At 39.9% G+C, this 42,290-nt stretch carries 24 protein-coding genes and 1 pseudogene (1 of these 25 only partly in view); 14 read left to right on the top strand and 11 right to left on the bottom strand.

Going from position 1 to position 42,290, the window contains the following annotated elements; all coding sequences use genetic code 11:
* A pseudogene (locus BACCOP_RS00375) lies at nucleotides 1-1,056 on the top strand (reverse transcriptase domain-containing protein); the annotation flags it as partial.
* A 476-nt stretch (nucleotides 1,057-1,532) separates the two neighbouring features.
* On the opposite strand, the gene miaA reads toward BACCOP_RS00375, so the two are convergent.
* The 10 genes from miaA to BACCOP_RS00325 form a co-directional block, all read right to left on the bottom strand.
* On the bottom strand, nucleotides 1,533-2,438 hold the full coding sequence (gene miaA / locus BACCOP_RS00370; protein ID WP_007564899.1) for a tRNA (adenosine(37)-N6)-dimethylallyltransferase MiaA: 906 nt from the start codon (nucleotides 2,436-2,438) through the stop codon (nucleotides 1,533-1,535).
* 112 nt (nucleotides 2,439-2,550) lie between these two features.
* Nucleotides 2,551-3,105: an IS1096 element passenger TnpR family protein gene (locus BACCOP_RS00365; RefSeq protein WP_007564897.1), complete on the bottom strand. Its 555-nt coding sequence runs from the start codon at nucleotides 3,103-3,105 to the stop codon at nucleotides 2,551-2,553.
* A gap of 51 nt (nucleotides 3,106-3,156) precedes the next feature.
* Entirely contained in the window at nucleotides 3,157-3,924 is a 768-nt protein-coding gene (gene lpxA, locus BACCOP_RS00360; protein WP_007564895.1) for an acyl-ACP--UDP-N-acetylglucosamine O-acyltransferase, read from the bottom strand.
* A 105-nt stretch (nucleotides 3,925-4,029) separates the two neighbouring features.
* A complete protein-coding gene (locus BACCOP_RS00355; protein ID WP_007564893.1) occupies nucleotides 4,030-5,415 on the bottom strand; it encodes a bifunctional UDP-3-O-[3-hydroxymyristoyl] N-acetylglucosamine deacetylase/3-hydroxyacyl-ACP dehydratase in 1,386 nt (461 codons plus the stop codon).
* 4 nt (nucleotides 5,416-5,419) lie between these two features.
* Nucleotides 5,420-6,460, bottom strand: a complete 1,041-nt coding sequence (gene lpxD / locus BACCOP_RS00350; protein WP_007564891.1) for a UDP-3-O-(3-hydroxymyristoyl)glucosamine N-acyltransferase — start codon at nucleotides 6,458-6,460, stop codon at nucleotides 5,420-5,422.
* A 282-nt stretch (nucleotides 6,461-6,742) separates the two neighbouring features.
* Nucleotides 6,743-7,567, bottom strand: coding sequence for an orotidine-5'-phosphate decarboxylase (gene pyrF / locus BACCOP_RS00345; RefSeq protein WP_007564889.1), 825 nt, complete (start codon nucleotides 7,565-7,567; stop codon nucleotides 6,743-6,745).
* 17 nt (nucleotides 7,568-7,584) lie between these two features.
* Nucleotides 7,585-9,306, bottom strand: coding sequence for a DUF4153 domain-containing protein (locus tag BACCOP_RS00340; RefSeq protein ID WP_007564887.1), 1,722 nt, complete (start codon nucleotides 9,304-9,306; stop codon nucleotides 7,585-7,587).
* Between the two features lie 19 nt (nucleotides 9,307-9,325).
* Nucleotides 9,326-10,435 carry a peptide chain release factor 1 gene (gene prfA, locus BACCOP_RS00335; RefSeq protein ID WP_007564885.1) on the bottom strand — a complete coding sequence of 370 codons (1,110 nt, stop codon included), beginning with the start codon at nucleotides 10,433-10,435 and terminating at the stop codon, nucleotides 9,326-9,328.
* A 185-nt stretch (nucleotides 10,436-10,620) separates the two neighbouring features.
* Complete coding sequence (locus BACCOP_RS00330; RefSeq protein ID WP_040311655.1) at nucleotides 10,621-11,790, bottom strand: AIR synthase-related protein; 1,170 nt, start codon at nucleotides 11,788-11,790, stop codon at nucleotides 10,621-10,623.
* A 65-nt stretch (nucleotides 11,791-11,855) separates the two neighbouring features.
* A complete protein-coding gene (locus BACCOP_RS00325) occupies nucleotides 11,856-13,358 on the bottom strand; it encodes a glycoside hydrolase family 10 protein (protein WP_007564881.1) in 1,503 nt (500 codons plus the stop codon).
* Nucleotides 13,359-13,439: 81 nt separating this feature from the next.
* Here BACCOP_RS00325 and BACCOP_RS00320 point away from each other — a divergent pair, with 81 nt between their 5' ends.
* The 12 genes from BACCOP_RS00320 (at nucleotide 13,440) to BACCOP_RS00265 (ending at nucleotide 37,332) form a co-directional block, all read left to right on the top strand.
* Nucleotides 13,440-14,873 (top strand): carbon starvation CstA family protein, encoded by a 1,434-nt coding sequence (locus BACCOP_RS00320; RefSeq protein ID WP_007564879.1) that lies wholly within the window; start codon nucleotides 13,440-13,442, stop codon nucleotides 14,871-14,873.
* 218 nt (nucleotides 14,874-15,091) lie between these two features.
* Nucleotides 15,092-15,583 carry a hypothetical protein gene (locus tag BACCOP_RS00315; RefSeq protein ID WP_007564875.1) on the top strand — a complete coding sequence of 164 codons (492 nt, stop codon included), beginning with the start codon at nucleotides 15,092-15,094 and terminating at the stop codon, nucleotides 15,581-15,583.
* Nucleotides 15,584-15,601: 18 nt separating this feature from the next.
* Nucleotides 15,602-16,849 (top strand): DcaP family trimeric outer membrane transporter, encoded by a 1,248-nt coding sequence (locus tag BACCOP_RS00310; RefSeq protein WP_007564873.1) that lies wholly within the window; start codon nucleotides 15,602-15,604, stop codon nucleotides 16,847-16,849.
* Nucleotides 16,850-17,125: 276 nt separating this feature from the next.
* Entirely contained in the window at nucleotides 17,126-18,625 is a 1,500-nt protein-coding gene (locus BACCOP_RS00305; protein ID WP_007564872.1) for a hypothetical protein, read from the top strand.
* Nucleotides 18,626-18,637: 12 nt separating this feature from the next.
* Nucleotides 18,638-20,506 carry a hypothetical protein gene (locus BACCOP_RS00300; protein WP_007564870.1) on the top strand — a complete coding sequence of 623 codons (1,869 nt, stop codon included), beginning with the start codon at nucleotides 18,638-18,640 and terminating at the stop codon, nucleotides 20,504-20,506.
* Between the two features lie 166 nt (nucleotides 20,507-20,672).
* Nucleotides 20,673-23,201: a glycoside hydrolase family 88 protein gene (locus tag BACCOP_RS00295; protein WP_007564868.1), complete on the top strand. Its 2,529-nt coding sequence runs from the start codon at nucleotides 20,673-20,675 to the stop codon at nucleotides 23,199-23,201.
* Between the two features lie 45 nt (nucleotides 23,202-23,246).
* Nucleotides 23,247-24,701 (top strand): glycoside hydrolase family 28 protein, encoded by a 1,455-nt coding sequence (locus tag BACCOP_RS00290; RefSeq protein WP_085960410.1) that lies wholly within the window; start codon nucleotides 23,247-23,249, stop codon nucleotides 24,699-24,701.
* A 349-nt stretch (nucleotides 24,702-25,050) separates the two neighbouring features.
* Nucleotides 25,051-28,293 (top strand): SusC/RagA family TonB-linked outer membrane protein, encoded by a 3,243-nt coding sequence (locus tag BACCOP_RS00285; protein WP_007564864.1) that lies wholly within the window; start codon nucleotides 25,051-25,053, stop codon nucleotides 28,291-28,293.
* A 15-nt stretch (nucleotides 28,294-28,308) separates the two neighbouring features.
* A complete protein-coding gene (locus tag BACCOP_RS00280; RefSeq protein WP_007564862.1) occupies nucleotides 28,309-30,276 on the top strand; it encodes a RagB/SusD family nutrient uptake outer membrane protein in 1,968 nt (655 codons plus the stop codon).
* A gap of 137 nt (nucleotides 30,277-30,413) precedes the next feature.
* Nucleotides 30,414-31,676, top strand: coding sequence for a pectate lyase (locus BACCOP_RS00275; RefSeq protein ID WP_235776931.1), 1,263 nt, complete (start codon nucleotides 30,414-30,416; stop codon nucleotides 31,674-31,676).
* Between the two features lie 179 nt (nucleotides 31,677-31,855).
* A complete protein-coding gene (locus BACCOP_RS00270) occupies nucleotides 31,856-33,964 on the top strand; it encodes a hypothetical protein (RefSeq protein WP_007564857.1) in 2,109 nt (702 codons plus the stop codon).
* Nucleotides 33,965-34,068: 104 nt separating this feature from the next.
* A complete protein-coding gene (locus BACCOP_RS00265; RefSeq protein WP_007564855.1) occupies nucleotides 34,069-37,332 on the top strand; it encodes a DUF4450 domain-containing protein in 3,264 nt (1,087 codons plus the stop codon).
* 221 nt (nucleotides 37,333-37,553) lie between these two features.
* On the opposite strand, the gene BACCOP_RS00260 is transcribed toward BACCOP_RS00265, so the two are convergent.
* A complete protein-coding gene (locus tag BACCOP_RS00260; RefSeq protein ID WP_007564851.1) occupies nucleotides 37,554-40,325 on the bottom strand; it encodes an alpha-L-rhamnosidase in 2,772 nt (923 codons plus the stop codon).
* Between the two features lie 196 nt (nucleotides 40,326-40,521).
* On the opposite strand from BACCOP_RS00260, the gene BACCOP_RS00255 reads away from it, so the two are divergent.
* On the top strand, nucleotides 40,522-42,290 hold the start of the coding sequence (locus tag BACCOP_RS00255) for a hybrid sensor histidine kinase/response regulator transcription factor (RefSeq protein WP_007564848.1). The gene runs 2,515 nt beyond the window's last position; the window shows 1,769 of its 4,284 coding nt (coding positions 1-1,769); the start codon lies at nucleotides 40,522-40,524; its stop codon lies off the right edge, out of view.

Genomic DNA, 42,290 nt, shown 5'->3' with positions numbered 1-42,290 from the left:
CCCCAAAGAACAATGGCAAGATGCGTCTTATTAGGAATCCCCCACTTGTAGACGTTTGTGCACAAGCATAACAGGTCTGAGTCCTATATATGAGAACAATTCTCAGAGAAGTTATGGCTTCCGTCCGAGAAGAGGTTGTCATGACGCGTGAGAGGAGCCCAAGAGATAATCAATACAGGCTACACGTACGTTGTAGACCTTGACCTTGAACGCTTCTTCGATACCGTGAACCATAGCAAACTCATAGAAATTCTCAGCCGTACTATTAAAGACGGCAGAGTTGTCAGTCTGATACACAAATATCTCCGAAGCGGTGTAATGAACAAAGGTCTGTTCGAAGTGAGCGAGGAAGGAACTCCCCAAGGAGGACCACTAAGTCCATTGTTAAGTAATATTATGCTCAATGAGCTGGACAAGGAACTCGAACGCAGAGGACTTCCTTTTGTGCGGTATGCCGATGACTCGATGATATTCTGTAAGTCCAAAAGGGCAGCAAGAAGAGTCAAAGAGTCCATAACCCGATTTATAGAGGGAACTCTATACCTTAAAGTCAACAAGGAAAAGACTGTAGTATCGTATGTTCGAGGAGTGAAGTATCTCGGTTATTCCTTTTATGTAATGAAAGGCAAATATCGCCTTACAGTACACCCTAAATCCAAAGCAAAGATGAAATTGAGCCTCAAAGAGCTGACTAATCGTAGCAATGGATGGGGATACGTCAAGAGGAAACAGAAGCTGAAAGATTACATACGTGGGTGGATTGGATACTATCACCTTGCCGATATGAAACGCTTTCTTCTTGACACAGATGAGTGGTTAAGACGTAGAATACGTATGTGTATATGGAAAGCTTGGAAGAAACCCAAGACCAAGGTGGCAAACCTCATTAAATGCGGTATAGAAAAATATAAGGCATGTGAATGGGGAAACACTCGCAAAGGTTATTGGCGTATCGCTGACAGTCCTATATTGAAAGTGGCGATAAATAATGATAGCCTGCGAAAAGCAGGATATCCTACCTTAATGGGCTCGTATCTCGAATGGTACCCAAAATAGGAACCGCCGTATGCCGAACGGCACGTACGGTGGTGTGAGAGGTCGGTGAACATGAAAATAGGAGATAAACACCTATGATTAATGTTTACCTCCTACTCGATTGAAATGCAAAATTGTCTATTAACTTTCCATCATTACTTCTAAGGCAAACTTACCTCGGATACACTCAGTGAAACACTAGCTCTGTGTCTCGAACGGGTGTAATTTAATGGTATTATTGTTATTTGTTTTCGATAAACATATTGAATAAGCTGATTCTAAGTATTATTTTTATGGATAAGCTCCCTTATTAAAGTTGTTGTTTAATTTTATGTATATCAATAAGTTATTGATGATTTGAAAAGTATTATCGGACAACATGTATTATTTTATGTTACTAGTCCCGATTCGGTCGGAGATGGATTTGAAAGAATTGTACCGAATCGGGACTATTTTTCTATTTTAAATGTGCAGTTCACCAGGAATAAATGTTTGCTTTATGCCAGATGTTGTTCAATGTATTGCATGATTTCCTGTGTTGAGTCAGGATGAAACCAGGCTATTTCTGTATCACGCTTAAACCATGTTACCTGTTTACGTGAATAGATGCGTGAGTTCTGTTTTATTTTTTCGATAGCGAAAGGTAACTCCCACTCTCCGTCGAAATATTTAAATAATTCTTTATATCCTACGGTATTCAGTGAATTCAGGTTGAGGTACGGATATACTTTTCGTGCTTCTTCCAGTAATCCTTCTTCCATCATCATGTCTACTCGACGGTTAATACGATCGTATAGTTCTTCCCTGTCGCGTTTTAATCCGATTTTTAATATGTTGAAAGGACGCTCCTTACATGTACGTGTACGGAAAGATGTATATGTTTTTCCTGTCATATAGCATATTTCAAGTGCATGTATTACGCGTTTGGGATTCTTCAAGTCAACAATATTGTAATATTCAGGATCAAGAAGCTTTAACTCTGCACATAAACGTTCCAATCCCTCCTGTTCGTAACGTTCCAGCATTAACTGACGTGTATCATTGTCTACGGTAGGAATGTCGTCAATACCTTTGCATACGGCATCGACATACATCATTGATCCTCCTGTAAGTACTACTACGCTTTTTTCTTGGAATAATTCATTAAGCTTTTTCAGTACTTCACTTTCGTATTGTGCCGCACTATAGTAATCTGTCAGTTGCAGAGTTCCTACAAAATAATGTGGAACACGTGCTAACTGGTCGGGGGTAGGGGCTGCCGTCCCTATTTTCAGGTCGGCATAAAGCTGTCGTGAATCAGCTGAAATAATAGAGGTATGATATGCTTCGGCAATAGATAGACTTAAATCTGTTTTACCTATACCTGTAGGACCTATCAGTACAATGAGTGTTGGTTTATTCATATATTCTTTTAAAGCAACTAAAAAAGGAGGAATAATCTCGTATCCGTTATTTGTCTTTCGAGATTTTCCTCCTTTTCGCGTAGATGAAAATAACAATTACAATATCTGTTAATTAATATTTGTCTTCATCGTAAGGATTGCTTCCTCCTTCCATATCAAAGCCTTCCGGATCGAAGTCTTCCATATCGAAATCTTGGTCACCATAGAAGTTCTCATCTAAATCGAGAGCAGTGTTTGTATTCATTTGCTCATCAAAATCAATGGTTTGTTTAGGTGGATTTCCTTCTTTGCGTGAGCAAGTTGCATGTTGTAAATCCTTTCCTGTAATAATTTCGGAAAGCTCTATAAAGAAAACACGTTCAGCAAGCGGATCGAATACATAAAGTAATTTCTGTTTTTCGTCTTCCAACAGTTCACTTAATGGAGTTTCCTTCATAACGAAAGTATCTTCTTCAGAGCTTCCATTACCCATATCTTCTAAAGTAATTTCAATTTCTTTTTCCCAGTCATCATCGCAGATGAAAAAAGAAGTCATCTGATCATCTTTATAACCGGTACATTTTAATATAGCTTCGTGTAAATCGTAAAAAGAAGCTTCTGAGTCGATTTTTATCTCTCTCAAGAAATCATCGACTTCATCGGATATGATTCTGAATTTATATACCATTGTTCTTTCCTGTTTAATATTCGTTGATGTTGTAAAGATATAAAATTTTCTTTATCGGATAATTCCTCTTTCCGAATTTTCAATAAAAGAAACGATATATTCAATTTCCGGAGTCATAGTAATCTCTTCACGAATTTGCTGCAAAGCATCACTAACATTTTTTCCGCTGTTGTAAATAATGCGATATGTATTGTGGATGTTTTCAATTAATTCGTTTGAAAATCCTCTACGGCGTAATCCGATAATGTTAATTCCACTATATGCAATCGGTTCGCGACCGGCAATGATATAAGGAGGAATATCTTTACTGAAACGGCATCCTCCCTGAATCATAACATAACCTCCTACCCGGCAGAACTGATGCATCAAAACATTGGCACTGACAATTGCATTATCATCGATGATAACTTCGCCTGCCATTTTTGTAGAGTTTCCTATAATACATCCGCTTCCGACAATTGTATCGTGAGCAACATGTACTCCTTCCATCAGCAGATTATTGTTGCCTACTATTGTTTTTCCTTTTGCAGCTGTTCCTCTGTTTATTGTTACATTCTCACGGATGGTATTATTGTCACCGATTTCTGCGGTTGTTTCCTCTCCACGAAACTTTAAATCTTGTGGAATCGCTCCGATGACTGCTCCTGGGAAAATGCGATTATTATTTCCAATACGTGAACCATATAAAATGTTTACGTTGGGCATAATTGTATTATTGTCGCCTATCACTACATTCTTGTCAATAAATACAAAGGGACCTATTTCGACATTTTCTCCTATTTTAGCTTCTGGATGTATGTATGCTAATGGGCTAATCATATTTTTTATAAGAAGTATTAAGTATTAAGAGTATAAATTGCAGGGATGAAGAATTCAGTCTAAATGTATTAGATAGAATTCTTCATCCTTGTTTATGTATCGTTTTTATTTGTTTTTCACTATTTGTGCCATGAATTCAGCTTCGCAGACAATTTTTTCGCCAACAAAGATATAGCCTTTCATAGTAGAAATTCCTCGGCGGATAGGTGCCATTAATTCTACACGGAATATTAACGTGTCACCCGGAACAACTTTCTGCCGGAACTTAACATTGTCTATTTTCAAGAAATAAGTAGAATATTTTTCCGGATCATCCAAAGAGTTCAATACCAGCAATCCTCCGACTTGTGCCATTGCTTCTATTTGAAGCACACCAGGCATGACCGGTTCGTTAGGGAAATGGCCAACGAAGAACGGTTCGTTGGATGTTACATTTTTTATACCAACGATATGGTTTGCTCCAATGGCAATAACTTTATCTACTAATTGGAATGGATAACGGTGAGGAAGTAATTCGCGAATGCGGTTTACATCCATGATTGGTGCTTCGTTGCAATTATATACAGGTGCTTGAATTTCATGCAAACGAATTTCCTTGCGTATCTGACGGGCAAACTTGTTATTGATTGTATGTCCCGGACGGGTAGCAATGATTCGTCCTTTAATAGGTTTTCCAATTAATGCCAAGTCACCGATAATATCAAGAAGCTTATGACGTGCAGGTTCGTTAGGCCATACCAATGGAATATGGTTGATATATCCCAATTGGCTTGCATCCATATGAGGTACTCCCATTACATCTGCCAGCTTATCGAAGTTCTCTTGTGTCATTTGCTTTTCGTAAATGACAATCGCATTATCCAGATCGCCTCCTTTAATCAGACCAGCATTAAGCAATGGTTCGATTTCTCGAACAAAAACAAAAGTACGTGCCGATGCTACTTCTGCTGGAAAATCTTCCATATTCTCTAAAGTAGCATATTGGTTGGTAAGTATTTTTGAGTCGTATGAAATTAGTGTGTTGACACTAAATTTATCATCTGGAAGTACGGTAATGGATGAACCGGTAGCTTCATCACGGAACTCAATCTTAGACTTGATTATATAAAAATCTTTCGGCGCATTTTGTTCTTCAATGCCAACTCGTTTGATACATTCTACATATGCTTTGGCACTTCCGTCCAGAATTGGAAATTCCGGACCGTTAACCTGAATCAAGCAATTGTCTATGCCAGCTGCATAAAGTGTGGCCATGGCATGTTCTACGGTACTTACTTTTACCCCGTTTTTCACCAAGACTGTACCGCGGGTTGTATCAACTACATTTTCAGCTACTGCATCAATGATGGGCTGATCATCTAGATCTATTCGCTGAATTTTATACCCGTGATGTTCTGGGGCAGGATTGAATGTAACTGTCAGTTTGACTCCTGTGTGAAGCCCTTTGCCATTCAGTGAAAAGCTGCCTTTTAAAGTTTGTTGTTTCAACATGGGTTTATTTATTAAGTTGTTTTTTTAGTTCTTCAATTTCCTTTTGTAATCGGTTTAGTTCAGTGTACATCTCTGGGAGTTTCTTGAATATTGCAGATGAGCGAGCAAATTGCTTCGGTTCAATAGCTGGATATCCCATTAAAGTACTTCCAGATTTTGTGTTACCCGGTATTCCAGACTGTGCTCCAACGTTTACATGGTCACCTACTTTTATGTGTCCGGCAACTCCAACTTGTCCTCCGAACATACACCATTCTCCTATTTTTGCAGATCCGGCAACTCCAACTTGTGATGCCATCACGGTATGGCTGCCGACTTCTACATTATGTGCTAATTGGATTAAATTGTCGAGCTTTGCTCCTTTATGTACAACTGTTGCTCCCATCGTAGCACGGTCTACACATGTATTAGCTCCAATTTCTACATTATCTTCGATGATAGTGATACCTATTTGGGGGATTTTTTCATAACCTTCAGGTGATGGTGCAAAACCAAATCCGTCAGCTCCGATAACCGCCCCGGCATGTATAATGCAATTGTTCCCTACGCGACAGTCATGATATACTGTTACTTGAGGATATAAAATAGAGTTTTCTCCAACTCGGGCATGTGCTCCAACTGTTACTTGCGGATGTATATAGGTATTATCTCCAATTTCAGCTCCGTCTTCTATACAAGCAAAAGGACCTATATAAACATTCTGGCCAATTTTTGCACTAGGTGAAATTGAAGCCAATGGATCGATGCCAGTTTTTTTCGGTTTGCTCATTTCATATAAGGTCATCAGCTTTGCCAGACTTTCGTAGGCATTCTCTACTTTAATCAGAGTTGCTTTTACCTCATGTTCAGGTGTGAAATCTTTATTGACCAATACAATGGACGATTGAGTCTCATATATGAAATGCGTATATTTAGGATTTGATAAGAAAGATAATGCACCTGGGATACCTTCTTCTATTTTAGCAAAAGTGTGTACAGTGGCATTTTCATCTCCCACAATTGTTCCTTGGATATATTCTGCAATTTGCTTGGCTGAAAACTCCATAATTGATGTTTTTGTTCTTTTTTTACTTTAATAGTTTGAGTTTTGGAATGTCTTTAAAACTACATCCACGTTGTTAATTATGCAAATTACGTATTTTTTTTTTATATATCCGTGTAAAATGTAAATTATTTATCTGTATCCTATCGGAAAAGTGTTCTTTTTCTCTGATTTATAAAATAAAATACTGCCTTCCATGTATAAAAACGGAAGACAGTATTTTAGATTGATTTAACAAATTCTCCTGATTTAGTAGCAGGAAGTTATTCTTTGGGAAAGATCTTATTATAAGATAGCTTTCAGTAATTCACTCATTTGTTGCTGTACTTTATGAGCCTCTTCTCCTGCTACTTTTGCAAAGTTTTCAGTTTTATCTGCATAGATAATAGCTCGGCTGGAGTTGACAATCAGACCACATTCTTTGGTCATTCCGTACTTGCATACTTCTTCGAGTGAGCCTCCTTGTGCACCGATTCCCGGAACCAATAAAAAATGATTAGGAACAATCTTACGAATATCTTCGAACATACGTCCTTGAGTGGCTCCAACAACATACATCATGTTTTGATCATTAGCCCATTCTTGAGATTTACGAAGAACCTTTTCGAAAAGACGTTCACCTTCCGGATCGGCAGTCAACTGAAAATCGTGTGAACCTTTGTTGGATGTAAGTGCAAGCAAAATAACCCATTTACCTTCATAAGTGAGGAATGGAGTCACGCTGTCTTCTCCCATGTAAGGAGCTACAGTTACAGAATCAATGTTAAGCTCTTCGAAGAATGTGCGAGCATACATGGCAGAAGTATTACCTATATCTCCTCGTTTTGCATCAGCAATGATGAACTGGTCAGGATAATTTTTCTTAATGTATTCTACAGTCTTTTCGAATGCGATCCATCCTTTTACTCCCATACTTTCATAGAAAGCCAGATTGGGTTTATAAGCAATACAGTAAGGAGCTGTAGCATCAATAATAGCTTTGTTGAAAGAGAAAATAGGATCTTCCTCTTTTAACAGATGTTCTGGTATCTTTTTGATATCAGTGTCCAGTCCTACACACAAAAAAGATTTTTTGTTTTTAATGTTTTCGAATAATTGCTGTTTGTTCATATCTATAGGGTTTTAAATTATTTGCTGAATAAATAACCGTTTATACTCACTTGTGTATGTTTTTTGTTGTTTTCTGTGGTATTCTCAACCAAAAATTCGGTGAGGTAAAATATTTTTCTATTTGAGTTGCATTTCAATTCAGCCGGAGGCATTTCTCCATATTTATATTGGTTAAGCTTCTCAAGGGTCTGGTAGCTTATGTACACAGTGTCGTTCTCTTGTTGTAACGGTATGGCCAATATTTGTTTTTCGCATTCGTCATTAGTTGAAACGTAGTATTGGTTCACGTATTGTAATTTATCATATCCGTCAGGGATGTTTATAAAAGCTTCTGAGGCTGACTTTCCAGAATAGGAAGTCGTACCTTGAGTCTCTCCTTCATTTTTGAACTCTGTACGGAGCATATATAATGAAACGTTTTCGTCAATCCATTGTGCTATGCTTTCTTTACCAAACCATTCGTAAAGATAAATAATTTTTTCGTTAATAGATTGTGCTTTTGCAGAAGAAAAATTCTTTAGCCATTGGGTGTACTCTTCATGAGAAAAAGGAAGTTTTTTCTGTTGAGTATTCTGAATCTCCTTATTAATTTCGTTTTGAATGGTTTTTTGTGTGATACTTGAGTAATTGACCGGTAGAATTGAAGTCAACAGAAAAATTATAGAAAAAGAAACAGGAATCCAATTGATTCTTTTGGCCTTAATCAAAATCAGAGTTATGCATACAAAGTAGCACCAGACGTTGAGTGTGATTAAATACAGGCGGTTGATTGTCACTCCATAATCATTAAATCGCCGGATAATGCCTATAGTCATTAAGCAAAGCAGAGGCAATACAAATGCAGGAAGCCAGCGGGCTATTAATTCATCCATGCGCTTGCCATGTGCCATTCGAGTTGGATATAATCCGAATTCAATGGCAATACATCCAGTCATTAATGCAATGACCAGCCATGAAACCCATCCGATCGGAAGTTCCCAACTGGCTAGAATACGTAGCGCATAAATGTAAAGTACAATCAGATATCCTCCCGTAAGAGGAAGGAATAAATAATGAATTACATTATTTAAGAATGAATGTAATAAAGGGAATGTGTTATGTTTCTCTTGTCTGGAAGGTAATAGTCCCAGGAATAATAACAGAGGCAAACATACATTACATATGATAACGATATATAAATAATATCGGGTATCAATGTCTATGTTGAATAGTTTATGCAATGACAATACCAAAAGACTGATTCCGCAGCTCATCACACATCCTATCAAATTGGCTGTAATGCATGATGTAATACTTGATACTGCGAAATTCCAGCTCGGTATATCATTTTTCTCTTTTAGAAAAGAGAGGAAAAAGATGGAAAGCCCTATGGCCCAAAGTCCTGCTCCATGAGCAATTCCTATTTCAGTGAAAGACTTCTCATAAGAATAGGAGTATAAATAAAATGCATCGGCTATCAGGAGTGCATGTGCTCCTGTTTGAATAATACTCTTCTTTATCAAACTTTTGATTTCCTCACACCATAAATGCAGGGAAAGAGAAAGTAAGGTTCCTACCGATAGGTAGTATCCTAGTATCCAGTAAAGTTTCTTGTTCTCTGGCTGATCAGCTGCTACTAAATAACAGAGATAACAGGTTAAAGATAAAATAAAGAATAAAGTAATGGGAAAACGCTTCAGATTAATCTGGAGCGCCCCATTGAAGGTCTGAATTGTTTTTTGTAACCAGTGCCTTAGCATTTTAGTGAAAAATCAGCTATTACAACTCACTTTCTTTCAATCGTTCTGCATTCTCTGCAACAATCAGATGGTCGATACAATCTTGGATATCTCCATCCATGAAAGCTGCCAGATTGTATATCGTATAATTGATACGGTGATCGGTTATACGTCCTTGTGGATAATTGTATGTGCGGATTTTAGCAGAACGGTCTCCTGTGCTGACCATTGTTTTACGTTTAGATGCAATGTCGTCGATATACTTTTGATGCTCTTTATCATAGATGAAAGTGCGCAAACGTGATAAGGCACGTTCCTTATTCTTAGGCTGGTCGCGGGTTTCTGTACACTCGATAAGAATTTCCTCCACAACACCGGTATTAGGATTTTTCCAATTATAGCGTAAGCGGACTCCTGATTCTACCTTGTTTACATTCTGACCACCAGCACCGCCGCTTCGGAATGTATCCCATTTTATTTCGCCTTCATTGATTTCTACATCGAACGGCTCTGCTTCGGGTAGTACAGCTACAGAAGCGGCTGATGTATGAACACGTCCCTGAGTTTCAGTAGCCGGTACACGCTGTACACGATGTACTCCTGATTCATATTTAAGAGTTCCGTAAACTTTATCTCCTGTTACCGAACAAATAATTTCCTTAAAACCTCCGGCAGCTCCTTCGTTTGCACTAGATACTTCCAGTTTCCAGCCTTTCGATTCGCAATATTTTGAGTACATACGGAATAAGTCCCCTGCGAAAATAGCGGCTTCATCTCCTCCTGTACCACCTCGTATTTCCAGAATAGCATTGCGATCATCTTGCGGATCAGCTGGAACCAGCAGAAGCTTAATCTCTTCTTCCAGTTGTGGAAGACGAGCTTCGCAAGCAGCTGCTTCTTCGCGAGCCATTTCTTTCATTTCAGGATCGTTCTCAGCCATCATCATTTTAGCCTCTTCTAATCCGTTGAGGCACTGCAGATACTCCTTGCGTGCCTGCATAAGATCTCCCAGTTCTTTATATTCTTTCGTCAGCTTTACATATCGTTTCTGGTCAGATATAACGTTCGGGTCGGTAATCAGGGTTGATACCTCTTCGAAGCGAGCTACTAATCCATCCAATTTTTCTAATATGGTATTGTTTTCTGCCATATTCCAAAGAGTGTTAGTTTATTAATTCTCTAATATATAATGTTGTTATTTTGCAAAACAAAAGCTTACCATAGTCTGCCATAAAATAATTGTTCCTGAATGAAATAGTCATCGAATAGATATTTTTGTTAAGATGGCTATTGTAGAACTTTATTATTTATGACTATGGTAAGCTTTCTTATTAGTTAGTATTTGAATTCTCCAAATTCACTATGGATAATCAGCTCTTTATGATCGCTTTCTTCAATACGTCCGATTATCTGAGCATCGATGTTGAATGATTTGCTGATTTCGATAACCTGCTCAGCATGTTCCGGTGACAAATAAACTTCCAGACGGTGTCCCATATTGAATACCTTATACATTTCATCCCAGTCGGTTCCACTTTGTTCTTTGATAGTGCGGAACAATGGAGGTACAGGGAAGAGATTGTCTTTGATTACGCGACAATTGTCTCCAACGAAATGCAATACTTTAGTTTGTGCACCACCTGAGCAGTGAACCATACCATGAATTTGCGGACGAAGAGCATTCAGCAATTTTTTAACAACAGGCGCATAAGTACGGGTAGGAGAGAGAACCAGCTTTCCTGCATCCAGCGGAGAGCCTTCTACTGCATCTGTCAATTTCAAGTTGCCGCTGTAAACCAATTCTTCTGGAACTGCCTTGTCGTAGCTTTCCGGATACTTCTCTGCAAGGTATTTAGAGAAAACATCATGACGTGCACTTGTCAGGCCATTGCTACCCATACCGCCGTTATATTCTTTTTCATAAGTAGCCTGTCCGTACGAAGCCAGACCTACGATAACGTCTCCCGGACGGATATTTGCATTGTCAATTACATCAGCACGTTTCATGCGGCATGTCACTGTACTGTCGACAATAATAGTACGAACCAAGTCACCAACATCGGCAGTTTCACCTCCTGTTGCATAAACACCTACTCCCATTTCTCTCAATTCGGCAAGCAATTCGTCTGTTCCGTTGATGATAGCCGAAATCACTTCACCCGGAACCAGCAGTTTATTACGTCCGATAGTTGACGATACCAAGATATTGTCTACAGCTCCGACACACAACAAGTCGTCGATATTCATAATCAAGGCATCCTGTGCAATTCCTTTCCAAACAGACAAGTCACCAGTTTCTTTCCAGTATAAATAAGCCAAAGACGACTTAGTACCGGCTCCGTCAGCATGCATGATATTGCAATACTCCGGATCACCACCTAGAATATCAGGAATAATTTTACAAAAAGCCTTAGGGAAAATACCTTTGTCAATGTTTTTAATGGCGTTATGCACATCTTCTTTCGATGCGGAAACACCGCGCTGCATGTATCGTTGATTGCTCATGAGATATTATTTGTTTGTTTTTGTTCAATTGAATGTGCAAAAGTACGGATTATTTTGCTTATGTCCTATCGTTTTTCTTGTTTTGTTACGTAGCTTGTCGTGAATGGCTGATTCATTTCCAGAGGCTGGCTTTCATTTCCATACCTGTCTACAGCTGTAACTGCCCAATATATCCGTTCTTGCCATGGAACTTCGGGACAGAAGATATACTGCGTAGAGTCTGTTCTTATTTCAATCAGGTTTGATGCCTGTGTGATATCTATCGGATAAGTATTCGAAGCATATATACGATAATATACCGGAACCGAGGAATTATCGGTAGATGCTTTCCAGCTTAACTTTACTCCTTTATCCAACGGGATAAAGACGGGATTTGCCGGAACGGAAGGAGCTATGCTGTCTATCCATGTCATAGCAGGAATGGCAGCAGGTTGTGTGTAGAAATGCTCTTTCAGTTCATCGAACACTCCTTTTGTATTGTCAACCAAAAAACGATTGCGGAAGTAAGCCTGTCCGTCAAGTTTTATATTACGCAAAAAAGAGATTTGCCGTACCACTTCATCAAGCCGCCAGTTTTGTTCTTTGGGGTGGAGAAAATAAATACCTAACCCAGGGACAATCCATCGTCCGTTTTTATTTTCCTGCCAGTCGAGAGCAAACGGATAAAAATGATTTCCCTGAAAATACATCATCGGGAATAAAGCATCGTGTATTCCTTCTTTCAGCCATTGAAGTGCATCTTGGTAAACGACTTCATAGGCATTCCATCCCCTTGAGGGATAGCGTTTGGTATCGTTGTATTTTCCAACAGGAGAACTGCTTACCTTTACCCAGGGCTTTAGCGATTTTGTTTCTGTATAAATACGCCGCACAATGCGGGTGATATTATTTCTGCGCCATTGCTGTAAAGATTCTTTTTTGCCATATTTACGATACGTACTCTGGTCGGGAAAGTCTGATGCCCGTTCCGGGTATCGGATATAGTCGAGATGAATACCGTCTATATCGTAGCGGGAAACAATTTCGCGCACAATACTTGCAAGATAATTATCTGTTTGAGGGTTTCCCGGGTCCAGATACCATGTCCCTTTATATAGCTTGCAGATGGAGGGCTGTTTTCGTGTTACAGATTTTTTACCTAAAAGCTTAACCTGTCGGGTATTTCCTATAGGGATGGTTACAATCCATGCATGCAGTTCCATACCTCTGCGGTGACATTCTTCTATGGCAAATTTCAGTGGATCGTAGTTGGGATTTCCTCCTTCGTGTCCGGTTAAGGATTCTGTAAACTGTTCTATGGCAGATGGATAAATGACATCTCCACGCAAACGGGTCTGAAACAATACGGTGTTGAAGTTTGCACGTTTCAGTGCATCGAGTGTCTTACATAATTCTTGTTTCTGAAGTTCGATAGTTTTGGCTGATGTTGCTTTATGCGAAGGCCAGTCCAGTCCGCCCAATGTGGTGAGCCAGGTTGCCCGTATTTCATATTTGGGTTGAGCATATCCGGACAGGGGAATAATGAACCCCAAAATAACAATGTAAATAGTTATAAGTCTGTTGTACATAATTTCGTTTTTTAGTTTTGCAAAGATAGCAATATGTTCTTTTAAATTATTACTTTTGCGCTCACTTAAATACTTTTTATTATGATAACTTTTAGTATAGCTTTAATTCTGTTAGTAGTCGGTTATTGGATTTACGGAGGTTATGTCAATAAACTGTTTGCTCCCGATCCCAACCGTAAGACTCCGGCACTGACTATGACCGACGGGGTAGACTTTATACCTCTTCCTACATGGAAAATATTTATGATCCAGTTTTTGAATATTGCAGGTCTCGGACCAATTTTCGGTGCTATTATGGGAGCGCAGTTTGGTACAGCCTCTTATCTTTGGATTGTTTTCGGAACTATATTTGCAGGCGCGGTACATGATTTCCTGGCCGGAACTCTGTCACTTCGAAATTCGGGCGAAAGTCTGCCACAGATTATAGGACGATATTTGGGAAGCGGAACCCGAAAGGTAGCCTGTGTCTTTACAGTTCTGTTGATGATATTGGTTGGAGCTGTGTTTGTTTCAGGACCGGCGGAATTATTGGCTGGTATGACTCCCGCCTCTCTTGATGTTTATTTTTGGGTTGTCGTGATATTCCTATATTATATATTGGCAACGATGATGCCGATTGATAAGATTATCGGTAAGATTTATCCTTTGTTTGCCTTTGCTTTGCTTTTCATGGCTGTAGGAATTTTGGTTATGCTGTATGTAAAAAGTCCGGATTTGCCTGAAATGTGGAATGGGTTTGGAACAAAATATGAACGGAATCCTATTTTCCCGATGATGTTTATTTCCATTGCCTGTGGAGCCATTAGTGGTTTTCATGCTACGCAATCTCCATTGATGGCACGATGCATCACTAATGAAAAGCATTGTCGTCCGATTTTTTATGGAGCAATGGTGACCGAAGGTATTGTTGCTTTGATTTGGGCTGCTGCGGCCACTTATTTTTTCCATGAAAACGGTATTGTAGATGAAGCAACTGGAGTTGCCTATTCGGGAGCGAAGGTAGCTACTGATATTTCGAAGGACTGGCTGGGAACCTTCGGGGGTATTTTGGCTATACTTGGTATTGTAGCTGCACCGATTACCAGTGGAGATACAGCATTACGTTCTGCACGTCTGATTGTTGCTGATTTCTTTCATGTAGAGCAACGCAGTATTCGTCGTCGTTTGCTTATCTGTATACCTATATTCCTTGTGACTATTGCATTGCTGTTGTACAGCTTTGGCGATGCAGAGGGTTTTAAGATTATATGGCGATATTTTGCCTGGTGCAATCAGGCTTTGTCTGTTTTCACACTGTGGGCAATTACTGTATGGCTGGTACATGAAAAGAAAAACTATTGGGTAACGCTTATTCCTGCTCTTTTCATGACGGCAGTATGTTCTACCTATATATTAATAGCTCCAGAAGGACTTGCCTTATCTGAAAGTATATCTTATCCTCTCGGTGCTGTTTGTGTGCTGATTGCAATAATCTGGTTTGCTGTCTGGTATAAAAAGGAGAAAAAACGTATTTAATTTTTTACTATATCCTTTGGTCAAAGGATAGCAGAGTCTTGCTGCTACTGATTAAGGATGATATGTCATCTCATATAGTCAGTTGCGGCAAGACTTTTTTCTTTATATCGGCAAGGCTTTTCTGACAGAGCTGGTGAATTGCTAAAAAGCCGTGGCAAAATATTTTTTCATGGCGTTTTTTTGTTACTTTTGCGACAATCAATTCTTAAAATATATTTATGGTGAAGAAATTATTATTTGTATTTATTTTACTGATAAGTTGTATCAATGCACATGCTCAGTTCGAAGAAGGAAAATGGTATCTGAATACTTCTCTTACCGGACTGGATCTCTCGCATAGCAAATACGAAGGAACTAACTTTGGTTTTCAGGTTGGTAGCGGAGCTTTTGTTGTCGACAACCTGATGGTGCTGGTTAATTTCAAGGGAGAGTATGTAGAACACGGTATGGATGAAACAAGTGTGGGAGCCGGAGCAAGATATTACTTGTCTAACTGTGGCCTGTATGGTGGATTAGGCCTGGCTTATAAACATTTGTCGAATAGTGTAAATCGTAAAGATCTTGTCTGTCTGACTCCAGAGCTGGGGTATGCATTTTTCCTGAATGGAACGATTACCGTAGAGCCGGCTGTATATTATGACTTGAGTTTTTCGAACTGTTCGGAATACAGTAAGCTTGGTTTTAAGATAGGATTTGGTTTTTATTTCTGATTATATATCTAAATAGTGATGAAAAAAGTATTCATGTCACTCGCCTTGCTCGTTGGAGTTTCGGGGAGTGTATTTGCACAGAAAAAAGGGTTTGATTATAAGTTTTATGGTCAGGTACGTACAGATTTGTTCTATAACACCCGGTCTAATTCGGAAACTGTAGACGGATTGTTTTATATGTACCCGCTGGATGAAAATCTGGATCCGAACGGACACGATCTGAATGGAGTTGGTAATGGTAATTTTTATACGTTATATACTCGTCTGGGGGTAGATGTTACAGGCCCGATGTTAGGTAAAGCCAAGACCTCGGCTAAGGTAGAAGTTGATTTCCGTGGTTCGGGTACTACTTATTCGTTGTTCCGTATTCGTCATGTCTACTTTAATCTGGATTGGGGCAAATCAGCGCTGCTGGTAGGACAGACCTGGCATCCGTTGTATGGTGATGTTGCTCCTGAAATATTGAATTTGAATATGGGTGCACCTTACCAACCGTTTAGCCGTGCTCCTCAGATTCGCTATCGTTTTACTTCTAATAATTTTATGCTTACTGCTGCTGCTATCTGGCAGTCGCAGTACTTGTCAGTTGGTCCTAAAACCAATAAACCGGGAGAAACCTCTACCCAGAAAAGCCAGGAATTCATGAAAAAGAGCTGTGTTCCTGAATTTTATTTGGGGGTAGATTATAAACGTCCGGGACTGATAGCCGGAGCTGGATTGCATGTAAGTTCTATTACTCCTCGTACCCAATCGGAAACTGAAGACGCGGTTTATTTCGTAAATGAACGTGTAACAGGTATCTCCGGAGAGGCTCATGTGAAGTATACAAAGGAGAACTGGCTGGTATCCGCCAAAACTGTACTGGGAACTAATCTGACTCAGACAAGTACTGTGGGAGGATATGGAATAACCAGTATCGATGAGGTGACGGGAAAACAGCAGTACTCCCCGTTGCGTACATCTTCTACATGGGTGAATGTGGCTTATGGAAAGAAATGGCGTCCGGCTTTGTTCTTTGGTTATCTGAAAAATCTGGGTGCAACCAAAGAAGTTCCTTATGGTGCATTAGGAACAGGAACAACGCTCGACCAGTTGTTTACCGGTACAGCTGAACTTACTTATAATATTCCCCACTGGAAATTCGGGGCGGAGTATTCACTCTGTAATGCCTGGTATGGCGATGAATTTGATGCGAAAGCAAAAGCAATAAACTCTCATTCTATACTCAATCATCGTATAGTGCTGGTAGCTCTGTTTCAGTTTTAAAAAAAGAACGTGAATTTTTATATAAAACGTCCTGATGTTTTTGAAAAAAATTGCTCAATTTTTTTAGAAACATCAGGATGTTTTTTTATTCGTTGGTTTTTGTGATAAGCTATAATCTATGTGTCTGTTATGGTGAATTGTGGACCTTTTGTACGCCATTTATTAAATATTATCCATTTGAATGATATTGCATATTAAGTGTATTGTATTCCATTAGAAAAAAAACTTGTTTAGCTTAATTTGGTTTTCGTTGAATTTATCAAATTATTAAGTACTATGAAAATTGATTTATTTGGATTGCCAACAAAAACAATAGTTTTTTTATTGGGTTTTGCTACATGTAATATGGGATGTAGTGATGAAGTGGTAATAAAAGAAGATGTTTATGTGAAAGACACAGAGGGAGTTTTTCCTGATTATGGTGAAGTCTTAGCATTTCCTGGTGCTGAAGGGTATGGACGTAAGACAGCAGGAGGACGTGGAGGTGAAGTGTATCATGTTACTAATTTAAATGATTCTGGAGAAGGCTCACTGAGGGATGCTGTAAGTAAGCCTAATCGTATTATTATTTTTGATGTTTCGGGTATTGTAAGATTAGAATCAGCTTTGGTTATTAATCAGCATAATTTGACGATTGCAGCTCAAACAGCTCCAGGAGATGGTATTGTTCTTTATGGGGATCGTGTATCTTTTTCAGGTGCAAAAAACCTTATTTGTAGATATCTTCGTATACGTATGGGAATGAATGGACCGAAGGGAAAGGATGCTGCAGGATTGGCTGATGGAACTGATATGATTTTTGATCATTTGTCTGTTACATGGGGACGAGATGAAAATTTTTCGATAAATGCTGGTGGTAAGGCAGATAATATTACCATTCAAAATTCAATTATAGGACAGGGGTTACAAAATCATTCTTGTGGAGGGCTTATTCAAACAGATGTAGATCATGGCATAACACTTTATCGTAATCTTTATATTGATAATAAGACCCGTAATCCTAAAGTAAAAGGATTAAATCAATTTGTAAATAATGTTGTATATAATTGGGGGAATGGAGCTGCCTATAATATGGGAGGAGATTCAGAAGGAGAGTCTGAAACAACCATAGAAGATAATTATTTTATTGTAGGATTGTGCAATAATTGGATGAATGTAAGAAATGAAGAGACTCAAGAAATAGAATTAAAAAATATTCCTGTGACTCCGACCCCTCCTTTTATAGGGGCAAATAGAGATTATAGGGCATATTTTAAAGGTAATTATTATGATTATAATAAGGATGGTGTTTTAAATGGTATAGAATTGACTGAAAATAATTATCCGGAGTTTTGTGAAAAAGAAACTTTTGATGAGGAAACAGGTAAATATTCTGGAATGCCGACTTTTTTATCTACTCCATCCATAAAACATAATTCCATATTAGGACAGACTTCTGCGGAAGAAGCCTATAAATGGATTGTAAAGTATGTAGGAGCTTGTCTTCCTGTGCGTGATGAAGTTGATGCCTATTTGATTGATGAATTAACTTCATTGGGTATAAAAGGCACAATAATTCAAGATGAGAGAGATAAAAAGCAATACCCATTGGGAGGACCAGGAAAAATTATGGAAGGTGAAAAAGCTCCAGATACTGATGGTGATGGCATGCCTGATTCTTTTGAGGAACAATATGGATTGGATAAAAATGACCCTACAGATGCTTCTATGATTGCAAATAATGGCTATACCAATATTGAAAATTATATTTTTACACTAGATGCTCAGATAAAATAAATTTATACAGAAATGAAAACATATATAAAATATTGTGCGTTTATAATGGCTGCTTTTTGCAGTTGCACAGAAGATAAGACTATAGTTGAGGAAATAATTCATAAGCAACCGGTTGCTTTTTCTTTTAATCAAGCTGTTGAAAAAGAATTACAGATTGATTTTAAGGCTGGGGATTTAATAGGAGTAAATGAACAAACTTGTACTATGTTAGCGAATGGGCAAATTAGTTTATATGAAATACCTGCAACTGCTGATTATATTGTTTACCATCCGTATGATGCTAAATTCTCAGAAAAAAATATTGAATTTAATATACCTGAACAGCAAGAGTTTGAAGAGAAAGGGGTTAATCCTGCTTCATTTCCTCTTTATGCTATTACTAATAATGAAGGTTTTGACAATTTAGTAATGAATCCTGTTTGTGGTAGTTTAAAAGTGACCGTACCGGCAGCTGATGAAGGCTTTACTTCGGTAACCTCTGTTACGATAAAAAGTAAAGAAGATGTGTTGGTTAATGATTTAGTTGTGAATCCTTCAACTAATGAAATTGTACAGAAAGGGGAAGGTTTCCATTCAGTAACTTTAAAAGGTAATATAGATTTGACTGAAGGTAAAGATTTATATTTTGTACTTCCATCTATAACTTTTAGTGAAGATCTTGAAATTGTTTTTCATTCAGTTAAAGGAGAAGGAACTGCGATTGTAAATGTAAAAGGTAAATCGATAGAAAAGGGAAAGATACTTTCTATATCTGTTGGAGCAATAAACTGGTTAGCCACCTCTAATTATTATGGAAAATCTAATTCCATTATTGTAGCTCCAGGTACGAGAACTGTTACAGTAGATTGTACACCATATTATACAACAGATATAAATTATTCTTATGAAAATATTCTGGCTGATAATGATAAGTTGCCTTTGTCTGCTAAATTATTATGGAATGATGTTTCAACAAATTTTGTTACAAAGGTAACATTAGCCGATGATAGAAAATCATTTCTTGTTGATTTAAATGGAGAATGTGGAAATGCTGTAGTTGCTATTTATGATAATATAAATCCAGATGCAGAAGAAGCGAATGTTCTTTGGTCTTTCCATATATGGGTAACAGAAATAAATGAACATAATTTAGGTACTAATATAAAAGGAAATAATTATATAGTTTTAGATCGTAATTTGGGTGCTGTATGTACTATACCAGGAGATACTAGATCTATTGGACTATTGTATCAATGGGGGCGTAAAGATCCATTTGTAAGTACTTCTGAATTTGGAATGAATACGAAATCAGTGTTATATAATCAGGATGGGGTTGTAAAAGAGAGTTCTCAAAAGTCGGATAATAGTAAAGGAACAATAGAATATGCTATAAAAAATCCGATGACTTACATTGTTGATGGAAATTCAAAAAGTAATACTTCTCAGTTGCCCTATCAGTATGCATACGATTGGATGCAATATGCAGATGATGCTCTCTGGGGAAATCCTTATGGGTATGAATTTCCTGATGCTTCTCTTTTAAAGAAATCTATTTATGATCCTTGTCCAGAAGGGTATATGGTTGCTCCCCGTGACACTTGGATGACTGCTGACAGTGAGAAACTTATATTTGATGATAATGGAAGTTGGGATGTTGCAAATTTGGGCTATTTATTAATTTATAATGGGCAAACAATGTGGTATCCTGTAACAGGAGTACGTAGTGCTAGAGGAGGAGGATTAACTGCTTGTAATGAATATGGTTGTTGCCTGTTTAGTTCTCCAGATGGAAATAAAAATGCAAAGGCTCCTTTTATAAAAATAATGAAAAGTGGAGTTGAAAAAAGTGCGGATAGAAGGGCAAATGCTTATCCTGTACGTTGTGTGAGAATTATAAAATAAAAAAACATCCTGACTTCTATAATAATTTTATATAGAAGTCAGGATGTTTTTTTATGTCTGTGAACCTGTTTCCATGTAAACGTACTATTTTATATGGAAAGATATACATTCAGCCTGTATATTTGCGTCTGTACTATTTGAATAATGAACAACTATTAAAAACACGATGAAGAAAAAATTCTATTGTCTATGTATGGGGATGTTACTGGGTATATCTTCGGTTGAGGCTAAAGTGACACTTCCTTCCATTATTTCCGACAATATGGTTCTGCAGGCACAGACCAAAGTCTGTATATGGGGTAAGGCTACTCCAGGTGAAAACATTTCGGTTGCACCTTCCTGGAATGAAAAAAGCATTAGCACTACGGCTGGAAAAGACGGACGCTGGAGGGTATATATATCTACACCCAAAGCGTCAGACAATCACTCCCTGACAGTTAAAGGAGAAAATGTCATTACTATACGTAATGTATTGATCGGTGAAGTCTGGCTTTGTACAGGACAGTCTAACATGGAGTTTCCCGTAGCCCATGACCCGAAGGTGAAGTGGAAAACCGGTATGCTGGGTGAAGCGGAAGTAATGAAAGATGCAGATTATCCCGAAATACGTTTGTTTCATGTAGAGCATCAGCTGGCCCACGAAAAAGAACAGGATGACTGTACTGGTAAATGGGTTGTCTGTTCTCCCGAAAATATACGTGACTTTTCGGCTGTAGGGTTTGTATTTGGAAAGAAACTGCATAACGAACTGGGAGTTCCTGTCGGGTTGATTCAGTCTACATGGGGAGGTACACATGCTGAATCGTGGACTTCTATGGAAGTAATGAAAGATGATACTTTATATAGTGATGTCCTTCAGCAGTTTGCTTTGAAAAATGTGAAACGTAATAAAGACTATTGTAAAGTACCTTCTACGCTTTGGAACGGAATGATAGCTCCTATTGCCGGATATACGGTAAGAGGAAACATCTGGTATCAGGGAGAATCTAATTCTATTCGCGCTGAAAAGTATCAGCAGGTTTTCACCAATATGATAAATTCCTGGCGTGAACGGTGGGGGCAATCAGACATGCCTTTCTATTTTATGCAGATAGCTCCTCATTACAGACAGCCGGCCGAGATTCGCGAAGCACAGTTGAAGACCTGGCGTGAGAGCGGACTGAAAAATGTTGGAATGGCGGTTGTGGTAGATGCTGCCGATTCTACGGATATTCATCCGCGTAACAAACGTGTGGCAGGCGAGCGGCTGGCTGCATGGGCATTGGCAAAGCAGTATGGGAAAAACGTGGTCTATTCGGGACCTGTGTATAAAAAGATGAAGATTGATGGGAGCAGAGTGATATTGAGCTTTGATTATACGGAAGGTGGCTTGAAAACCCTTGATGGAGGTGATGTAAAAGGCTTTTTCATATCCGGAGAAGATGAGCGTTTTTATCCGGCACAGGCTGTTATAAAAGGAAATAAGCTGGAGCTTACTTCAGACAAAGTAATGCATCCCGTTGCAGTGAGATATGGTTGGGGAACTTTCTTCCGGGTAAATCTTTGTAACGGAGCAGGTATACCTGCAGTTCCTTTCCGTACAGATTGCTTTGCTCCTGAAAAGGCTTCGCGGAAGTTTGCCGATTCAGAGATGCGCCGTTTCCCTCAGGCATGGCAGCTGGATCATGGTAAACGTCTTTTCTTCGGGTATGCTCAGGGGGTAGGATGCTGTGCGATGCTTGACATGTGGAAAGCTACTGGTGATAAACGCTACTTCGATTATGTAGAAGAGTGGGGGGATACGATAATCAACGATAAAGGAGAAATATATAAGTATGATATGGCTACTTATAATCTCGATTTTATCAATCCGGGAAAAGTTTTATTCGATCTTTATCGTGAAACACATGATGTTAAGTATAAGAAAGCGATGGACGTGTTGGTTAAGCAACTCGAACATCACCCTCGTACTTTAAAAGGTGGATTTTGGCATAAACTTGTCTATCAGCATCAGATGTGGCTGGATGGTTTGTATATGGCCTCTCCTTTTCTGGCTCAATACGGTGCGGAGTTCAATCGTCCGGATTTAATAGATGAGGCGGTGAAACAGTTCAGACTTTGTCATGAGTATACGTATGACGCTCGGACCGGATTGTATTATCATGCCTGGGATGAAAGTAAATCTCAACGTTGGGCTAATCCGGAAACGGGACATTCGCCTAATTTCTGGGGACGCAGCATTGGCTGGTGGTTTATGGCTCTTGTGGATGCTCTCGATTATATTCCTGAGAATCATCCGGGGCGGGCAGATATGATCGGTTGGATTCAGGGACTTGCTGAAACGCTTCCAAAGTATCAGGACAAGAATGGCTTGTGGTATCAGGTTATTGATCAGCCCAAACGGGAAGGCAATTTTCCAGAAGCTTCTGTAACGAGCCAGTGTATGTATGCATATGCCAAGGCGGTAAATAAGGGATACATTGACAAGAAGTATCGGGCGGTTGCAGAAAAGGCTTTTAAAGGATTGAATGATAAATTGATGCGTGAAAATGCGGATGGTACTTTAACCTTGACTCGCTGCTGTCAGGTAGGAGGTTTGGGAGGTAATCCTTACCGTGACGGAAGTTTTGAATATTATATAGGAGAAAAAATGCGTGATAACGACGCAAAGGCAACCGGTCCTTATATCATGGGATGTTTGCAATTAGGATATTAAAAGAATGAGTGAAAAATGAAAAAAGTATTTGTATTTTTATCTTGTATGTGGCTGGCTGTGAATGTGTTGTTGGCAGAGGAGCCATATAAATATGAGTATCTTTATAAAGATTTACCGTTTGAGATGCCTCGTGTTAAGGCTCCGGTTTTTCCGGATAATGAGGTTAACCTGAAAGATTTTGGGGCTGTTGGCGACGGTATGCATCTTTGTACTGAAGCATTTGCCAAGGCTATTGATGCTTTGGATAAAAAAGGAGGTGGAAAATTAACAGTTCCGGCTGGTGTATGGTTTACTGGTCCGATTGTTTTGAAAAGCAACATCAATTTGCATATAGAAAAAGGAGCTATTGTTTTGTTTTCTCCAGATGTCGATTTATATCCGTTGGTAGAAACGGTATTCGAAGGTTTGGATACCCGACGCTGCCAGTCGCCGATATCGGGTCGTAATCTGGTGAATGTAGCCATAACAGGTCAAGGAGCGATTGATGGGAACGGTCATTACTGGCGTCCTTTAAAGAAACAGAAAGTAACAGAGGGGCAATGGAAAGCGGCTACTTCCCGGGGAGGAGTATATAAGCGTCCCGATTACTGGTTCCCTTATCCTGAAACATTGAAAGGAGATACTATCAGTAACATGAATGTACCTCAGAATCTGAAGACAGAAGAAGAGTGGCAAAGTGTACGCCATTTCCTTCGTCCAGTGATGGTTAGCTTCATAGAATGTAAAAATGTATGGCTGGAGGGAGTAGTTTTTCAGAATTCCCCGGCATGGAATCTTCATCCGCTTATGTGCGAGAATGTTTTGATTGAGAATGTAGAAGTACGTAATCCGAGCTACGCTCAGAATGGCGATGGACTTGATTTGGAATCATGTAAAAATGCTTTAATCGTAAATTCTTCGTTTGATGTGGGTGATGACGGTATTTGTCTGAAGAGCGGGAAAGATGAAGACGGACGTCGTCGTGCTCGTGCTTGTGAGAATGTAATAGTGGACGGATGTACGGTATACAAAGGACATGGAGGTTTTGTAGTAGGAAGCGAGATGAGTGGAGGTGTACGTAACATCTCTGTCAACAACTGTCAGTTTTTAGGCACAGACGTTGGACTTCGTTTCAAGAGCAAGCGAGGTCGCGGTGGAGTTGTAGAGAATATATGGATCCGTAATATTTCGATGATTGATATTCCGACCGAACCAGTAACCTTTAATCTTTATTATGGAGGCAAATCGGCTGTTGAAGTTCTGGAAAGCGGTGAAGTAGTTCCTGTAAAAGTTGCTCCAATGCCGGTAGATGAAACAACTCCCTGTTTCCGGAATATCCATATTGAACATCTGACCTGTTCAAATGCACGCCGGGCTATGTATTTTAATGGAATACCCGAGATGCCTATAGATGGTATTACATTGAAACATATACGTATCAGTGCAAAGAACGATGCTGAATTTTATTATTGCAAGAATATTCATAAAGAAGATGTAAAGATAGAATTGTTGGTAAAATAGAGATAATATTAAATCTTGTTTTCGAGCCTGAAGATGCCGTGAGGCATTTTCAGGCTTTTTCTTTTGAAAGATCTATAGTTTGTTGATTTTTATCTTGTTTGTTTACTAATTTTTACATGTGAATAGATTAAGGACCTATTTCTTAAGTCCAAATGTATTATGTGAAATAGGATAAATTCGTTTTTATACTTGGTTTCATGTTGTTATGTAGATATTATATTGAATATTAGTTACATGTACAGTTTTATAGGTAAACGTACAATTTTATATGCATAAATTATGTGGATTTCATAGCTTTGTAATGTAAAAAAAATCAATTAATAATTAATTTATGTATTACTAATCAACTATGAGAAGCGTACAAAAAAATCTCTACTTATTAATTATTTTGTTAATAAGTTTTCCTTTGAATGTTCTTGCTCAGAACAAAACAATTACTGGTACAGTAAGGGATGTGAATGATGTAGTCATCGGAGCTTCTGTAACAATAAAAGGACAATCTTCTGTTGGTACTATTACGGATATGGATGGAAATTACACACTGTCTGTTCCGGCATCGGCGAAAGAACTGACTTTCTCTTATATTGGTTACGAGACACAAACTGTAGCAATAAAGGGACGTACACAGATTAATGTGACATTGAAAGAAAGCAGTCAAATGTTGGAAGAAGTTGTTGCAATTGGTTATGCTAAAGTTAAACGTAAAGATTTGACCGGCTCTTCTGTTTCAGTTGGTGCGAATGATTTGAAGATGTCACCTGTTAGTACGGCTGCGCAAGCTTTAGCTGGTAAAGCTGCGGGTGTGAATATTGTTCAGCAGAGTGGAGCTCCAGGTTCTGAAATTAATATTACAGTTCGTGGTGGAACATCTATAACTCAAGGAACACAACCTTTATATATTGTTGATGGTTTCCAGATGGAAAATGGTTTGCAGAATGTCGATATTAATGATATCGAAAGCATTGATGTTATGAAAGATGCTTCTGCAACGGCTATTTATGGAGCACGCGGTTCTAACGGTGTTATTTTGATTACTACTAAATCTGGTAAATCTGGCAAGACTGAGGTTTCTTACAATGGTTTCGTAAGCTTTGATCATCTTGGCAAAAAATTAGATCTGCTGGGAGTTGAGGATTATGTGAAATATCAGTATGAATTCCAGTTATTGAGAAGCAATCAGAGCAGCTTTGCTAATTTGTTTGGCGGCAATATTAATGATGCTGATTTTTATACTGGAGCATATAGTCGTATTCATGATAATTATGGAAGTCGTGAAGGCATTGACTGGCAGGATGAAGTTTTTGGCTCTACTGGTATTACACAAAATCATAATGTTAATATCACTGGTGGTACTGAAAAAACAAAATACATGATTAGCTATAATTATACAGATGAAAATGGTATTATGGCAAAGCATGGTTATCAGAAAAATAGTATTCGTGCTAAAGTGAATCATGAATTATGGAAGGGAGTTCGTTTTGATTTTTCTTCTAGCCTTCAGATGACTAAAGTTGAAGGTGGAGGTAGTTTGGGTGGTAAACTGAAGCAAACTATTTTGCAGCCGGTTACAGGTGGTGTACAGTTTACTAACGAACAGATGCTTAGCCAAGATTTGTCAGAAGCATATTCTGATATGCCAGGAGCAGATAATTATGATATTAATAACCCTTTGCTGGATAATGAAGCAATTGATCAGGAAAAATACACTCGTTTTGCTACTGTAAATGCTGGTATCGAAATTGATATCATAAAGAATTTGACTTGGCGTACTGCAGCCAGCTATATGTGGCAGCAGGTGCGGGAAGATTATTGGGATAATGGTTCTACTCGTCAGGCTGATGCTAATCAGAGTCCTTATGGTTACGGCTATCGTAATAATGATGAAAAATATTCATGGCAGGTAACTAATACATTAAACTATGCCTTCGACTTAGATGACCATGCTCATGATTTTAATATATTGTTAGGTCAGGAAACTTGGTATACAGAATCAATGAATTTGGATAATGAGTACCGTAAATTTACAGATGGTAATTTTGGACTGAATGATGTGAGCATGGGTGAACCTTATACATGGAAGTCTGGTAAGAGTCGTGAAGGTTTGGTATCTGTATTTGGTCGTCTTTCTTATAACTTTAAGGAACGTTATTTGTTTACTGGAACATTACGTGCTGATGGCTCTTCCAAATTCGCAAAAGGAAATCAGTGGGGAATTTTCCCTTCTGCATCTGCTGCATGGCGTATTTCTGAAGAAGCTTTCTTAGAAGATGTTGATTTTCTGGATAACTTGAAGCTTCGTGTTGGTTATGGTACAGCTGGTAATAATAATATCGATAATAACATGTATGCTACAAGCTATGGATCTGGACATTATGGTATTAATGGAAGTGATTACATTACTTATGTACCGGGATCTACACTTGGTAATTCTAACTTGAAATGGGAAAAAACAACAACTACAAATGTTGGTTTGGATATATCGGTATTGGGAAGCCGCGTAAATCTGTCAGTTGATTTCTATAATAATGAATCTTCAAATCTTTTGATTAAGAATAAGATTCCAACTTCAACAGGATATAGTGACCAGTATCAGAATATTGGTGCTATCCGTAACCGTGGTGTAGAATTGGTATTGAATACAACTAATATTCGTACGAAAGATTTTACTTGGAATACTGATTTTAATATCGCTTTCAACCGTTCTAAAGTACTTGAACTTTACGGTAATAAAGAAACTAATTACTTTATCCAAGATTATGAAAGTCGCATGGGATACAAGATAGAAGTTGGTAAACCATTGGGACAGTTCTATGGATTAGTATATGATGGAATTTATACAACAGATGATTTTGTTCAACAGCCAGATGGAACCTATATGTTAAAAGACGGCGTTCCATCATTGAAAGGATTTGATCGTTCACAAGTAAAACCTGGTGATGCTAAGTATGTTCCACAAACAGGTGAAGTAGATGAAAATGGAAATCCTGTATGGTCTACAAACGACCGTACTGTGATAGGTAGCGCTGCACCTAAGTTTACTGGTGGTATGAATAATACATTCAGATACAAAGGTTTTGATTTATCTGTATTTATGAATTTCTCATTTGGTAATGATGTCTTCAATATGAGTACTCAGCGCTTTATCGGTCCTTATTTGTCAAATCAGAACTCTTTGGCGATAATGAATAATCGTTTCACATTGATTGATCCGGCTACCGGTAAAGAAGCTACTGATTTGGTGCGTTTGGCTGAATTGAATCCTGGACAATACGGTGATGACATTATGTGGAATATTTCTCAGAATAATAAAACAGCTATCAGTGATCATAGCAGTTATTATATTGAGGATGGTTCTTACTTACGTTTTAGTACGATTACTTTAGGTTATACATTCCCTAAAGCTTGGATTCAGAATTTGAAATTAAATAATGCAAGAGTTTATTGCACACTGAATAATATTGCTACAATTACAGGATATAGCGGTTATGATCCTGAAGTTTCTGCTGAAGGTGGTGCATTGACTCCGGGTATTGATAATTCTTCTTATCCACGTTCTAAGAGCTGGGTTGTTGGCGTAAATTTAACATTCTAATAGCATTTTATAAATATGAAAAAGATAATAAATATTGTAGGCGTATCGGCACTATTATTTACATGCGCTTCGTGTCAAGACTGGTTGGATATGCCTTCAGAATCAAAGGCTGATAGTTCTTCTGTTTTCGAAACAGTTGGTCGTGCAGAAATGGCCGTTGTTGGTGCATATCCTAATATTCATACTCAGGAACTGGGATATCAGTTGTTGGAAGGTACAGATGAGGCTAGTTCTTCGGAAACAAACTCCAAATACAATGTTTCTAATTATGACTATACTTCGACTTCTTCTATGTTGAGTTCTACCTATACAAACATGTATAAGGCTATTGAATATGTGAATGTCTGCATAAAGAATATTCCTTCGATGAAAGTTGCTGAGAGTGAGCAGAAAAAATTAAATTCTTTATTGGGAGAAGCTTTGGCTATTCGTGCATATGCATATTGGAATATTGTACGTTTTTATGGTGATGTTCCGTATACTGATATTCCAACATCCGATTTGACTACTTTCTCTTCTTCTCGTGTAAGCCGTGATACAATTTACGATCATTGTGTCAGAGATTTGCAACAAGCTATCGATTTACTACCTTGGCAAAGTGAAGGAATGGTTTCAACTCCTGAACGTTTTACAAAGAATTCTGCTTATGGTATTTTAGCTCGTGTTGCTTTGTATGCTGCTGGATATTCTTTGCGCTGGGATTTGAGTACTGTTCCGTATAATGCTTCTACAGTTCGCATTGCACAACGTGAAGATAAAGCTCGTATCCATGAATTGTATCAAATAGCAGCAGATGCATGTAAAGCTGTTATTACTCAAAAAGAAAATGGACTTTTGGATAATTATGATGAGGTCTTTCGTGATTTGTGTACGAAACAGTACAATGAAGAAACCATGTTGGAATATGGATGGTATGGAGCAAATTCTTCGGATGTTCGTACTGGTTATGTAAATGGTATTCCGACGAATGGTTCTGGAGGTACGTTTGGTAAAGGCGGTGCACAAATGATAACAATGCCTACATTCTATTTTGAATTTGATGAAGGTGACCAGCGTCGCGATGTTTCAATCTGTAATTATGGTTTGTACACAGACGGTACATATCAGATGAATACATATATAGGATCAGGAGTTGGTAAATACCGCATTAACTGGTGTAAGAGCAGAGGTACTTCCGACAGTCGTCGTGATATAAACTTCCCGCTGTTGCGTTATTCTGATGTGTTGTTGATGTATGCGGAAGCTTTAAACGAGTTAAATAATGGTCCTACATCGGATGCTATTGATGCGTTTAAGCAGGTACGTATGCGTGCTTTTAAATATGATGAAAGTAAGATAGGAACAATACCATCTGATTATGAAGGATTTAAAAATGCAATAATTCAGGAACGCAAATTGGAACTTTCTCATGAGTCTCTTCGTAAAACAGATTTGACACGTTGGGGTATCTTATATGAACATCTTACTGCCGAAAAAGAAAAATTGTATCAGTTGGCAAATAGAGAAGGTAAATATGCTAATGTAGATGTATATCGTGCTTACAAAGGTGGTACGGCAGTTTATCAGGACCCGACTATTGCATTGCCATATATTTCAATTAAAGAAAGTGATTTTGTAACTATGGGACTAACTGCTGATGAAATAGCTAAACTGAATATTTTGAATGATAATGTAAATGGAGGTTTCTTGGAAAAAGAATTTTACGAAGATGAAGCAGGTAATGTTTATTTCTCTGAAAATTCAGCTCCAGCTGGAACTAAGTTGACTCCAGTTACTTATACTATCTTGAATATGTTTGGCTGCCATACTATTAAGAGCAAAGGTGGTTTGTATGTTGATTCTAGTGAGTATGAAGATAATACATTTATAACCAGAATGTTCTATGGATTACAGAAAAATATGGTTGAAATATTACCCTTCAGTACAACAAGTATTATTGATGTGAATCCTGGATTGGCAGGTCAGCAGCATCCATGTTATTAATCTTGTAAAATAAGAAATGAAAAGGCAGGATTGGAGATATATCCCTAATCTTGCCTTTTTTAATATTGTTTCTGATTAGCTATATGTTTATAGATATGTTTTTTAAAAGAATTGGGTTTCTATACATTCTGTTGGGGATGTTTAGCTATGTTCAAGCACAGCACCTGGCTTTCCCCGAAGCAGAAGGTTATGGAAAATATACGGTAGGAGGAAGAGGTGGAAAAGTGATAAAAGTCACTAATCTGAACGATTCCGGTAAGGGAGGTTTTCGGGAAGCCGTAGAGCAGAGCGGGGCTAGAATTGTTGTTTTCGATGTAGATGGTACGATTGAATTGAAAACTCCTCTACGTATCAATCATGATAGTATTACGATTGCCGGTCAGACCGCACCGGGAGATGGGATTTGTCTAAAAGATAATCCTTTAATTGTGAATGCAAGCGAAGTAATCATACGCTATATTCGTGTCAGGGTAGGTGATAAATATAAAACTGACGCTGACGGTATAGGTGGAGGACGTTACGGACAGCATCATGTTATTCTGGATCATCTGACCTCTAGTTGGTCGATTGATGAATGTTTGTCGATTTATAAGACTAAGAACCTGACGGTACAGTGGTGCATGATTAACCAGAGTCTTACATGTTCTGTTCATACCAAAGGATGTCATGGCTTTGGAGGTATATGGGGTGGCTATAAAGCGACATTTCATCACAATTTATTGGCAAATCATTCTAGTCGTAATCCGAGATTTTCATCGGTTGATAGCACGAAAATGGTAGATTTCCGTAATAATGTTGTCTTTAACTGGGGATTTAAGGCGGCTTATGGAGGCGGACGTTATGGTGAAATTAATATGGTAGCCAACTATTATAAACCAGGGCCTGGTACTCAATGTCCTTATAAACTGTTGGATGTAGCTGAAGACGGTACAGGAAAATATTATATAAGTGGTAATATATTAGAAGAGAATGTAGCAGTTTCTCAAGACAACAGAAAAGGTGTTTTTGGCAAAGATTCGCTTGCTTGTCTGGTTAGTCTTCCTTTTGCATACGAGACTATTCAGGAGGATACACCTCAGGAAGCATATCGTAGAGTATTGGAACAAGCTGGTTGCAGCCTGGTACGTGACAATTATGACAGCGAAATAGTGAGTCAGATAAAACGAGGTATTTCATTATATGGAAAGAATGGCTTTATTGACACACCCGCTCAAGCAGGAGGCTGGCCTGAATTGAGAAAAGGTACTCCTCTACAGGATAGTGATGGCGACGGTATGCCTGATAAGTGGGAAAAAGAGCATAAATTAAATCCGCAGGATGCTGGTGATGCTTCATCTTTTACGATTTGCAAATATTACACTAATATTGAACTGTATATTAATGGCTTGGTGAAATACTAACTAATCTGAATGGATTTTTTATTTAAATGAGTATGATATTCGTGCATTTGTATATTTTTCTAGTAGAATGTACATTATTCTATGTAGGATTTTGTTTAGATGTTTTATATTCGCAATGTACATAAATATGCTATTATTCAAGGTTCTACATTAATTTAAAGAAATAAAATTAAGAATACATGAAAAAACTGATTTATTCACTTGCTGCCCTGACTTTAGCGGCGTGCAGCGCTGAAAAACAAGAACCTATCGACCGTCCTGCGCTGGTTACTCGCAATAATCCCTCTGTGACGGCAGTAGATTCACTGGCATCTTTGTCTGTTGGTAATGGAGAGTTTGCTTTTACAACGGATATTACCGGACTACAAACATTTCCCGACGTATATAAAAATGGTGTACCTTTAGGAACACAGAGTCAGTGGGGCTGGCATAGTTTTGCTAACCCTGATGGATATAAGCCGGAGGATGCCTGGAGAGAATACGATTTTGGCCGTGGACATAAGGAGATATATTCTTGTCAATTTAAAGAAGAAGGACGTCAACGTGAGGCATCCAATTGGCTTCGTGTTAATCCTCATCGTTTGCATTTGGGAATTGTGGGATTGGAACTGGAAGAGGGTGTTACGGCTTCTCAGTTGCAGAATATCCAGCATAAACTGGATATGTGGAATGGAGAGGTGAGCAGTAGTTTCAGTATTTCGGACGTTCCGTACTATGTGCAGACTGTTTGTCATCCGGAATATGATATGATTGCTGCCCGTGTTTCATCTCAGTTACACCCTGGAATAAAATTCCATTTCCCTTATCCTACAGGTGGACATTGTGATGATGCGTGTAACTGGAATGCAAACGATAAACATACTACTACTCTTGTCAGTCAAGACGAGCAGTCGGCAGTACTGAAGCGTGAACTTGATGCTACAACTTACTATGTAACTATCCGTTGGGAAGGAAAAGCTACATTGGCAGAGAAGAGTAAAAACTATTTTGTATTGACACCTGCTGATACTGTTCTGGCCTTTACTTGTCAGTTTACTCCGGAGGAATCCAAGACTCCTGCTGTTACATTTGCTGAAGCGGAGAAGGCTTCGTCCGAATATTGGAATAACTTCTGGAATAAAGGTGGGGTAGCTGATTTCTCTCTCTGTACCGATCCTAGAGCAAAAGAACTGGAGCGTCGTGTTGTTTTGAGTCAATACCTGCTTGCAATTCAGTGTGCAGGTTCTACTCCTCCACAAGAAACAGGGCTTACTTATAATTCTTGGTTTGGCAAGTTCCATATGGAAATGATTTGGTGGCATCAGGCACAATTCGCTTTATGGGGACATCCTGAACTGCTCGACCGTACATTGGCATGGTATCATCAGGCTGAGCCGGTTGCCCGTGAAATAGCACAACGTCAAGGATTCGAAGGAATACGTTGGATGAAGATGACAGATCCTAGCGGAATGGAAGCACCTTCCAATGTCGGAAGCTTCCTTATCTGGCAGCAGCCACATTTGATTTATCTGGCAGAGCTTCTGTATCGTGCCAATCCATCGGATGAACTGATTAAGAAATACAATGATCTGATTCAGAAGACAGCCGAGTTCATGTATTCGTTTGCTGTTTACGATAAGGAACACGACCGCTATATTCTGAAAGGAGCTATTCCTGCACAAGAAACATTGCGTGCTGCCGATACGGTAAATCCTCCGTTTGAATTGTCATACTGGTTGTTCGGTATGCAGACTGCACAGACCTGGCGCGAACGTGCCGGTATGGAGCGTGTGCCTGAATGGGATACACTGATAGAAAAGCTTTCTCCTCTTGCTTACAATGAAGATAAGTTGTATCTGGCCGCCGAAACAGCTGTCGATACATATAAGGATATCCGTTTTACATCCGATCATATGGCTGTGCTTGGAGCAGTAGGTATTTTGCCGATGAATAAGCTGGTCAATCCTGAATATATGAAGAATACGCTGAACTGGGTATGGGATAACTGGAACTGGAACAAGACATGGGGATGGGACTATCCGATGACTGCCATGGATGCTGCTCGTCTGGGTGAACCTGAGAAGGCTGTAGGGGCTTTGCTCATGGATAAGCGTACCAATACTTATTTGGTAAACGGACATAACTATCAGGACGGACGTCTGCGTGTATATTTGCCAGGCAATGGTGGATTGCTTACTGCGGTAGCGATGATGTGTGCCGGTTGGGATGGTTCTGAAGGTGTAAATCCGGGATTTCCGAAAGATGGTAAATGGAATGTGCGTTGGGAAGGTCTGAAGCCACTTCCATGATAAATTGAATATGTTTAGAGAATACGGATTAACTGGAAGTATTCAAGAGTATATGACTTCTGGTTAATCTGTATTTTTTTAGAATGAATAAAGCTATTTGAAAAATGAATAAAAGAAACTTGTTTTCGTTTGTGTGGCTGTTGGCACTGGGAACTGTTTCCTTACCGGCACAAACCAAACAGGCTAAAAAGATCGGCGACTTTATCGAGTCGACTTCTTACAATGAGCATAAACGAGGGGCTGAGCGTACGCTTCAGTATTATCCCGAGGGGGACGATTTTGTGTGTATAAACGGGAAGAACCGGTTTACCAGAGCGTTGTACGGAAGCTGGTCGCCTTTTCGTCTTGAAACAAGCGACCGTCCGGTTTTTGCTGCATACGATAAGCGTAACAGCAAGCATATTCGTTTCCTTCTGCAAGGCAGGGGACTGTCAGTCGCTCTCGATTCAATTGAATTTTGTGAAGCCAGATATACTGCCGGCCGACGTACGTATCTACTGAAAGATGCGGCTTTAGGAAAAGGAACGCTCTCTGTGTCCGTATTGGCTTTTCCGGATGCTGACGGAGCTGTCTGGAAATTCTCAGCGAAAGATTTGGCGGAGGATATGGTTTTGCGTTGTTTTATCTCTGAAATCCGGGCGAAGAAACTGAGTCGTAACGGTGATATGGGAGCCGATCCTCCTGGATGTTTCGAAGCCCCCGAAAAGCCTCAAAAGCAGAGAGAGTACGATTTACCGTTGACAGATGAGGCTTATCTGGTTTTGGAAAATCTGGATTTGAAGCTTGTTCCGCTTGATGAGGGAAGACGTTTGTATCAGAAAGCTGAGGATGCTCGAAAGGCACTGGCTTCGCGTATCCGTTTTACTACTCCCGATCCTTATTTCAATACGCTGGGCGGAGCACTGGCTGTTGCTGCCGATGGTATTTGGGACGGGCAGGTCTGGCTTCATGGAGCGGTAGGATGGCGCATGCCGCTAAGCGGATGGCGTGCTGCTTATACGGGAGATGCTTTGGGATGGCACGACCGTGCCCGTAAGCATTTCGATGCTTATGCTGCCAGTCAGGTGACCGATGTACCCAATACGATTCCGCATCCGACACAGGATTCTGCTTTGCATCTGGCACGTTCTGTCAAAAAATGGGGAACTCCTCAGTATAGTAACGGATATATTTGTCGTAATCCACGTCGAAACAATCAGATGCATCACTATGACATGAACTTATGTTATATCGATGAACTGTTGTGGCATTTCAACTGGACAGGTGATTTGGATTATGCCCGCCAGATGTGGCCGGTCATAACTCGTCATCTTGCCTGGGAGAAACTGAATTATGACCCCGACAATGACGGCTTGTATGATGCGTATGCCTGTATCTGGGCGAGCGATGCCTTGTATTATAACAGTGGAGCAGTGACGCATTCGTCTGCCTATAACTATCGTGCCAATAAGATGGTTGCGGAAATAGCCCGTAAGATAGGGGAGAATCCGGAACCGTATCAGAAAGAGGCTGACCGTATTCTGGCTGCAATGAATAAATGTTTATGGTTGTCTGATAAAGGTCATTGGGCGGAATATCAGGATTTCATGGGACACAAGCGTTTGCATGAGAGTGCGGGAGTCTGGACGATTTATCATGCGTTGGACAGCGAAACGGCTAATCCGTTTCAGGCTTATCAGGCAACACGGTATGTCGATACGCAGATTCCTCATATTCCGGTTGAAGGAAAGGGACTGAAGGATGAAGGTTATGCTACAATCTCTACCACCAACTGGCTGCCTTATTCGTGGAGTATCAACAATGTAGCCTTTGCCGAAGTGATGCATACGGCTCTTGCTTATTTTCAGGCAGGTCGTTCTGATGAGGGATATAAACTATTGAAAAGCTCTGTTCTCGATGGCATGTATCTGGGCGACAGTCCCGGAAACTTCGGGCAGATTAGTTTTTACGATGCTGCCCGTGGGGAATGTTACCGTGATTTTGGCGATCCTGTAGGAGTTGCTTCACGTGTTATGATTCAGGGAGTGTATGGTATTTTGCCCGATTTGATGAACGACAGGCTGGGTATCCGTCCGGGATTCCCGTCCGACTGGAAGAAAGCATCGCTTGCAACGCCGGATGTGACCTATCATTTCTCAAGAGAAAAAGATGCAGATACTTATCAAATTACCCAGCGTTTCGGTAAACCATTAGAAATCGGACTTCGGATAAAGGCTGTTCGCGAGAAAGTGGCTTCGGTTGAAGTGAACGGAAAGAAAGCGGACTGGAGTTTGGTTGATGCAGCAAGTGGCAGTCCGGAATTACTCGTGGTAGCTTCCGAAACGGAAAATGCCGAAATAACTATTCGTTGGAAAGGAAAGCCTTTGCAGACACTTGTTGCCGGAGAACTGAACGTTGATGCCGGTGGACAGATTTCACTTCGCGCGCCTCAGGGAATCCAACTGTGTGAAATTTACGATCCGCAGGGTGTTTCAGCATCTACAACGATTGAAGGAAACAGTTACAGCACAAACATAAATAAGGGGGTAGAAGGACATCATACTTTCTTTGTCCGTACCCGACAAGGAGATATGGACTGGTGGCAACTGGTAAATGTCTTTATCCAGTCTCCTTATGTTGCAGCGAGAGAGGATTTCTCGGAGGTGAATACATCTGCCTGTCGCATGATTGATATGGATAAATACTTGAACGATTCGGTTACATCTATTTTCCGTGAACAATATTTCTCTCCGCGTTCTCCGTATACTACCTTGCAGCTTCCTGTGCAGGGTATAGGGGAGTGGTGTCATCCGCTGCTGAGCGCTTCGATTGACGACAGTGGATTGCGGAATCTGGTTCGTGACAACCGGTTTAATACTTCGCTGGGTGTTCCGTTCCGCCTGATGAAAGAAGGGAATAATATTGCATTTACTTCTTTGTGGGACAATTATCCAGACAGTATTTGTATTCCGCTTGCAGGAAAAGCGTCGCATGCGTATTTGTTGCTTGCCGGAAGTACCAATCATATGCAGTGTCACATTGCAAATGGGGTGCTGAAAGTGCGTTATACCGACGGTACGTATACCGAACTGACTCTGACTAATCCGGATAACTGGTGTCCGATAGAACAGGATTTTTATGTAGATGGAAAAGCATTTACAGTGCCTGAACCTCGTCCGTATCGCTTACATCTGAGAACCGGAAAAGTAAGTCGTGACCTGGGAAAAGAGTTAGGTATAACGGGCGTGTACGGTCGTGAGATAGAAGGCGGAGCAGGAGTCCTGCTGGATATGTCGCTCGATCCGGAAAAAACGCTTGAATCGCTTACCCTTGAAACTCTTGCCAATGACGTAGTTATCGGGCTGATGGGAGTTACTTTACAACGATAGAAAGAGAATCTGCCCATAAGTGGATAAAAACATCAGCATGTTTATGTGAAAACATGCTGATGTTTTTTTTATTTCTGTACAAAAATGCCGGAAGTTTGTACAAATGTTTTTTATGTGTTGTACAAATTCCGGCTGAAATTTGAGCATATTTTAAAAGAAACTTGCTGAAGCCTTTTTGTTCCTTGCTGAACGTTGAGTTTTACTATCCGGTAAAACGGCTTTTACTCCTTGTAACTTACTGGTATTAAGCGTATATTCCCGTTAAGACCGGAAGACATTGTATCCCAGTTTTTGTAGTCGCCTTTTACGTAGTTCAGCTTTGCCATATTGATATCCTTAAAGATACGCCATTCTATATGCTTGCGATCCATATCAGCGATACGGTTGGCTGGCAGATTGGTTACTTCGACTTCTATCCGGTTCTTTCCTGGTTTTAGCCATTTTCCGACCTTTAACCGGAATGGAACTGCCCAGACTATGCCAGCATCGTTTCCATTAATACGTACACGCGCACTCTCGCGTACGTCACCTAAATCCAGTATCCAGTCGTCAGCTTCCATGGAAGGCATGTTTATTTCGATGGAGTAGCGGCCGGTTCCCATATTGATTTTAGCTTCCGGTTGTTCCAGTTCTGTCCATGATGTGGGAGAGTCTATGTCAAACTGACCGTTTATAGCTGGTATGCTTTCTACGAATTCCAGTTTCCATCCGTGGTCTAGACTCAGGCTGTATGTCTGTTCTTCGGGATAATTCCACGCTGGTTCTTCGTCCAGTGACTTGTCGAATGTCTGAATGATGAGGCTTTCCCCCGATTTCAGTTGCAGACGGACCTGCAATTTCCCGTTTTCTATCCGGCTTTGTGCCTTGCCTCTTTCTCCGTTCATCGGATTGAAGAACATGGCAGTCGTTTCGGGAACATTCAGTGTAACCCATTCGTCTATATCTTTGTTTTGCAGACACGAAACAAAATAATGATGCCCTTCGGGATTCGAGCGGCGGATAAACTGAAGTCCACATCGTGTTTTCAACTCTTCTGAGGCTGTTCCCGTCTGTGCCAGTACCTGCTGATAGTCGGAACCGACAATGATGCGTCCTTTTCCGAGTATGAATGTCTGTGTATGTGTAAAGGAATCGACGTCAGGAAGTTGTCCGGTGATGTTTATGAAAGCGGCGCGGTTTTGTTTCAGACGATTGTATCCCGGAGTATCTTCGGGATATTGTTCTACAAAAATCACGGTTGCACCCTGACGAGCCAGTTCTACCAGTTTCTTGAGTGTGGCGGCAGGCATTAGTCGGGCGGCAGGAACAATGAGTGCTTTATAGTGCGTGCCTCCGCTGGTGACGAGCTGATTGTCTGCACAACGTGTCGTCTTGATGAAAGCATCAGAGATATAGTCTACATCATATCCTCCGGCAATAATTGTCTGGATGGTCTTGATAAACTTCGGGGCGTACCGGTCCATTTTATGGATGTCGAACGAAACAAGTCGTCCCGGAAGTTCGTCCCATAAATCGTATATGGGCAGATAAACCAGAAAATCATTATCGGGTTGTCCCATTTGCAGAAAAGACTGGCAGCGGGTTATGTATTCAAAAAATGCAGGTGCGTCACGCCAGATACTATTGGTAGGCGACATATTGATGCTTGCGTAGAACAACCATCCAGGCCATGCCACATCTTGTGGCGAATATGGTGTCCCGTGAAAGAACATGTGATTGACTCCCGATACGAACATCAGGTCCATATCCGGTTTACACTGTGAGAGAGAAGTACGGAAATGTTCCGTCAGCCAGGTAAATGTTTCCGAAGAAGTATAAGGCTTGCCGGCTATGTGTGCAGCCGAGGACGCATATTTCAGCATCGAAATATCCGAAAAATTCGGTCGGGTGAGGGAGTCTTTGCGCAGCCCTTTGATGTGAAAGTCTGTCAGACCGAATCCTTCACATTCAGGAATGTCGACCGAAGCATACGTATCTATCAGATTGGCCGGAGAACCATGTGCCTGATTGCGAGTTGTGCTACCGTGTTTGTGAGCCCATTTTGTCCATTGGGTCGTAAAATTGTCTATCAGCATTTCACTGACAGTTTCACGATAATCGGACACGATACGGCGAGTTGCTTCCGGACGTGAAGCATCCAGAAACTCAGGAAAGTGCTCTTCGAGTTTATAGCCCCTGCGGCGTTCGAATTCTTCCAGCAGGTGAGGAGTCCAGTCTGCCTTATACACTTCGTATGAATCATTAAAGAATGTACGCGGATAGGTTGCTTTGTTCTGTTTGAAAGCGCGGTCGAATTTGGTGAAATATTCTTTTACAGCCTCCGGATTCATGTGGTCCATTACATAACCTTCTCCGCCAGGAGCAGCACGTTTTACTTTTTGAAGCGTTTTGCCTACGAACAAAGCAATCAGTTTCCATTCACCTTTCGGAGCATTCCATTCGAGCTTGCCGTTTTTTACTTTCGATGTCAGGTTCAGACATGTTCCGTCTTCAGCATAAGCCATCAGTCTACTTAATTGGGCAAATTCACGTTGCTTTTGTTCCTTGGGAGATGTAATCTCTATTTGTTGTTCTATCTTCTTACCCCCCGTTACAGTATATTGCTCGAATATAGCTCGGGTAGCCGCGTGTTCCAATGTGATTTCCGGTCCTCCGAATGGCCATCCCGTTCCGGTATTCATATCGATGTCGATGCCGTTCTTCTGTGCTTCGTCTTGGGTGTATTGGTACATTTCCATCCATCGGGATGACAAAAACGGGATATCTCGCTGTTCGTTTCCCTTTACACCATAGATAGGCGTTATTTCCAGACTGCCTATTCCGGCTGTACCGTATTTGTGAAGATTGTATGCAAGTCCCTTTTGATCGACTGCACTTCCCATCCACCACCATCGGCTTCCCGGTCGTGCTTCAGGCTTTATTTCGGGCCAGTTTTGTGCTTGTACAGTACTTCCTAATAGCAATAGAGCTGTCAGTATGTCTTTCTTTTTCATTGGTATTTTATGATTGGTTTGTCTTGATGAAACAAAATTAAGGGCTTTGTTGATATAATTCAATGTACAAAAGTACATATTCCTAGAATATTGTATAAACCGTACCTAAGATGTGTGATTCTGTTTGCTATGTTTTATCTTTCTTGTAATTTTGTGCTTAGTTAATTGCATCAAGAAACATTTGTTTTTATACTGTATGAAAAACCAAAAGATTTGGATACTATGCTGGTTGGGCTGTTTGTTGTTGTCGTCATTTTCGGCGAAGGCTGCAATCGAACTTCGCAGCGAACGACTGACTACTGCTGATGGACTTGCAAACAATTCTGTGCGTTATATTTATCAAGATAGTAAAGGGTTTATCTGGATGGCCACACTGAATGGCTTGAATCGTTATGACGGTAATTCTCTTATCACCTTTCGTCCTCAGAAATCGAAAAAGATTTCTCTGGCAGACCATCGGGTGAAGGTGCTGGAAGAGGATCAGAATGGTTTTTTGTGGATTACAACGACAGCCGATTTAATCAGCTGTTATGATTTAAGGCATGACTGTTTTGTCGATTTTACCGGTTGCGGAGAATATCAGGATCATTATCGTGGCTTTTTTATAACAGAAGAAGCTGTGTGGCTATGGGGAGCTTCTCACGGATGTCGCCGTGTGACCTATCAGGATGGTCGTTTCACTTCTACATCATTTACCGTACAAAATGGCTCTTTGAAGAGCAACAATGTTCATTTTATCCGTCAGCACGGAGATAGAGTATGGATAGGAACACAGCAAGGTGTTTATTATTGGAAAGATAACAAGCTGGTGGCGGTAGATGAATCTCATTCGTATTGGAAGGCTATGTTTTACGAGGATAATCTTGTTTTTGTGACATCAGAAGGTGATTTGTTTTACTTTCAGACAGACGGAAAACTGAAATCTTTGGGAAGCCTTCCTCGTAAAACAAAAAAATGGGCGATGACCGGACTTTTTCGGATTGGTCAGAAACAGTATATCTTGACCTCAGAAGGTACGCTGTGTCTGGATATGAAGACTTTTAAGGTTGAGTCTGCTCCGGCATACTATAATATTCCTGAAGGACAGGTTAAAAAAGATGATAAAGGAGATTATTGGGTATATAACCGTACTGGTAATTTGTATTATATAAAATCGGATACAGGAGAAAAGAAAGTGTTCTCGGTAATGCCTTATGACAAGCTTGGATTCATTGATAAGGAACGATATTACATTGTGCACGACAGCCGAGGGATTATCTGGATTTCTACATATGGCAACGGACTGTTTGCTTATGATCCGGCTACGGAAAGCATACAGCATTTTACATCCGATTCGGGTATCTCTTCTCTATTGGCTTCCAATTATCTGCAATGTCTGATGGAAGACCGGTCGGGAAGTGTCTGGGTAAGTTCTGAATTTGCGGGTATATCTAAGTTGAGTGTATTGAATGAAGGCGCATCACGTGTGTATCCCGAAAAAGATTCTATGGCCGACCGCTCGAATACGGTGCGTATGATTGCTTCTACTTCTGATGGAGATATCTGGGTAGGTACACGTAGTGGCGGTTTATATATTTATGATGCAAAGCTGGAGATTCAGAAAAAGAAATTTCATCATGATATAAATACTTATGCTGTTTGTGAAGACAATGAAGGGAATCTGTGGATTGCTACCCGTGGTGAAGGCGTATGGATTGGAGATGTAAAATATCGGTATGATAAATTGAATGATAAGTCGCTTTCATCGGATAATGTCTTTTGTATGTTGAAAGACCGTAAAGGTCGTATGTGGATAGGTACGTTCGGTGGAGGTTTGAATCTGGCTGTTCCTGCGCAGGATGGAAAGTATGAGTTCCGCCATTTCTTTACTCGTACTAACGGACAGCGGGAAACCCGTACGTTGTGTGAGGACAGCAACGGATGGATATGGGTCGGATCAAGTGAAGGTATATTTGTCTTTGATCC

Source organism: Phocaeicola coprocola DSM 17136, assembly GCF_000154845.1.
Taxonomy (GTDB): domain Bacteria; phylum Bacteroidota; class Bacteroidia; order Bacteroidales; family Bacteroidaceae; genus Phocaeicola; species Phocaeicola coprocola.
The sequence above is the reverse complement of the archived record's forward strand: the minus strand, read 5'-3'. Positions and strand labels throughout refer to the sequence as shown.

Excerpts from the sequence above, each read along its gene's own strand:
- BACCOP_RS00325 (WP_007564881.1), bottom strand. The coding sequence starts at position 13,358 with ATGTACAACAGACTTATAACTATTTACATTGTTATTTTGGGGTTCATT.
- BACCOP_RS00340 (WP_007564887.1), bottom strand. The coding sequence starts at position 9,306 with ATGCTAAGGCACTGGTTACAAAAAACAATTCAGACCTTCAATGGGGCG.
- BACCOP_RS00270 (WP_007564857.1), top strand. The coding sequence starts at position 31,856 with ATGAAAAAACTGATTTATTCACTTGCTGCCCTGACTTTAGCGGCGTGC.
- BACCOP_RS00295 (WP_007564868.1), top strand. The coding sequence starts at position 20,673 with ATGAAGAAAAAATTCTATTGTCTATGTATGGGGATGTTACTGGGTATA.
- BACCOP_RS00285 (WP_007564864.1), top strand. The coding sequence starts at position 25,051 with ATGAGAAGCGTACAAAAAAATCTCTACTTATTAATTATTTTGTTAATA.
- prfA (WP_007564885.1), bottom strand. The coding sequence starts at position 10,435 with ATGGCAGAAAACAATACCATATTAGAAAAATTGGATGGATTAGTAGCT.
- BACCOP_RS00275 (WP_235776931.1), top strand. The coding sequence starts at position 30,414 with ATGTTTAGCTATGTTCAAGCACAGCACCTGGCTTTCCCCGAAGCAGAA.
- BACCOP_RS00300 (WP_007564870.1), top strand. The coding sequence starts at position 18,638 with ATGAAAACATATATAAAATATTGTGCGTTTATAATGGCTGCTTTTTGC.
- BACCOP_RS00320 (WP_007564879.1), top strand. The coding sequence starts at position 13,440 with ATGATAACTTTTAGTATAGCTTTAATTCTGTTAGTAGTCGGTTATTGG.
- pyrF (WP_007564889.1), bottom strand. The coding sequence starts at position 7,567 with ATGAACAAACAGCAATTATTCGAAAACATTAAAAACAAAAAATCTTTT.
- BACCOP_RS00260 (WP_007564851.1), bottom strand. The coding sequence starts at position 40,325 with ATGAAAAAGAAAGACATACTGACAGCTCTATTGCTATTAGGAAGTACT.
- lpxA (WP_007564895.1), bottom strand. The coding sequence starts at position 3,924 with ATGATTAGCCCATTAGCATACATACATCCAGAAGCTAAAATAGGAGAA.
- lpxD (WP_007564891.1), bottom strand. The coding sequence starts at position 6,460 with ATGGAGTTTTCAGCCAAGCAAATTGCAGAATATATCCAAGGAACAATT.
- BACCOP_RS00290 (WP_085960410.1), top strand. The coding sequence starts at position 23,247 with ATGTGGCTGGCTGTGAATGTGTTGTTGGCAGAGGAGCCATATAAATAT.
- BACCOP_RS00330 (WP_040311655.1), bottom strand. The coding sequence starts at position 11,790 with ATGAGCAATCAACGATACATGCAGCGCGGTGTTTCCGCATCGAAAGAA.
- BACCOP_RS00280 (WP_007564862.1), top strand. The coding sequence starts at position 28,309 with ATGAAAAAGATAATAAATATTGTAGGCGTATCGGCACTATTATTTACA.
- BACCOP_RS00265 (WP_007564855.1), top strand. The coding sequence starts at position 34,069 with ATGAATAAAAGAAACTTGTTTTCGTTTGTGTGGCTGTTGGCACTGGGA.
- BACCOP_RS00355 (WP_007564893.1), bottom strand. The coding sequence starts at position 5,415 with ATGTTGAAACAACAAACTTTAAAAGGCAGCTTTTCACTGAATGGCAAA.
- miaA (WP_007564899.1), bottom strand. The coding sequence starts at position 2,438 with ATGAATAAACCAACACTCATTGTACTGATAGGTCCTACAGGTATAGGT.
- BACCOP_RS00310 (WP_007564873.1), top strand. The coding sequence starts at position 15,602 with ATGAAAAAAGTATTCATGTCACTCGCCTTGCTCGTTGGAGTTTCGGGG.
- BACCOP_RS00315 (WP_007564875.1), top strand. The coding sequence starts at position 15,092 with ATGGTGAAGAAATTATTATTTGTATTTATTTTACTGATAAGTTGTATC.
- BACCOP_RS00305 (WP_007564872.1), top strand. The coding sequence starts at position 17,126 with ATGAAAATTGATTTATTTGGATTGCCAACAAAAACAATAGTTTTTTTA.
- BACCOP_RS00365 (WP_007564897.1), bottom strand. The coding sequence starts at position 3,105 with ATGGTATATAAATTCAGAATCATATCCGATGAAGTCGATGATTTCTTG.